This is a genomic window from Gluconacetobacter aggeris, from assembly GCF_014174395.1.
GTDB lineage: Bacteria > Pseudomonadota > Alphaproteobacteria > Acetobacterales > Acetobacteraceae > Gluconacetobacter > Gluconacetobacter aggeris.
Window position 1 is genome coordinate 173,014 of sequence record NZ_JABEQD010000003.1, and the last position, 57,291, is coordinate 230,304.

Annotated in this window: 53 protein-coding genes, 1 tRNA gene and 1 riboswitch (2 of these 55 cut by a window edge); of the genes, 24 read left to right on the forward strand and 30 right to left on the reverse strand. The window is 66.2% G+C overall.

What is annotated here, in order from left to right:
• A protein-coding gene (hpf, locus tag HLH36_RS05855; protein WP_182985522.1) for a ribosome hibernation-promoting factor, HPF/YfiA family crosses the window boundary here: on the forward strand, window positions 1–203 show its 3' end. Its footprint begins 391 nt before the window's first position; only the last 203 of its 594 coding nucleotides appear in the window; its start codon lies off the left edge, out of view; its stop codon occupies window positions 201–203.
• A gap of 68 nt (window positions 204–271) precedes the next feature.
• Here the strand turns inward: hpf and HLH36_RS05860 are convergent, their stop codons facing one another.
• Window positions 272–532 carry a DUF1150 family protein gene (locus tag HLH36_RS05860; RefSeq protein ID WP_182965194.1) on the reverse strand — a complete coding sequence of 87 codons (261 nt, stop codon included), beginning with the start codon at window positions 530–532 and terminating at the stop codon, window positions 272–274.
• A 122-nt stretch (window positions 533–654) separates the two neighbouring features.
• On the reverse strand, window positions 655–1,143 hold the full coding sequence (locus HLH36_RS05865) for an Hsp20 family protein (RefSeq protein ID WP_182965193.1): 489 nt from the start codon (window positions 1,141–1,143) through the stop codon (window positions 655–657).
• 177 nt (window positions 1,144–1,320) lie between these two features.
• Here HLH36_RS05865 and def point away from each other — a divergent pair, with 177 nt between their 5' ends.
• From def to truA, 3 genes are all read left to right on the forward strand, one after another.
• Window positions 1,321–1,860, forward strand: coding sequence for a peptide deformylase (def, locus tag HLH36_RS05870; RefSeq protein ID WP_182985747.1), 540 nt, complete (start codon window positions 1,321–1,323; stop codon window positions 1,858–1,860).
• Between the two features lie 66 nt (window positions 1,861–1,926).
• Window positions 1,927–2,844 (forward strand): methionyl-tRNA formyltransferase, encoded by a 918-nt coding sequence (gene fmt, locus HLH36_RS05875; protein ID WP_182985523.1) that lies wholly within the window; start codon window positions 1,927–1,929, stop codon window positions 2,842–2,844.
• A complete protein-coding gene (gene truA, locus HLH36_RS05880; protein WP_182985524.1) occupies window positions 2,841–3,659 on the forward strand; it encodes a tRNA pseudouridine(38-40) synthase TruA in 819 nt (272 codons plus the stop codon). Before fmt ends, truA begins: the two co-directional genes overlap by 4 nt.
• A 66-nt stretch (window positions 3,660–3,725) precedes the next feature.
• On the opposite strand, the gene HLH36_RS05885 is transcribed toward truA, so the two are convergent.
• From HLH36_RS05885 to rpmH, 9 genes are all read right to left on the reverse strand, one after another.
• Window positions 3,726–4,364 (reverse strand): hypothetical protein, encoded by a 639-nt coding sequence (locus HLH36_RS05885; RefSeq protein ID WP_182985525.1) that lies wholly within the window; start codon window positions 4,362–4,364, stop codon window positions 3,726–3,728.
• Window positions 4,361–5,506 carry a succinyl-diaminopimelate desuccinylase gene (dapE, locus tag HLH36_RS05890; protein WP_182985526.1) on the reverse strand — a complete coding sequence of 382 codons (1,146 nt, stop codon included), beginning with the start codon at window positions 5,504–5,506 and terminating at the stop codon, window positions 4,361–4,363. Before dapE ends, HLH36_RS05885 begins: the two co-directional genes overlap by 4 nt.
• A gap of 11 nt (window positions 5,507–5,517) precedes the next feature.
• A complete protein-coding gene (gene dapD, locus HLH36_RS05895) occupies window positions 5,518–6,363 on the reverse strand; it encodes a 2,3,4,5-tetrahydropyridine-2,6-dicarboxylate N-succinyltransferase (RefSeq protein ID WP_182985527.1) in 846 nt (281 codons plus the stop codon).
• 127 nt (window positions 6,364–6,490) lie between these two features.
• On the reverse strand, window positions 6,491–7,420 hold the full coding sequence (argB, locus tag HLH36_RS05900; protein ID WP_174787987.1) for an acetylglutamate kinase: 930 nt from the start codon (window positions 7,418–7,420) through the stop codon (window positions 6,491–6,493).
• Window positions 7,421–7,448: 28 nt separating this feature from the next.
• On the reverse strand, window positions 7,449–8,135 hold the full coding sequence (gene yihA, locus HLH36_RS05905; protein ID WP_182985528.1) for a ribosome biogenesis GTP-binding protein YihA/YsxC: 687 nt from the start codon (window positions 8,133–8,135) through the stop codon (window positions 7,449–7,451).
• Window positions 8,136–8,145: 10 nt separating this feature from the next.
• Complete coding sequence (gene yidC, locus HLH36_RS05910; RefSeq protein WP_182985529.1) at window positions 8,146–9,915, reverse strand: membrane protein insertase YidC; 1,770 nt, start codon at window positions 9,913–9,915, stop codon at window positions 8,146–8,148.
• Between the two features lie 21 nt (window positions 9,916–9,936).
• Window positions 9,937–10,212, reverse strand: a complete 276-nt coding sequence (yidD, locus tag HLH36_RS05915) for a membrane protein insertion efficiency factor YidD (protein WP_182985530.1) — start codon at window positions 10,210–10,212, stop codon at window positions 9,937–9,939.
• A complete protein-coding gene (gene rnpA, locus HLH36_RS05920) occupies window positions 10,209–10,559 on the reverse strand; it encodes a ribonuclease P protein component (protein ID WP_182985531.1) in 351 nt (116 codons plus the stop codon). The genes yidD and rnpA overlap by 4 nt, the downstream gene beginning before the upstream one ends.
• Window positions 10,560–10,637: 78 nt before the next feature.
• Window positions 10,638–10,772, reverse strand: a complete 135-nt coding sequence (gene rpmH / locus HLH36_RS05925) for a 50S ribosomal protein L34 (protein ID WP_182965184.1) — start codon at window positions 10,770–10,772, stop codon at window positions 10,638–10,640.
• A gap of 142 nt (window positions 10,773–10,914) precedes the next feature.
• On the opposite strand from rpmH, the gene HLH36_RS05930 reads away from it, so the two are divergent.
• Window positions 10,915–11,181 (forward strand): HAMP domain-containing histidine kinase, encoded by a 267-nt coding sequence (locus tag HLH36_RS05930; RefSeq protein ID WP_182985773.1) that lies wholly within the window; start codon window positions 10,915–10,917, stop codon window positions 11,179–11,181.
• A gap of 42 nt (window positions 11,182–11,223) precedes the next feature.
• Here the strand turns inward: HLH36_RS05930 and HLH36_RS05935 are convergent, their stop codons facing one another.
• The 4 genes from HLH36_RS05935 to gcvT all read right to left on the reverse strand — a co-directional run bounded on the left by HLH36_RS05935 (window position 11,224) and on the right by gcvT (window position 16,185).
• Window positions 11,224–11,487 (reverse strand): hypothetical protein, encoded by a 264-nt coding sequence (locus HLH36_RS05935; RefSeq protein WP_246376504.1) that lies wholly within the window; start codon window positions 11,485–11,487, stop codon window positions 11,224–11,226.
• A 147-nt stretch (window positions 11,488–11,634) separates the two neighbouring features.
• Entirely contained in the window at window positions 11,635–14,517 is a 2,883-nt protein-coding gene (gene gcvP / locus HLH36_RS05940; protein ID WP_182985532.1) for an aminomethyl-transferring glycine dehydrogenase, read from the reverse strand.
• 118 nt (window positions 14,518–14,635) lie between these two features.
• Window positions 14,636–15,001, reverse strand: a complete 366-nt coding sequence (gene gcvH / locus HLH36_RS05945) for a glycine cleavage system protein GcvH (RefSeq protein ID WP_182985533.1) — start codon at window positions 14,999–15,001, stop codon at window positions 14,636–14,638.
• 50 nt (window positions 15,002–15,051) lie between these two features.
• Window positions 15,052–16,185, reverse strand: coding sequence for a glycine cleavage system aminomethyltransferase GcvT (gene gcvT / locus HLH36_RS05950; protein ID WP_182985534.1), 1,134 nt, complete (start codon window positions 16,183–16,185; stop codon window positions 15,052–15,054).
• A gap of 183 nt (window positions 16,186–16,368) precedes the next feature.
• Window positions 16,369–16,456, reverse strand: a riboswitch (glycine riboswitch).
• Between the two features lie 123 nt (window positions 16,457–16,579).
• On the opposite strand from gcvT, the gene HLH36_RS05955 reads away from it, so the two are divergent.
• Complete coding sequence (locus HLH36_RS05955; protein WP_182985535.1) at window positions 16,580–16,885, forward strand: putative quinol monooxygenase; 306 nt, start codon at window positions 16,580–16,582, stop codon at window positions 16,883–16,885.
• A 74-nt stretch (window positions 16,886–16,959) separates the two neighbouring features.
• Here HLH36_RS05955 and speE read toward each other — a convergent pair whose 3' ends face one another.
• The 3 genes from speE to uvrA form a co-directional block, all read right to left on the reverse strand.
• Window positions 16,960–17,829, reverse strand: coding sequence for a polyamine aminopropyltransferase (gene speE / locus HLH36_RS05960; protein ID WP_182985536.1), 870 nt, complete (start codon window positions 17,827–17,829; stop codon window positions 16,960–16,962).
• 128 nt (window positions 17,830–17,957) lie between these two features.
• Window positions 17,958–18,419, reverse strand: a complete 462-nt coding sequence (gene speD / locus HLH36_RS05965; RefSeq protein ID WP_182985537.1) for an adenosylmethionine decarboxylase — start codon at window positions 18,417–18,419, stop codon at window positions 17,958–17,960.
• A gap of 161 nt (window positions 18,420–18,580) precedes the next feature.
• On the reverse strand, window positions 18,581–21,460 hold the full coding sequence (uvrA, locus tag HLH36_RS05970) for an excinuclease ABC subunit UvrA (protein ID WP_182985749.1): 2,880 nt from the start codon (window positions 21,458–21,460) through the stop codon (window positions 18,581–18,583).
• 332 nt (window positions 21,461–21,792) lie between these two features.
• On the opposite strand from uvrA, the gene ssb reads away from it, so the two are divergent.
• The 5 genes from ssb to HLH36_RS05995 all read left to right on the forward strand — a co-directional run bounded on the left by ssb (window position 21,793) and on the right by HLH36_RS05995 (window position 26,561).
• Window positions 21,793–22,365 (forward strand): single-stranded DNA-binding protein, encoded by a 573-nt coding sequence (gene ssb / locus HLH36_RS05975; protein WP_182985750.1) that lies wholly within the window; start codon window positions 21,793–21,795, stop codon window positions 22,363–22,365.
• A 170-nt stretch (window positions 22,366–22,535) separates the two neighbouring features.
• Complete coding sequence (gene gyrA / locus HLH36_RS05980; RefSeq protein ID WP_182985538.1) at window positions 22,536–25,352, forward strand: DNA gyrase subunit A; 2,817 nt, start codon at window positions 22,536–22,538, stop codon at window positions 25,350–25,352.
• Window positions 25,345–25,854 carry a pantetheine-phosphate adenylyltransferase gene (gene coaD / locus HLH36_RS05985; protein ID WP_182985539.1) on the forward strand — a complete coding sequence of 170 codons (510 nt, stop codon included), beginning with the start codon at window positions 25,345–25,347 and terminating at the stop codon, window positions 25,852–25,854. Before gyrA ends, coaD begins: the two co-directional genes overlap by 8 nt.
• 56 nt (window positions 25,855–25,910) lie before the next feature.
• Window positions 25,911–26,396 (forward strand): peptidylprolyl isomerase, encoded by a 486-nt coding sequence (locus HLH36_RS05990; RefSeq protein WP_182965173.1) that lies wholly within the window; start codon window positions 25,911–25,913, stop codon window positions 26,394–26,396.
• 89 nt (window positions 26,397–26,485) lie between these two features.
• Window positions 26,486–26,561: transfer RNA gene (locus HLH36_RS05995), tRNA-Lys, on the forward strand.
• A gap of 23 nt (window positions 26,562–26,584) precedes the next feature.
• Here the strand turns inward: HLH36_RS05995 and HLH36_RS06000 are convergent.
• The 3 genes from HLH36_RS06000 to HLH36_RS06010 form a co-directional block, all read right to left on the reverse strand.
• Complete coding sequence (locus HLH36_RS06000) at window positions 26,585–27,394, reverse strand: transglutaminase domain-containing protein (RefSeq protein ID WP_182985540.1); 810 nt, start codon at window positions 27,392–27,394, stop codon at window positions 26,585–26,587.
• Window positions 27,395–27,447: 53 nt separating this feature from the next.
• Complete coding sequence (locus HLH36_RS06005; RefSeq protein ID WP_182985541.1) at window positions 27,448–27,807, reverse strand: YidB family protein; 360 nt, start codon at window positions 27,805–27,807, stop codon at window positions 27,448–27,450.
• Between the two features lie 316 nt (window positions 27,808–28,123).
• Window positions 28,124–28,864: a DUF2076 domain-containing protein gene (locus HLH36_RS06010; RefSeq protein WP_182965170.1), complete on the reverse strand. Its 741-nt coding sequence runs from the start codon at window positions 28,862–28,864 to the stop codon at window positions 28,124–28,126.
• A gap of 183 nt (window positions 28,865–29,047) precedes the next feature.
• On the opposite strand from HLH36_RS06010, the gene HLH36_RS06015 reads away from it, so the two are divergent.
• Together HLH36_RS06015 and glyS are read left to right on the forward strand one after the other, a co-directional pair.
• Entirely contained in the window at window positions 29,048–29,941 is an 894-nt protein-coding gene (locus tag HLH36_RS06015; RefSeq protein ID WP_182985542.1) for a glycine--tRNA ligase subunit alpha, read from the forward strand.
• Between the two features lie 3 nt (window positions 29,942–29,944).
• On the forward strand, window positions 29,945–32,005 hold the full coding sequence (glyS, locus tag HLH36_RS06020) for a glycine--tRNA ligase subunit beta (RefSeq protein WP_182985543.1): 2,061 nt from the start codon (window positions 29,945–29,947) through the stop codon (window positions 32,003–32,005).
• On the opposite strand, the gene HLH36_RS06025 is transcribed toward glyS, so the two are convergent.
• From HLH36_RS06025 to HLH36_RS06050, 6 genes are all read right to left on the reverse strand, one after another.
• Window positions 31,986–32,444: a DUF3293 domain-containing protein gene (locus tag HLH36_RS06025; protein ID WP_182985544.1), complete on the reverse strand. Its 459-nt coding sequence runs from the start codon at window positions 32,442–32,444 to the stop codon at window positions 31,986–31,988. The genes glyS and HLH36_RS06025 overlap by 20 nt on opposite strands.
• The gene (rodA, locus tag HLH36_RS06030) at window positions 32,441–33,592 is read right to left on the reverse strand and encodes a rod shape-determining protein RodA (protein ID WP_182985545.1); all 1,152 of its coding nucleotides are present in this window, start codon (window positions 33,590–33,592) and stop codon (window positions 32,441–32,443) included. The genes HLH36_RS06025 and rodA overlap by 4 nt, the downstream gene beginning before the upstream one ends.
• A gap of 133 nt (window positions 33,593–33,725) precedes the next feature.
• On the reverse strand, window positions 33,726–35,639 hold the full coding sequence (gene mrdA, locus HLH36_RS06035; protein ID WP_182985546.1) for a penicillin-binding protein 2: 1,914 nt from the start codon (window positions 35,637–35,639) through the stop codon (window positions 33,726–33,728).
• A gap of 37 nt (window positions 35,640–35,676) precedes the next feature.
• Window positions 35,677–36,240, reverse strand: coding sequence for a hypothetical protein (locus HLH36_RS06040; protein ID WP_182965164.1), 564 nt, complete (start codon window positions 36,238–36,240; stop codon window positions 35,677–35,679).
• 12 nt (window positions 36,241–36,252) lie between these two features.
• Complete coding sequence (gene mreC / locus HLH36_RS06045) at window positions 36,253–37,158, reverse strand: rod shape-determining protein MreC (protein ID WP_182985547.1); 906 nt, start codon at window positions 37,156–37,158, stop codon at window positions 36,253–36,255.
• A 94-nt stretch (window positions 37,159–37,252) separates the two neighbouring features.
• A complete protein-coding gene (locus HLH36_RS06050; RefSeq protein WP_182948744.1) occupies window positions 37,253–38,299 on the reverse strand; it encodes a rod shape-determining protein in 1,047 nt (348 codons plus the stop codon).
• 396 nt (window positions 38,300–38,695) lie between these two features.
• On the opposite strand from HLH36_RS06050, the gene HLH36_RS06055 reads away from it, so the two are divergent.
• Window positions 38,696–38,977 (forward strand): cell envelope biogenesis protein OmpA, encoded by a 282-nt coding sequence (locus HLH36_RS06055; RefSeq protein ID WP_182965162.1) that lies wholly within the window; start codon window positions 38,696–38,698, stop codon window positions 38,975–38,977.
• A gap of 114 nt (window positions 38,978–39,091) precedes the next feature.
• Window positions 39,092–39,490, forward strand: coding sequence for a cell envelope biogenesis protein OmpA (locus tag HLH36_RS19725; protein WP_246376505.1), 399 nt, complete (start codon window positions 39,092–39,094; stop codon window positions 39,488–39,490).
• A gap of 79 nt (window positions 39,491–39,569) precedes the next feature.
• On the opposite strand, the gene HLH36_RS06065 is transcribed toward HLH36_RS19725, so the two are convergent.
• Together HLH36_RS06065 and HLH36_RS06070 are read right to left on the reverse strand one after the other, a co-directional pair.
• Window positions 39,570–41,150: a 2-isopropylmalate synthase gene (locus HLH36_RS06065; protein WP_182985548.1), complete on the reverse strand. Its 1,581-nt coding sequence runs from the start codon at window positions 41,148–41,150 to the stop codon at window positions 39,570–39,572.
• 303 nt (window positions 41,151–41,453) lie between these two features.
• Entirely contained in the window at window positions 41,454–42,350 is an 897-nt protein-coding gene (locus HLH36_RS06070; protein ID WP_182985549.1) for an N-acetylmuramoyl-L-alanine amidase family protein, read from the reverse strand.
• A gap of 582 nt (window positions 42,351–42,932) precedes the next feature.
• Here HLH36_RS06070 and HLH36_RS06075 point away from each other — a divergent pair.
• Complete coding sequence (locus HLH36_RS06075; RefSeq protein WP_182985550.1) at window positions 42,933–45,896, forward strand: ribonuclease E/G; 2,964 nt, start codon at window positions 42,933–42,935, stop codon at window positions 45,894–45,896.
• 196 nt (window positions 45,897–46,092) lie between these two features.
• Here HLH36_RS06075 and HLH36_RS06080 read toward each other — a convergent pair whose 3' ends face one another.
• A complete protein-coding gene (locus HLH36_RS06080) occupies window positions 46,093–46,965 on the reverse strand; it encodes a dimethylarginine dimethylaminohydrolase family protein (protein ID WP_182985551.1) in 873 nt (290 codons plus the stop codon).
• A 336-nt stretch (window positions 46,966–47,301) separates the two neighbouring features.
• On the opposite strand from HLH36_RS06080, the gene HLH36_RS06085 reads away from it, so the two are divergent.
• The 8 genes from HLH36_RS06085 to HLH36_RS06120 form a co-directional block, all read left to right on the forward strand.
• Entirely contained in the window at window positions 47,302–48,825 is a 1,524-nt protein-coding gene (locus HLH36_RS06085) for an ABC transporter substrate-binding protein/permease (RefSeq protein WP_182985751.1), read from the forward strand.
• Entirely contained in the window at window positions 48,815–49,573 is a 759-nt protein-coding gene (locus HLH36_RS06090) for an amino acid ABC transporter ATP-binding protein (RefSeq protein WP_182965155.1), read from the forward strand. Before HLH36_RS06085 ends, HLH36_RS06090 begins: the two co-directional genes overlap by 11 nt.
• Before the next feature lie 158 nt (window positions 49,574–49,731).
• Window positions 49,732–51,999, forward strand: coding sequence for a TonB-dependent receptor (locus HLH36_RS06095; RefSeq protein ID WP_182985552.1), 2,268 nt, complete (start codon window positions 49,732–49,734; stop codon window positions 51,997–51,999).
• Between the two features lie 22 nt (window positions 52,000–52,021).
• Entirely contained in the window at window positions 52,022–52,891 is an 870-nt protein-coding gene (locus tag HLH36_RS06100) for a sugar phosphate isomerase/epimerase family protein (RefSeq protein WP_182985553.1), read from the forward strand.
• 1 nt (window position 52,892) lies between these two features.
• Complete coding sequence (locus HLH36_RS06105) at window positions 52,893–53,945, forward strand: isopenicillin N synthase family dioxygenase (protein ID WP_182985554.1); 1,053 nt, start codon at window positions 52,893–52,895, stop codon at window positions 53,943–53,945.
• On the forward strand, window positions 53,942–54,703 hold the full coding sequence (locus HLH36_RS06110; RefSeq protein WP_182965151.1) for a class II aldolase/adducin family protein: 762 nt from the start codon (window positions 53,942–53,944) through the stop codon (window positions 54,701–54,703). Before HLH36_RS06105 ends, HLH36_RS06110 begins: the two co-directional genes overlap by 4 nt.
• Before the next feature lie 114 nt (window positions 54,704–54,817).
• Window positions 54,818–56,818 (forward strand): FUSC family protein, encoded by a 2,001-nt coding sequence (locus tag HLH36_RS06115; RefSeq protein WP_182985555.1) that lies wholly within the window; start codon window positions 54,818–54,820, stop codon window positions 56,816–56,818.
• 240 nt (window positions 56,819–57,058) lie between these two features.
• A protein-coding gene (locus tag HLH36_RS06120) for an SRPBCC family protein (RefSeq protein WP_182985556.1) crosses the window boundary here: on the forward strand, window positions 57,059–57,291 show its 5' portion. It continues 187 nt past the right edge of the window; the window shows 233 of its 420 coding nt (coding positions 1–233); its start codon is at window positions 57,059–57,061; the stop codon falls past the right edge of the window.

A 57,291-nucleotide genomic window follows, 5' to 3' on the forward strand; every position in this document is an offset into this window, starting at 1 on the left:
AAGCCGTCACCCACGCCTACGCCACCATCATCGCCGAACGCACGGCCGAAATCGCCACGCTCAGCGTCAGCGAGGCCGTGATGCGCCTCGATCTCGCGGCCTCCACCCTGCTGATGTTCCGCAACAGCATCAGCGAGCAGATCAACGTCATCTATCGTCGGCAGGACGGCAATATCGGCTGGCTGGACCCGACTCCCGGCTAATGCGGGGCCGCTACCGCCGGGACGATCCCTGTCGTCCCGGCGCATCAGGCGGTAGAAACCGGCCGCGTTCAGTGCAGCAGGGCAGGCACCATCTCGTGCTGCAGGATCGCCTCGATGGCCGTTTCCTGATCTTCGGTCAGGGCCATCGGGGTGCCGTCAGCCGCATGGATGGCGAACGCATCTTCCCCTTCGATGATCACGGGCTTGATATACGCAACCCGCGATACGCCCAGCGCCCGCATCTGGATATCCGTCAGATGACGGACATCGGCGATCGGCGTGTGGTCGGCCTGAAGGACGACCTGACCTTTCTGTGTGGTAATTCTCATGATCCGATCCTCCATACGGACAATCCCCCATCATGCGGCGATCGTCCCGTTGGCCAACCCGCCCTGTCGTGTCCGGGCTGACGGCCTCTCGATAAGGATAGATGGCAGAAGCCGGGGCCGACTCAATCGTCCTCAAGCGCCCGCACGACACGCTGGGGGCGAACCTTGGGAAGGTCGATCTCGGTCGCTGCTCCGCCGGAACGCCCCTGCGTGATCTCGATCAGCTTCACGCGTACTTCCGGCTGCGGCCGCACCAGGTCGATATGCAGCAGCCCGTTATCCAGCCATGCCCCGCTGACCTCGATTCCCTCGGCCAGCACGAACGCCTTCTGGAACTGGCGCGCGGCAATGCCGCGATGCAGGAAAACCCGCCCCTGCGTGTCGTCGGTCTGACGCCCACGAATGACAAGCTGATTGTCTTCCTGCGTGATCTGCAGGTCATCCATCACAAAGCCCGCCACCGCGAGCGTGATCCGGAGCGACGTGGCGTTCAGTTGCTCGATATTATACGGGGGATAGCCATCAGCGGCCCCCTTCGACGCGCGTTCCAACATCTGTTCCAGATGGTCAAACCCCAGAAACATGGGGGATCCGAAAAGCCTACCCGACATCAAGGCCTCCTCAACCGAGCGAGACGATCACGCGGACCCGTCATCGGCGCCCGCATGGTCATGATATGGGACGCCCGGCCGGTTCCGCAAGGCCGCGTCCCGACTCCCGCGGAGCCCTCCCCATTGACGCGCGCGTACCCACTGGCGCGCGCGCGCCAGGATCGCTACATCGCCCCTATGATCAGTCACGACGAAATCGCCGCCGCCACGCCCATGCCGATCCTGGTGGCGCCCCAGGCCATCCTGCGCCAGAAGACCCGCCTGGTCCGGCCCGAGGACGCGCCCACATTGCGCGACGCGCTGCCCCGCATGTTCGCCGCGATGTACCAGGCGCCGGGCATCGGCCTGGCCGCCCCGCAGGTCGGCATGGGCCTGCGCTTCGCCATCGTGGACCTGGGCGAGGAACGGCAGCGCGACCCGCTGGTCCTGATCAACCCCGAAGTGATCGCGGAATCGGAGACCCTGGTGTCGCGCGAGGAAGGCTGCCTGTCGCTGCCCAACCAGTATGCCGAGGTGATCCGCCCCCAGCAGGTGCGCATCCGCTACCGCACACTGGACGGCACCGAGCAGGAAATGGAAGCCGACGACCTGCTGGCCACCTGCATCCAGCACGAGATCGACCATCTGGAGGGCATCCTCTTCGTCGACCACCTCTCCACCCTGAAACGCAACATGATCATGCGGCGCCTCGCCAAGGAACAACGCCAGAAGCGCTAGAGACTGCTTTAACGTCGCTGTCACCCAAAGCCCTCTCCGAGACTTCCTGCCGGCTGGAGACCCCTCATGCGCCTGGCCTTCATGGGCACCCCGGATTTCGCGGTGCCCGCCCTGCTCGCCCTCCATGCAGCGGGGCATGAGATCGCCGCCGTCTACAGCCAGCCCCCCCGGCCGGCCGGGCGCGGCCAGTCGGTCCGCCTGTCGCCCGTCCACCAGGCCGCCGAAACCCTCGGCCTGCCGGTACGCACGCCCGCGCGCCTGCGCACCAATGCGGAAGAACACGCCTTCTTCCGCGCCCTGAAGCTGGATGCCGCCGTGGTCGCCGCCTACGGGCTGATCCTGCCGGCCGCGATGCTCGATGCCCCGCGCCTGGGGTGCCTCAACATCCATGCCAGCCTGCTGCCCCGCTGGCGGGGCGCCGCCCCCATCCAGGCCGCGATCCTGGCCGGCGACAGCGAGAGCGGGGTGACGATCATGCGGATGGACGAAGGGCTGGATACCGGCGCCATGCTGCTGTCCGACCAGGTCGCGCTGACACCCTCCACCACCGCCACCACGCTGCATGATGCTCTCGCCACCATGGGGGCCCGCCTGATCGTCACGACCCTGGGCCAACCCATCGGCCCCGGCCAGGCACAGCCCGAACAGGGCGTGACCTACGCCGCCCGCCTGGCACGCGAGGACGGGCGCATCGACTGGTCACGCGATGCCGCGGTACTCGACCGGCAGATCCGAGCCCTGACCCCCTGGCCCGGCACCTTCACCACCCTGGACGGCCAGGTGCTGAAGATCGGCGGCGCCACCCCCGCCCCGACACCCAGCGCCGCCGCACCGGGGACGATCCTGGACGATGCGCTGACCGTGGCCTGCGGCCAGGGCGCATTGCGCATCACGCGCCTGCAGCGGCCCGGCCGGGGCATGATGGACGCCGACTCCTTCCTGCGCGGCCAGCCGGTGCGGCGCGGAACGGTGCTGGGCGCGTGACCGCCGACACCCAGGCCGCGCCCGAGCCCGCCATCGCGCGCTGGGCGGTCCGGATCGAATATGACGGCCGGCCCTTCGTCGGCTGGCAGCGTCAGATCACCGGCCTGTCCGTGCAACAGGTGCTCGAAGAAGCCGCCAGTCGGCTGGCCGCGGGCCGGATCGTCACCAGCATCACCGCCGGCCGCACCGACGCCGGCGTGCACGCGACCGGCCAGGTGGCCCATCTGGATTTCCCCGCGGAGACCAGACTGACGGCCTCCTCGGTCCGCGACGCCCTGAACTTCCACATGAAGCCGCACCCGGTCGCCATCCTGGACGCCGTGCGGGTCGATACGGAATGGAACGCCCGGTTTTCCGCCAACCGCCGGGCCTATCGCTACCGGATCGTGAACCGGCGCGGCCGCCTGGCCCTGGACGAAGGCCGCGTCTGGCTGGTCAAGCGCACACTGGACGCCGATGCCATGGCGCACGCCGCCCGGCACCTGCTGGGCCGGCACGATTTCACCTCGTTCCGGGCCAGCGCCTGCCAGGCGAAAAACCCCCTGCGCACGCTGGACCGGCTGACCGTCACCCGCCTGGGCGAGAACATCGTGATCGAGGCCGAAGCCCGCTCGTTCCTGCATCATCAGGTCCGCAACATGGTCGGCACGCTGAAACTGGTGGGCGAAGGCACATGGTCCCCCGAACGCGTCGGCGAGGCCCTGCGCGCCTGCGATCGCCGCGCCGCCGGCCCCACCGCGCCACCCGACGGGCTATACCTGACCGGCGTCGGCTACGATCCCAACCCGTTCAGCACAGAATCTCTCCCGTCCTGAACGCCTCACGGGATGCGGATCACGCCACGCCGCTCCCGATCGTGGTATCGAACCGTGCCGACGAGCCTATCGGTCCCCGTGCGCCGAAGGCAGCGCCAGAAAATCCTGCCACGGCGAATAATGCGGCGGCAGCACCGCCGAAATCCCACTCAACGCCATGATGGCGGCCGCAATCGCCAGCAGCAGCAGCAACGCGCGCCCGGCCCCCAGTGCCAGCCCCACCCGCGCCACGAACCAGGTCAGCCAGAGATTATAGGCGAATATGATCCCGTTCAGGATCAACGCCGAATGCAGCAGGCTCATCCCGGCCGGCGTCACGGTCGCCACCACCGCAACCGCCGCCAGCATCACGAACAGCACCAGCCAGTCGCACCACAGGGCAGCCGCCATGTAACGCGGCCACAGGGCCTCACGCCCCCACAGGCGCGCCAGCAGATGGGTCAAGACCACCGGCGTCAGGACCAGACAGAGCGAGAACAGGATCTTGGCGGCGCTCAGCACCGTCGGCGCCTGTGCCACCGTCAGCACCCCGCCGACCAACCACAGGGCCACACGCGGCGCCAGCGCCGTCAGCACGGCGTCAGGCGTCGCGCCGAAACAGCTCATGCCCTCGCGCCGGCCGCGACCCAGCAGCATCATGCCCCGGAAGATGCCGGCCGGTGAGCCTGGCATCGGTCGAGGCGGTGCGCCGCGTCCCTGCGTCATCCCATCAGCCTTTCGATAAACGCCGCGTAGATATCGGTCAGCGCCCGCAGGTCGGCGACCGGGACATGCTCATTCACCTTGTGCATGCTGGCACCGACCAGGCCGAATTCGGCAACCGGGCAATAGCGGCTGATAAACCGCGCGTCCGACGTGCCGCCCCCCGTGTCCAGCCGGGGCGGACGCCCCGTCACCTCCTCCACGGCCTCGACCAGCATGCCCAGTTGCGGGCTCGGCGGGGTCAGGAACGCTTCGCCGCTGACACGGATATCGATCTCCGCCCCCGGCGCGCGGGCCCGGACGGTCTCGGTGATCCAGTGCGCCAGATCCCTGCCCGTATGCCGGTCGTTGAAACGGATGTTCAGGCGGGCCGATGCCCGGCCCGGAATGACATTGGTGGCGTCATTGCCCACATCGACGCTGGTCACCTGCACGCTCGACGGCTCGAACCATTCCGATCCCTTGTCCAACGGGTGCGCCGTCAGGTCCGACAGAATCGCCATCAGGCGGTGGATCGGGTTATCGGCCCGCTGGGGATAGGCTACATGCCCCTGGACGCCATGGACGACGATGCGCGCATTCAGGCTGCCGCGCCGACCGATCTTGATGACATCGCCCATATGGTCGGGATTCGTCGGCTCACCGACGACGCAGAAATCGGGAATCTGGCCGTTGGCGGCCATCCACTCCAGCACCTTCACGGTGCCGTAGGTCGCCGGGCCTTCCTCGTCGCCGGTAATCAGCAGGCTGATCGAGCCGTTCAGCGGGCGACCGCCCCCCAGATGCCGCGCCACCGCGCTGACAAAGGCCGCGATGCCGCCCTTCATGTCGCAGGCACCGCGCCCGTACAGCACGTCGCTCCGCACAGCGGCGTCGAACGGGCCGCTGGTCCATCCCTCGATGCCCGGCGGCACCACGTCGGTATGGCCGGCAAAGCACAGATGCGGGCCCGATAGGCCCAGCCGGGCAAACAGGTTGGGCGTCCGCTCCGCACCATCGCCGAACGGCAGGTCGATGACGTCGAAACCCAGGCGGCGCAGCGCATCGCCCAGAACGCCGATCGCCCCGCCGCTGTCGGGCGTGACGGACGGCGCGCGTATCAGCTCCTGCGCCAGCGACAGCGCATCGATCAGTTCCGGCTCCATCGCCGCGCCGATCAATCGCGCAGCAATTCGTTGATCGAGGTCTTGGCCCGCGTACGCTCATCGACACGCTTGACGATCACGGCACAGGCCAGCGACGGCAGCGGCGCACCATCGGCACCCGCCGGCTGGCGCGGCGGCAGCGTGCCCGGCACCACGACCGAATAGGCCGGAACACGCCCGACAAACACCTCGCCGGTCGCACGGTCCACGATCTTGGTCGACGCACTCAGGAACACCCCCATCGACAGGACGCTCCCACGCTCCACGATCACGCCCTCGGCCACCTCCGAGCGCGCACCGATGAAGCAATCATCCTCGATGATCACCGGGGACGCCTGCAACGGCTCCAGCACGCCGCCAATGCCCACGCCGCCGCTGATATGGCAGTTGCGCCCGATCTGCGCGCAGCTTCCGATCGTCACCCAGGTATCGACCATGGTGCCGCTCTCGACGCGCGCGCCGGCATTGACGAAGCTCGGCATCAGCACGACACCGGGCGCGACATAGGCCGAACGCCGGACGATGGCGCCGGGCACGGCGCGGAACCCGGCCTGTGCGAAGCGCGCCTGGTCCCAGTCGGCGAATTTCAGCGGCACCTTGTCGAAGAACGGCGCGGGGGCCGCCTGCATGACCGCGCTGTCGTTCAGCCGGAACGACAGCAGCACCGCCTTCTTCAGCCATTCATTGACCACCCAGCCGGAATCGGAGGGTGCTGCAACGCGCAGCATGCCGGCATCCAGCCCGGCCAGCGCCTGTTCGACCACCTCGCGGTCGGCACCGGTCGTGGCGGAGGAAAGGGTATCGCGCCGTTCCCACACCGCCTCGATATGGGTCCGAAGGGCGTGTTCGTCGTTCATGTCCTGCAATCCTCTGTCAGCACCGGCCCAGCCGGCGCCCGTTGTCGCCATGTGGCGGGACCATGCGAAGGAAGCCCCCGTCTGTCAACGCATCTTGCGATGCATCGCCATGGGCCCCAAACGCGCCTTATTCGCCGCGAATCAGCGTGCCCGGACCGGCTTCGGTAAACAGTTCCAGCAGGCAGGCATGGGGCACCCGCCCGTCCAGGATCACCGCCGCCTTGGCCCCGGCACGAACCGCTTCCAGGCAGGTTTCGACCTTCGGAATCATTCCGCCGCTGATCATGCCGCTGGCGATGCCGCGCCGCGCCTCCTCGGCCGTCAGTTCCGGGATCAGTTCCCCGTTTTCGTCCAGCACGCCGGGCACGTCGGTCAGCATCAGCAGCCGCGTCGCATGCACCGCACCGGCAATCGCGCCTGCCGCCGTGTCGGCATTGATATTGTAGGTCTCGCCCTTCTCGCCGATGCCGACGGGGGCCACGACCGGAATCAGCCCCGAGCCCGACAGGGCATAGAGCACGCGCGGGTCGATGCGCACCGGTTCACCCACAAAGCCCAGATCCAGCACCTGCTCGATCTGGCTGTCGGCATCGCGCACCGTCCGGCGCAGGCGGCGCGCGGCAATCAACCCGCCATCCTTGCCCGAAATGCCCACGGCCAGCGCCCCGGCCTGGTTGATCAGCCCGGCCACCTGCTTGTTGACCTTGCCCGCCAGCACCATCTCGATCACGTCGACCATCGCCGCATCCGTGACCCGCAGCCCGTCGACGAAGGTCGAGGGAATCTGCAACCGGTTCAGCATCGCGCTGATCTGCGGCCCGCCGCCATGGACGACCACGGGGTTGACCCCCACCAGCTTCAGCAGCGCGATATCGTGCCCGAACGCGTTGGACAGCGAATCGTCGACCATGGCATGGCCGCCATATTTGACCACGATCGTATCGCCGGCATAGCGACGCAGGAACGGCAGCGCCTGGGCCAGCACGGCGGCGCGCTCCTGGGCATCCTTCATGGTCTGGACGATATCGCCCGTAGTCTCGCTTGTCGGTTGGCTCATCGGGTCGTGCCCTGTCTCTCGCTCGTGATCAGGATAAAACCGTTTCGTCCGCCGGCGGCAGGGCCAGGCTGGCCAGTCCGGCACGCAGCTCGGGCATGCCAAGTCCATTCTCGCTGCTGGTCAGCAGGATCTGCGGATAGGCGGCGGGGTGCTGGCGCGCCAGATCGGCCACCTGGGCCCGCTTGGCCTCCAGCGGACCAGGCTTAAGCGCATCGCACTTGGTCAGGACGATCTCGAACGTCACGGCGGCGCGGTCCAGCAGGCTCATGATCTCGCGATCCGACGCCTTGATCTCGATCCGCGCATCCAGCAGCAGGATGACGCGCCGCAGGGTGGGCCGCCCGCGCAGATACGCGAACATCATGCCCTGCCAGTCTTCCTTCACGTCCTTCGCGGCCTTGGCAAAGCCATAGCCCGGCATGTCCACCAGCGTCAGCCGGCCGCCCAGGTCGAAGAAATTGAGCTGCTTGGTCCGCCCCGGCTCGGACGAGGCCCGGGCCAGCGCCTTGCGTCCGGTCAGGGCGTTGATCAGGCTGGACTTGCCGACATTCGACCGCCCGGCAAAGGCGATCTCCGGCGCGCCGGGCGGCGGAAGCTGCTCCAGCTTCTGCGCCCCGAAGAAGAAGTCGCACGGCCCGGCGAACAGCAGCCGGCCCGCTTCGCGCAGGCGCTCCTCTTCCTCGGGCGAAGGCTGCGCGGTCACGAACTCCGACATCAGACCAACCTTATTTCCGCTTGGCCGCTGCCGGCGCGGCAACGGCCTGGCTGGTCGCGCCCTGCGTGCGACGCTGGATCACCATCTGCTGCGCCATCGTCAGCAGGTTGTTCCAGCAATAATAGATCACCAGCCCCGCCGGCTGACGCGCCATGAAGAAGGTGAACAGCACCGGCATCACCTGGAACACGCGCTGCTGCGCGGGGTCCATCGGCGCCGGGTTCAGCTTCTGCTGCAGGAACATCGTCACCCCGAACAGGATCGGCCACACACCCAGTTGCAGGTAGGGCGACAGCCCGGCCGGGTCCCACGGAATCAGGCCGAACAGGGTGAACAGATTGGTCAGGTCCGGAGCGGACAGGTCATGAATCCAGCCGAAGAACGGCGCATGCCGCATCTCGATGGTGATGTACAGATCCTTGTACAGGCTCCAGAACACCGGAATCTGCACCAGCATGGGCAGGCAGCCGCTGGCCGGGTTCACCCCTTCGGTCTTGTACAGGGCCATCATCTGCTGGTTCATCGCCATCTGGTCGTTCTTGTACCGCTCGCGCAGATCCTGCACCTTGGGCTGAAGCTTGCGCATCTTCGCCATGGAGCGGAACTGGCGCGTCGCCAGCGGGAAGAACAGCGCCTTGACCAGCAGCGTAAAGGCCATCAGCGCCAGGCCGAAATTGCCCAGCAGCGTGTTCAGCCAGTCGAGAACATAGAAGATCGGCCGCGTCATGAAGGCAAACCAGCCGAAATCCACCGCCTTCCAGAAATCCGGAATATGCAGGCTGGACTGGTATTGCTCCAGCAGGCTGACTTCCTTGGCGCCGGCAAAGACATGGCTCGCGGTCGACGCGGTCGCCCCCGCACCCACCACGGTCGGCACCTGCGCGATGAAGCCGACCTGATAGACCCCCGCCCCACCATTCGCCTGGTAGCCATAGCTGCCCGTCACCGGCGCGCCCTGCTGGGGCACCACCGCGGTCAGCCAGTATTTGTCGGTAATGCCGGCCCATCCGCCCTGCCCGGCCTTGGTCCAGGACGTATTGCCCGGCGGCGTGGCCCCAGTGCGCAAGCTCTTGTAGCTGCTCTCGTCCAGCCGCCCGTCGATGACCGAAATCGGCCCCTCATGCACCAGGTAGCCGCCGGTTTCCTCGGGCGTATAGGCCCGGCTGACACGGGCGAAGGGATAGAGCGACACCGGCTGCGCCGAATGGTTCACGATCCGCTGCTCGATCGCGAACATGTAATGCGCGTCGATGCCCACGACGATCTGGAAGGTCACGCCCTCGCCATTGTCCCAGGACAGCGTCACCGGATGGTCGGCCGTCAGCTTCGGCGCATCGGCGCTCCACACGGTGGAGGCATCGGGCACGCGCACCTGGCCGCCGGCCAGGTTCATCCAGCCGATCTCGACGTAATTGGGCTGCGGATCGTGCGCGGCTTCCAGGATACGGACCAGCGGACTGCCGGCAGCCACCGTCTCGTGATAGTCGCGCAACACCATGTCATCCAGCCGCGCGCCCAGCAGGTCGATCGACCCGCGCACCGCCGGCGCATCGATCTCCAGCCGCGTTTCCGCCCGCGGAGACGGCACCGAGACCGGCTGGGAACTGACGCCCGCCACGGGCGCCGCGGGACGGGCCGCGTCAGACGGCGGCGTCTGCCGGCTGGTCTGCGCAGCCTGCTGCGCGACCTCCTGATGGGTCTGCTTCGGCATGAAATATTCGAAGCCAACCAGGACCATGGCGGAGAGTAACACCGCCACGATAAAGCGCTTGGTATCCATCGGCGACCGGCCAGACTCTCGTTATCTATGGGAGGAACAGCAGGAGGCCCGCGCGTGCTCCCGGGTGGGCACGGGATCGTATCCGCCGATATTCCACGGATTGCAACGCAAGATCCGCCAACCGGCCAGAAATGCGCCACGCAATGGCCCGTGGCGGCGAATCGCTTCCTGCGCATAATCGCTGCAGGTGGGCACGAAACGACAGTTGGAACCCAGGAGAGGACTGACGAACCGCTGATAGACGCGAATCGCCCCAACCAGCGCCCAGACCGTCGCGGTCCGGAGCCGACGGATCATTCCGCCCCCCGCACGCCGGCCTTGCGCAAGGCCCGACGCAGGTCCTCGACCAGGGCCGTGAAATCGCGGTCCCGCGTCCCGCCCCGGCCGATCACGACCAGATCGACCCCCGCCAGCCCCTGCTCGCGCGTCACCACCCGCACGGCCTCGCGCAGGCGGCGGCGTGTGCGATTGCGAATGACGGCGTTGCCGACTTTCTTCGTTACGGTAAACCCGACCCTCGCCGGGTCGGCATCGTCACGGCCCAATGCCTGAAGCACCAGCCCAGGAGACGGCACCTTCCGTCCCTTGGATGCAACCCGGAGGAATTCGGCACGCTTCTTGAGACGGACGGAACGGTCGGCCACTCTTCGCAGCCCCCTATGCGCGATATCCGGACCCGGATCCCGATGATCGGGGCCCGGAACGCGACAAGACCTGATGGATCAGGCCGAAAGGCGCTTGCGGCCCTTGGCGCGACGGTTGGCGATCACCCGGCGACCGCCGACAGTTTCCATACGGGCGCGGAAGCCGTGACGGCGCTTGCGGACCAGCTTGGACGGTTGATACGTGCGCTTCACGACGCGACTCCCCGATTGACATTAATAAACGCGACGCGGCTAAATCCCACGACGCGCCGGAGCAGCCCGAAGGCCGCCTGACCTGAGGCGCGCCTTATACTTCCCGTTTCCCCGCGCGTCAACGTGCAAGAGAAGAGCCTCCATGCAAGGGCCCGACCCGATTTCGGACGACGATCGTCCCGATCCATCCCCCACCGGCGCGCCTGCGGGCACACCCTCCAATTCGCTCCCCGCTTCCGGGTCGCGCTCCAAGGTTCTGCATGACATACGCGGCCTGCTGTCGCCGGCCCTGCTGTCCGCCGACCGTCTGAGCCTGCACGCGGACCCGAAGGTGCGCGAACTGGCCGAACAGATCATCCGCTCGATCGAACAGGCCGCCCACCGCCTGAAGGACCTGCCTCCAGGCTGATGGCGGCCCAGGCCCGCCAGCCCGGCATGGCCGGGCAGACGCTCAGGGTCTGAACATCGAGAAATACAGGACCCCCATATCGACGAGGAATGCGCCGAGCAGACCGCAGCAGATCAGCCCGACCATCAGCCGGTCACGCGCGTCAATCCACGACGGATCGTCGTGGAGCAGGGCAATCGTGTACCAGGACTCATTCGGCAGGGACCGTTTCGGCCCCGCCACACCGGGATGGAACATGTGCGCCTCCCCCCGGACCATCCCTTCTTCTTTGTCGCGCGTCGCGACGGGTTCGTCCGGTTGCGCCATCACCATGCGCCCTGCCAGGCCCGGCCCCAAGGACGATTCGCGGCCAGTCGCAATCTCTTGAAACAGGACATATCGTCCCCAGCGCCTGCCACACGGCGACCCGGCGCCACATGCATGACACGCCTGGAGACGATACGCCGTGTCAGGTCAGGCCGCGCCCTCCTCGGCATAGGCCGAGATATCGGGGCAGGAGCAGACCAGGTTGCGGTCGCCATAAGCATTGTCCAGCCGGTTGACCGGCGACCAGTATTTGGATTCCGGCACCACATCGCCCGGCAGGCAACCCAGGCGCCGGTCATAGGCCCGATCCCAGTCGGGGTCGGTCAGGTCCCGCACGGTATGCGGCGCATGGCGCAGCGGGCTCTGCTCGGCCGTGATACGGCCCTGCTCGATCTCGCGGATCTCGTCGCGGATCGCGATCATCGCATCGCAGAACCGGTCCAGCTCCACCCGCCCCTCGGACTCGGTGGGTTCGATCATGAAGGTCCCGGCCACGGGGAAGCTGACCGTCGGCGCATGGAATCCATGGTCGATCAGGCGCTTGGCGATATCGTCCACCGTCACTCCCACCGTGTCGCGGATCGGGCGCAGGTCGACGATGCATTCATGCGCCACCCGGCCGTTGGTCCCGCGATACAGAACCGGATAATGGCCGGACAGACGGGCCGCGATATAGTTGGAATTCAGGATCGCGACCTCGGTGGCCCGGCGCAGGCCCGCATCGCCCATCAGCATCATGTAGGTCCAGGAAATCGGCAGCACCGCCGCCGACCCGAACGGCGCGGCCGAAACCGCGTTCACCCCGCCTTCCTGCGGCGCCCCGGGCAGGAACGGCGCCAGATGCGCCCCCACCCCGATCGGTCCCATGCCCGGCCCACCGCCGCCATGCGGAATGCAGAAGGTCTTGTGCAGGTTGAAATGGCTGACATCGGCGCCATAGGCGCCGGGGCGCGACAGCCCGACCTGCGCGTTCATGTTCGCGCCGTCCAGATAGACCTGGCCACCCGCCGCATGCACCAGATCGCAGATCTCGACCACCGTTTCCTCGAACACGCCATGGGTCGAGGGATAGGTGATCATGATCGCCGCCAGACGGCCGGCATTCTGGGCGATCTTCGCCTTCAGGTCCTCGATATCCACATTGCCCTGGTCGTCGCAGGCCACGACGACCACCCGCATGCCCGCCATCTGGGCCGAAGCCGGGTTGGTACCGTGGGCCGAGGCCGGGATCAGGCACACATCGCGCCCTTCATCGCCCCGCGAACGATGATAGGCGCGAATGGCCAGCAGCCCGGCATATTCCCCCTGCGCCCCGGAATTGGGCTGCAGCGACACCGCGTCATAGCCGCTGACCGCCTTCAGCATCCGCTCCAGGTCGCGGAACAGCTCGGCATAGCCCTGCTGCTGCACCTCCGGCGCAAACGGATGGATGTCGCAGAATTCCGGCCAGGTGACCGGCATCATCTCGACCGTGGCATTCAGCTTCATGGTGCACGATCCCAGGGGGATCATCGTGCGGTCCAGCGCCAGGTCGCAGTCCGACAGGCGGCGCAGGTATCGCAGCATGTCGGTCTCGGACCGATGGGCGTGGAAGACCGGATGGGTCATGAAGGTGCCCTGCCGCAGCAGGCCCTGCGGCAGCAGGCTGTCCGGCACCGGCAGAGCCTGCTCCATCGCCGCCAGACGCTGCGCGTCGGGGCAGAAGCAGCGCCACACCGCGCGCACGATCTCCGGCGTCGTGGTCTCGTCCAGGCTGATCCCGACCCGATCCTCATCGATCGCGCGCAGGTTCATGCCGGCATCCTCGGCACGGGCACGGATCAGGACGGACATGCCGCCGGTCGCAACCGTGACGGTGTCGAAGAACGCATCTGTCTCCACCCGCACCGACAGCGCGCGCAGCCCTTCGGCCAGGATCGCCGTCAGGCGATGCACCCGGCGCGCGATCGCCGTCAGCCCCTCGGGGCCGTGATAGACCGCATACATCGCGGAAATGACCGCCGGCAGCACCTGCGCGGTGCAGATGTTCGAGGTCGCCTTTTCGCGCCGGATATGCTGCTCGCGCGTCTGCAGCGCCAGGCGATAGGCGGCCTCGCCCCGGCTGTCGACCGAAACCCCGACCAGGCGGCCGGGCATGTTGCGCTTGTAGGCATCGCGCACGGCCATGTAGGCCGCATGCGGGCCGCCGGCGCCCATCGGCATGCCGTAGCGCTGCATCGAACCCACCGCGATGTCGGCCCCCAGCACCCCCGGCGATTCCAGCACCGTCAGCGCCAGCGGGTCGGCGGCCATCGCCACCACGGCATGCGCGCCATGCAGCGCCTCGATCCACGCACGCGGATCGCGCACCCGGCCCGAAGAACCGGGATACTGGAACAGGGCGCCGAAGACCGCAGCCGGGTCCAGGTCATGCTCGGGGTCGCCGACCACGATCCGCCAGCCCATCGGCTCGGCGCGCGTGCGCAGCACCGCCAGCGTCTGCGGATGACAGTCCGCATCGACGAAGAACCCGTCGGCCTTCGACTTCGCCACCCGGCGCGCCAGGGCCATCGCCTCGGCCGCCGCCGTCGCCTCGTCCAGCAGCGAGGCATTGGCGACATCCAGCCCGGTCAGGTCGCGGACCATGGTCTGGAAGTTCAGCAGCGCCTCCAGCCGGCCCTGGCTGATCTCGGGCTGGTAGGGGGTGTAAGCCGTATACCAGGCCGGGTTTTCCAGCACGTTGCGCTGAATCACGCCCGGCAGCACCGTGCCGTAATAGCCCTGCCCGATCAGCGAGACCATCACCTTGTTGCGGCTGGCAACCGTGCGCAGGCGCGCCAGAGCCTCGGGCTCGGACAGGCCCGCCCCCAACCCCATCTCGCCGCGCAGGCGGATGGAGGCCGGCACCGTCTGTTCCATCAGCGCGTCCAGCGAGCCCGCGCCCACCACCTCCAGCATGGCGGCGACATCCCGCGCCCCCGGCCCCACATGGCGGGCACAGAAGGCATCGGCGGCGGGCTGCGTGCCCTGCCAGAGAGGAGTGGAGGTCACGATCAATATTCTCCGCGACAGGAACAGGAACGGCGTTGAGAGTCTGTTTTGGGAACCGGTCCGCCGAGCGCGCGCGCCGCGCGGAAGAAACGCGCCAACGCGCCGGCAGACCGATTTTTCAGGCGATCAGGGCGGCGTAGGCGTCGGCATCCAGCAGGGCCGCAAGCTGCCCGGCATCGGCGATGCGCAGCTTCAGGATCCAGCCCTCGGCTTCCGGATCGCGGTTGACCAGCGACGGATCGTCCGACAGCGCGGCATTGAAGCCGACGACGGTGCCCGAAACGGGAGCATAGATGTCCGACGCGGCCTTGACCGATTCCACCACGGCGGCGCTGTCACCCTGCGCAACCTCGGTACCCTCGTCCTTCGCCTCGACGAAGACCAGCTCGCCCAGCTCCTCGGCGGCATGGGCGGTGATGCCGACGACCGCGACATCCCCCTCGACGCGCAGCCACTCATGTTCCTTCGTGTAATAAACAGTCATGTTCCGTTCTCCACCCAACAGGTCAGCGTGTGAAATTCAACGTTCGAAGCTCAGCGTTTGAAACCGGGCGCCACGAACGGCAGCGCCGCCACGGTGGCCGGCAGGTAGCGCCCCCGCAGTTCGGCGAACAAAGGCGTGCCCGTCGCCGCGAATGCGGTCTCGACATAGCCCATGGCCACCGGCCCGCCGAAAGTCGGGCCGAACGCGCCGGAGGTCACATGCCCGACCGGCTTCGTGCCCGCATCGTCGGCGAACAGGCGCGCCCCGCCACGCACCGGCGCGCGGCCCTCGACCGCAATGCCGATACGGCGGCGGCTCACACCATCCGCGATCTGCTCCAGGATGATGTCGGCGCCAGGGAAGCCCCCCGCCCGCGCCCCGCCGGTACGGCGGCTTTTCTGGATCGACCATTCCAGCGCGCCCTCGACCGGCGTCGTCCCACGGTCGATATCCGATCCATACAGGCACAGCCCGGCTTCCAGGCGCAGGCTGTCGCGCGCACCCAGCCCCGCCGGCGCCACCTCGGGCTCGGCCAGCAGCGCCTCGGCCACCCGCACCGCGCCATCGGCCGCCATGCCGAGTTCAAACCCGTCCTCGCCGGTATAGCCGGAACGCGAGGCCACGCAGGGCACGCCCGCCACCTCGAACTCCGCCACGTCCATAAAGCGCATGTCGGCCGAAGACGGCGCCAGGCGGGCCAGCACGGCCCCAGCCTGCGGCCCCTGCACCGCAATCAGCGCACGGTCCGGCAGCGGCTCGACAATACAATCCTCGCCCAGGGCGGCGGCGATATGCGCCAGATCCGCGTCCTTGCAGGCCGCATTGACCACCAGGATCAGCGTATCGCCCAGCCGCGAGACCATCAGGTCGTCCAGGATGCCGCCCTTGCCGTCGGTCAGTTGCGTATAACGCTGGCGCCCCGTCTTCAGCGACAGGATATCGGCCGGCACCAGCCGTTCCAGCGCCAGGGCCGCATCCTCGACCCGGCCCGAGCGCGCGTGCAGATGCGCCTGCCCCATATGGGAGACGTCGAACAGACCGGCGGCATTGCGCGTATGCTGGTGCTCGGCCATCACGCCGGCCCGATACTGGACCGGCATCTCATAGCCTGCGAACGGGACCATGCGCCCGCCCAGCGACAGGTGCAGGTCATAGAGCGGCGTGCGCTGCAGCGAATCGCTCATGCCGCCCTCCGGACGCCGGCGGCGCCATGCATGAGGGCGGAAGAAGAGAAAAGAAGGGGAAACGGCCAACGTGACATGAACAGAGCCTCCTGAATCCACAACCGGATCCGAATGCCCCTTCTGTCGGTTTGCCTGAGATCGCTATCCCGTCGGCGGACGCTCGAGGCGCCTCTCTCCAGAAGTCGAAGCCGGGCGGTCCTTTGGCCTGAGAGTTTCCGGGGCGGTTGCTCCTTCGGCGCCGGCTCTCGCCAGTCTCTCCCGCGTCAGCACCCGATGCTTCGCATATGTTCCGTAATCAAGTCAATCATCCCGCACCGCCATCGGGGCTGGATCGACAGCACTCCGCGCCCTACTCTTCGCGGCTGGACAGAATGTGACAAGGAGGCGCGCACCCATGGACGCCACACCGCTGACCGTCATCGCGGAATTCACGACAACCGACGAGAACCGCACGAAATTTCTGGAATTCTGCGCTTATGACGCCGAACGCTCGGTAACGGACGAAGCCGGATGCCACGCCTTCGACGTCCTGCTGCCCGACGACGAGCCGCATACCGTCATCCTGCACGAGGTCTATGCCGACCGCGCGGCATTCGACACCCACCTGACAAGCCCGCATTACGGGGTCTTCGAGAGCGCAGTACGCGATCTCGGCATCCAGACGGTTACGGTACGTTTCCTGGCGATGCACCGCGCCTGAATACGACCGGCGCGGGAGCTTCCCCCGCGCCGGAGGTCTTTAAGGGCTGAGCCCTGGTCATGCCAACCTGACGATTACTTCGATGCCGGCAGATGCTTGGCGATATAAGGCGGCAGGTTGAAGGCGCCGGCATGGATCTCCGGCGTCCAGTAACCGGTGGTGCCCAGAATGCCGGCCTGCTCGGCCCGCGCACGGATCGTCTCGACCGAATGCAGGGCCGGATTGGTCCCCTTGGCCGCCACGCCCAGCGTCATGAAGCCGCCGACATAGGTCGGCACCGCCGCCACATAGGCCGAGACATGCGGGAAGAACTGCGCACGGCGCAGGCTGGTCTCACGCAGTTCGTCAGCCTGCATGAACGGCACGCCGCACTGGTTCACGATGATGCCGTTGGGCGTCAGGATGCGGGCGCAATGCGCATAGAACGCATCGGTGAACAGCACCTCGCCCACCCCGATCGGATCGGTGCTGTCGACGATGATGACATCGACCGAGCCGCTTTCCGCCTTGGCGACGTAATCGATACCGTCACCCACGATCACGTCGGCGCGCGGGTCGTTCCAGGCGTCACCCGCAATGCCCGGCAGGAACTGCTTGGACAGCTCGATCACCGCACCGTCGATCTCGACCATCACGGCGCGCTCGACGCCCCGATGCTGCAGCACGCGGCGCAGCACACCGCCATCGCCGGCACCGATAATCAGCACGCTCCTTGCGTCACCATGGGCCAGCACCGGCACATGCGTCAGCATTTCCTGATAGACGAACTCGTCACCTTCGGTGATCTGGATCACGCCATCGAGCACGAGCACGCGCCCATGCGTCTCGCTTTCGAAAACAACGATATCCTGGAAGGGGCTTTTGGTACGGGCCAGTTCCTTGCGGACACGGAAACGCTGCTGCCAGCCGTCATAGAGTGTCTCGCCGATCCATGCGTCGGTCATTGCCTGTGTCTCCCCGGCACGAAAATGGGCACATAAAAAAAGGCCGGACGAATCCGGCCCTTCAATTCGCGCGCGGCATCATGCCACGCAGGACGGACAGGTGCCGGGCCATGCCGGCACCCTCGCCATCAGGCGACGCGGCCGCGACGCTGCTCGTCCACAACCACCCGGCCCGCCTGGAACAGGCGCTGCATCACCGGGATCGCCAGGTGCGGATCGCACGCGCCGCACATGAAGATGTCGACGGCGGCGAAATTCCGCTCCGGCCACGTGTGGATCGAGATGTGGCTCTCGGCCAGCACCACCACGCCCGACACGCCGCCATTGGGCGTGAAATGGTGGAAATGGCTGTGCAGGATCGTCGCCCCGGCCGTCACCGCCGCTTCGCACAGCGTACGGTCGATCTGCTCCGGATCATCGAGATTCCGAGCTTCCCAGAGATCGACAAGAAGATGCGTCCCCGCAAACTTCATCCCGTCGCGCTCGACGAAGTAATCCTTCCGCTCCTCGTCGACCGAGGACGGAGCTGAAGACATCTGGATATTGCTCGGGAGTTCCGAGACCATCCCCAGCTGAGCAAGTGCGTTCATCACGTACCCCCAAACCAGTAGACAGCCTGTTGGGCGGGATCGCCCCCTTGGGCCAAGAGGGGCCGCTGATAAGACCTTCCCCCTGTCAACGCAAGCGTTTTTACCCCCCGGACACGTTTTTTTTCACCTCTTTCACATAAGTTTCCCAAAGCGGGGAAAACTCAGCCCTTCGCGCGCCGTTTTCGCCCCTTCGACGGCGCCGGCAGAAGCGGGGCCAGGAAGCGGCCGGTATGGCTTTCGGCACAGGCCGCAATCTCCTCGGGCGTGCCCTCGGCGACGATCCGGCCACCGCCATCGCCCCCTTCCGGCCCCATATCCAGCACCCAGTCCGCCGTCTTGATGACGTCCAGATTATGCTCGATCACCAGCACCGTATTCCCCTGGTCCACCAGGGCGTGCAGCACGTCCAGCAGCTTGCGTACATCCTCGGAATGCAGCCCGGTCGTCGGCTCGTCCAGAATATACAGCGTGCGGCCGGTGGCCCGGCGCGCCAGTTCCTTGGACAGTTTCACGCGCTGCGCCTCGCCGCCCGAAAGCGTGGTCGCCTGCTGGCCCAGGGCGACATAACCCAGCCCGACCTGCTGCAGGATGGCCAGCCGGTCGCGGATGCGCGGCACGGCGGAGAAATACGGCAGCGCCTCGTCCACCGTCATCGCCAGCACGTCGGCAATCGACTTGCCGCGGAATTTCACGTCCAGCGTCTCACGATTGTAGCGCGCGCCCTTGCAGGTATCGCAGGTCACGAACATGTCGGGCAGGAAGTGCATCTCGATCTTCAGCACGCCGTCGCCCTGGCAGGCCTCGCACCGCCCGCCCTTGACGTTGAACGAGAACCGGCCGGGCTTGTAGCCCCGCGCCTTGCTCTCCGGCAGTTCGGCGAACCAGTCGCGGATCGGCGCGAACAGGTCGGTATAGGTCGCGGGGTTCGAACGCGGCGTGCGGCCGATCGGCGACTGGTCGATGTCGATGATCTTGTCCAGCAGCTCCAGCCCGGCGATCCGGCGATAGGGCGCCGGATTCTGCCCCGACCCCATCAATTGCCGCGACAGCGCCTTGTACAGCGTGTCGATCACCAGCGTCGACTTGCCCCCGCCCGACACGCCGGTCACGCAGGTAAAGGTCCCCAGCGGAAAGCGCGCGGTCACATCGTGCAGATTATTGCCGCTGGCCCCTTCCAGCACCAGCATGCGCTTGGGGTCCACCGGGCGGCGCTTCTCCGGCACCGCGATCTGTTTGCGGCCCGACAGATAATCCCCCGTCAGGCTCGCCGGATCGGCCGCCACCTGCGCCGGCGTGCCGCTGGCCACCACATGGCCGCCATTGACCCCCGCCCCCGGCCCCATGTCGATCAGCCAGTCGGCGGAACGGATCGCATCCTCGTCATGCTCCACGACGATCAGCGTGTTCCCCAGCCGCTTCAGCCGCTGCAACGTGCCCAGCAGCCGCTCATTGTCGCGCTGGTGCAGCCCGATCGAAGGCTCGTCCAATACATACAGCACGCCCGTCAGGCCCGACCCGATCTGGCTGGCCAGCCGGATCCGCTGGCTTTCCCCCCCCGAAAGCGTGGCCGACCCGCGCGACAGCGTCAGGTAATCCAGGCCCACATCGTCCAGGAAGCGCAGCCGGTCCAGGATCTCGCGCAGGATGCGGCGTGCGATTTCGGCGCGCTGCGGCGTCAGCGTCGCCTCCACGGTGCCGAACCATTCCAGCGCCCGGCGGATCGGCAGGTCCGAGGCCTGGGCGATGGTGCGGTCCGCCACCCGCACCGACAGCGCCTCCGGCCGCAGCCGCGCGCCATGGCAGACATGGCACGGCTTGTCGGACTGGTAGCGTGACAGTTCCTCGCGCACCCACACGCTGTCGGTCTCGGCCATGCGGCGGCGCAGATTGGCCTCCACCCCCTCGAACCGCTTGGTCAGGCTGTAGCTCTTGCGGCCGTCGCGGTACTGGAAAGTCACCTCATCCGCGCCCCCTTCCATGATCACCGCGCGCACCCCTGCCGGCAGGTCTCGCCACGGCGTGTCCATCGCCACACCGTAATGGGCAGCCAGGCTTTCCAGAGTCTGCTGGTAATAGGGGCTCTGCGTATTGCGCCACGGCGCAATGGCCCCCGCCGCCAGCGACAGCGACTCATCCGGCACGATCAGATGCGGGTCGAAGAAGGTCTCGGTCCCGATCCCGTCACAGGCCGGGCACGCTCCCTGCGGCGCATTGAACGAGAACAGCCGGGGCTCGATCTCCTCCAGCGTGAAGCCGCTGACCGGACAGGCAAAGCGCGAGGAAAATACCACATGCGGCGGCGCCTCCGCCCCGTCTCGCACCACCTCCTCGGCATAAACCAGCCCGTCGGACAGGCCCAGCGCGGTCTCGAAACTGTCGGCCAGCCGCGATTCCACGCCCGGCCGCACCACCACGCGGTCCACCACCGCCTCGACCGTATGGCGCAGCTTGCGGTTCAGGTCCGGCACATCGGCGATCTCGTACAGTTCGCCGTCCACCTTCACCCGCGCAAAGCCCTTGCGCTGCAATTCCGCCAGTTCCTTGCGGCATTCGCCCTTGCGGTCCCGCACCACGGGCGCCAGCAGCATCAGCCGGGTCCCCTCGGGCATCGCCATCACCCGATCGACCATCTGGCTGACGGTCTGCGCCTCGATCGGCAGGCCGGTCGCCGGCGAATAGGGCACCCCCGCCCGCGCCCACAGCAGGCGCATGTAATCATGGATCTCGGTAATCGTGCCGACGGTCGAGCGCGGATTTTTCGAGGTCGTCTTCTGCTCGATGGAAATCGCGGGCGACAGGCCCTCGATCGCGTCCACGTCCGGCTTGCCCATCAGCTCCAGGAACTGCCGCGCATAGGCCGACAGGCTCTCGACATAGCGCCGCTGGCCCTCGGCATAGATGGTATCGAACGCCAGCGACGATTTGCCCGAGCCCGACAGGCCGGTCACCACCGTCAGCGCGTCGCGCGGAATCTCGACATCGACATTCTTCAGGTTATGCGCCCGCGCGCCGCGCACCCGGATGACCGGCGCATCCCGCATCCCGATCGATTCTGTCGGCTCGGCCGCGACCGGGCCGGATCGATTCGCCATGATGTCCGCTCTCCGTTCTGCTCCGGCGCGCGCCGGGCTGATTCGTTCATACTCTGTTCTGCCGCGTTCCATCGCCGCCGCCAAGATCCGTCCATTTGAAAAAGCAGCCTCGCCATACCCATGCGGAAAGGGCGCGGTACATGCCGGTATCATCGGGCGCCCATCTGGGTTAGGATCGCGCCTGAGTCCCGTCCCCCACCGCACCGGTCAGGGTGGACGGTTTTTTGATGGGGCGGCGCCCGAATGCGCGGCCCCGGACCGGACAGCGGCAGGGCAGCACTATGGCGGGTAGCGTCAACAAGGTCATCCTCGTGGGCAATCTGGGGAAGGACCCCGAAGTCAGGAACAGCCAGAACGGCGCCAAGATCGTGTCGCTGACACTGGCCACCAGCGACACCTGGAACGACAAGATGTCGGGCGAGCGGCGCGAGAAGACCGAATGGCATCGCGTCGTCATCTTCAACGAGCGTATTGCCGACGTGGCCGAGCGTTTCCTGCGCAAGGGCCGCAAGGTCTACCTGGAAGGCTCGCTCCAGACCCGCAAATGGACCGACCAGTCCGGGCAGGAACGCTACACGACCGAAGTGGTGGTGGACCGTTTCCGTGGCGACCTGGTCCTGCTGGACAGCAACCGCGGCGGCGAATCCGGCGATGATGCCGGCAGCGGCTATGGCGGCGGTGGTTACGGTGGCGGCGGCGGCGGATACGGAGCCCCCTCCGCTCCCCGCCAGATCGGCGGCGCGCGCGGCGGCGCAGGCGGCGGCCATGGCACCCCTGCCGCACCGGCCGGCGGCGGCGGCTGGGATGCCCCCCATGGCGGCGGCAGCGACCTGGACGACGAAATTCCGTTCTAAGGCGGCCCCTTCCCGGCCCCGGCCCCTGTCGGCCCGGGCCGGGGCGCGGTTTTTCCCCGGCCGGCAGTCTATGCTAGGGTGGATGCCTCCACCGGCGCCGGACCCGGACCAGTTCCCGCCATTCGGCGCGCCCGGCGCGAGAGAGATGGCACTGACATGACGGATATGCCTTGACCGAGATTCCCGACTCGCCGCAGCCGCCGGCTCCCTCCGACATCGTTCCGGTAACCGTCGAGGAGGAAATGCGCTCCTCCTACCTCGCCTATGCGATGTCGGTCATCGTCAGCCGCGCCCTGCCGGACGTGCGGGACGGGCTGAAGCCGGTGCATCGGCGCATCCTCTATTCGATGCGCGAAAGCGGGTTCACGCACGACAAGCCCTATCGCAAATCGGCCCGCGCGGTCGGTGACGTGATGGGTAAATACCATCCCCACGGCGATTCCTCGATCTACGACGCCATGGTCCGCATGGCGCAATCCTGGTCGATGCGCGTGAAGCTGATCGACGGCCAGGGCAATTTCGGCTCGGTCGACGGCGATTCCCCGGCGGCGATGCGTTATACCGAAGCACGCCTGGCCAAGGCCTCGTCCTTCCTGCTGGACGATATCGACCGCGACACCGTCGATTTCCAGCCGAACTACGATGAAAGCGAGCAGGAACCCAAGATCCTGCCCGCCGCCTTCCCCAACCTGCTGATCAACGGCGCCTCGGGCATCGCGGTCGGCATGGCGACCAATATCCCGACCCACAATCCGGGCGAGATCATCGACGCCACCCTGGCCCTGATCGCCCAGCCGGACCTGACGCTCGAAGACCTGATGAAGATCGTGCCGGGGCCGGATTTCCCGACCGGCGGCATCATCCTGGGCCGCGCGGGCATCCGCAGCGCGTTCGAGACCGGGCGCGGCTCCGTCATCATCCGCGCCCGCGCCGAGATCGAGGACCTGCATCGCGACCGCCACGCGATCATCATCACCGAAATCCCGTACCAGGTGAACAAATCGACCCTGCAGGAGCGCATCGCCGACCTGGTGCGCGCCAAGCAGATCGAAGGCATTTCCGACATCCGCGACGAAAGCGACCGGTCGGGCATGCGCATCGTCATCGAGGTCAAGCGCGACGCCACGCCGGAAGTGGTGCTGAACCAGCTCTACCGCTTCACCCAGCTCCAGACCTCGTTCGGGGTCAACATGCTGGCGCTGGATAACGGCCAGCCCCGCCTGATGGGGCTGAAGGACGTGCTGGACGCCTTCATCACCTTCCGCGAGGACGTGATCCTGCGCCGCGCGCGCTACGACCTGATGAAGGCGCGCGACCGTGGCCACCTGCTGGTGGGTCTGGTGATCGCGGTGGCGAATATCGACGCCGTGATAGCGCTGATCCGCGCCGCTCCCGACGCCGCCAGCGCCCGCGAAGCGCTGATGACCACGGCGTGGGACGCCGCCGATGTCGAACCGCTTCTGGCGCTGATCCTGGACGAGGGCAATGTCGTCATCGACGGCAAGGTCCGCCTGACCGAGGCCCAGGCCCGCGGCATCCTGGAACTGCGCCTGCAACGCCTGACCGGGCTGGAGCGCGAGAAGATCCAGCAGGAACTGTCCGAGGTCGCCGAGAAGATCAACGAGCTTCTGGAGATCATCGCCAGCCGCCCCCGCCGCATGGAGGTGATGCGCGACGAGCTGGTGGCGATCCGCGCCGAACTGGCCAGCCCGCGCCTGACCGAGATCGCCGATTATGCCGGCGACCAGACGGACGAAAGCCTGATCGAACCCGGCCAGATGGTGGTGACCATCACGCGCGAGGGCTTCATCAAGCGCACCCCGCTGGAAATCTTCCGCGCGCAGAATCGCGGCGGGCGCGGCCGCACCGCCGCCGGCCGACGCGGCGACGACATCGTGGTGCGCTCGTTCAACGCCCACACCCATCAATGGGTGCTGTTCTTCTCGTCGGGCGGCAAGGCCTATCGCGAGAAGGTCTGGCGCCTGCCCGAGGCCAGCCCGACCGCCAAGGGACGGGCGCTGGTCAACCTGCTGCCCGACCTGGGCGGCGATTCGATCACCGCCGTCCTGCCCCTGCCGCAGGACGAGACGCTGTGGGAGAATTTGCACCTGGTCTTCGCCACCGCATCCGGCACCGTGCGCCGCAACCGGCTGAGCGATTTCCGCAATATCCGCGCCTCCGGCCTGATCGCGATGAAGCTGGACGAAGGCGACCGGCTGATCGGCGTCGCGACCTGCCGCGAAGGGCAGGATGTGTTCCTGGCCACGCGCAATGCCCGCTGCATCCGCTTCCAGATCACCGATGACACGCTGCGCGTCTTTGCCGGGCGCGACAGTTCGGGCGTGCGCGGCATCCGCCTGGGCGAAGGGGACGAGGTCAACAGCCTGTGCGTCCTGAACCATGTCGAGGCGACGGTCGAGGAACGCGCATCGTATCTGCGCATGGCCAATGCCCGCCGCCGGGCCGAACTCGCAGCCAGCCAGGGCGGCGACGAGGCCGAGGATGTCGCGGCGGAAGCCTCCGCCGACATCTCCGATGAAGAGGCGCTGCCCGCCGACTCGGTGATCGACCCGGAACGGTTCGCCGAACTGGAACTGGCCGAGGAAATCCTGCTGATCGTCAGCAACGCGGGCTTCGGACGCCGCTCGTCGGCTTACGATTATCGCGTGACCGGCCGTGGCGGCCAGGGCATCTCCAACATGAACTTCACATCCGGCAAGCGCGGGAACGAGGTCGTGGCCACCCTGCCGGTCATCGGCGGAACCGACGTGATGCTGGTCACCGATGCCGGCCGCCTGATCCGCGTGCCGGTCGACCAGATCCGCGTCATGTCGCGGCAGGCCAGCGGCGTTACGCTGTTCCGTCTGGACGCGACCGAACACGTCATCAGCGTCTTCCCCGTCATGGAAGACGATGACGACGAGGGCAATGACGGAGGCGACGCCACGGACGAAGACGCCGCCCCGCAGGAGGCCCCCGATGCCTGATAGCGGGCCGCGCACGGGATTCTACCCCGGCACGTTCGACCCGGTGACCACCGGTCATCTGGATATCGTCGAACGTGCGGCGCGGCTGGTGGACCGGCTGATCATCGGGGTCGCGGAAAATTCGGGCAAGCAGCCATTGATGCCGCTGGACGAACGCATCACCTGCGCCGTCGAGGAAACCCGATCCATCGCCGAACGAACCGGAGCCCTGATCCAGGTCATCGGCTTCAGCAACCTGCTGGTCGAGGAGGCGCGCCGCCATGGCGCCACCGTGATCGTGCGGGGGCTGCGCGTGGTCACCGATTTCGATTACGAGGTCCAGATGTTCGGCATGAACCATCACCTGGCCCCGGATATCGAGACGGTGTTCCTGATGGCCACCGAACGCAGCCAATATATCTCTTCGCGGCTGGTGAAGGAGGTCGCCCGCCTGGGCGGCGACATCACCAGCTTCGTTCCCCCCTTCACCCGCCAGCGCATCATGGCGCGGCTGGGGGGATAACGCCGGTCGCACGGCATCCATGCCGCGCGACACGCAAGCAAACTGGAATACGAACGATGTCTGACACCGCACCGAAGGCCGACCTGATCGACGTGGAGCTGAAGACCGGCCATGTGATCATCCAGCTCCGCCCCGACCTGGCGCCGCTGGCTGCCGAGCGGATTCGCACGCTGGCCGCCGAAGGATTCTACGACAACACGCCCTTCCACCGCGTCATCCACGGCTTCATGGCGCAGGGCGGCGACCCGACGGGCACCGGCACCAGCGGCAGTCACCTGCCCGACCTGAAGGCCGAATTCACGCGCGCCGCGAAGTTCGAGCGCGGAACCGTCGGCATGGCCCGCACCATGAATCCCGACAGCGCGAACAGCCAGTTCTTCATCATGTTCGAGCCCTCGCCGCATCTGGACGGCCAGTACACCATCGTCGGCCAGGTGGTCGAAGGCATGGAACATATCGACCAGATCAAGCGCGGCGCCGGCCAGAGCGGCGTGGTGCAGGACCCGGACCGCATCATTTCCATGCGCCCCGTCGCGGCCTGATCGACAAACCGCGCCACGTCACCGGCTTTGACGGTTGACTTGACCGGCTGAAGCCGGTACCCGGGGCCGCACCGCTACGCGGTCCCGGTGAGCCGGTAGCTCAGTCGGTAGAGCATTCGACTTTTAATCGAATGGTCGTGGGTTCGAGTCCCACCCGGCTCACCAACTTCAGGAGCCAGCTCGGCTTCTCAGCCGATTTCCTCATAAGTCGTCACGAAAAAGTTGGACAATCCCGCCGGACCGAAGGTCGTCGTCAGCGCGACATCCGTCGCGTCACGCCCCCTGGCCATCACAATCCGGCCGATCCGGGGCATATTGTGCCGCGCGTCGAAGGTGAACCACTGACCTTCCAGCCAGACTTCGAACCATGCCGAGAAATCCATCGGATAATCGACCGGCGGAATTCCGATATCGCCCAGATAGCCGGTGCAGTAGCGCGCGGGGATATTCATGCAGCGGCAGAGCGTCACTGCCAGATGGGCATAGTCGCGGCACACGCCCACCCCCTCCTGATAAGCCTCATAGGCCGTGCGGGTCGGGCGCGCCTGCTGGTAATCGAAGCGGATATGCTGGTGCACGAACGAGACGATCGCCTGCACCCGCCCCCACCCCGGCGTCAGGTGGCTGAACATCGACCAGGCGATGGAGGACAGAAGATCGGTCTCGCAATACCGGCTGCCCATCAGGAACACCAGGCAATCCGCCGGCAGGTCCGCCACCGGCACCTCCCGCGCCCCGGGCATCCACCGATCGGGCAGGCCGCTATCGGCAATGACGAAGGACAGGCGGGTCCGCAAGGTGCCGACGGGCGCCACCAGACGGGTGCAGCGATTGCCGAATCCATCCAGATAGCGCTGCGTCGGCACGGGTGGATCGAAGACCGGGGTCTGGGGTGTCATCAGGTCCGGCTCGCGATCCGGATGGACCTCAAGCATCAGCACCATGGAGGTCGGGGCCTGGACCGTCAGGGCGATGTCATAACCGGCACGAATCAGCACGCCGTTTTTCCTTCCTCGCCGCCCCCCGCCCCATACCGGTTCACACTGTCGAGTCAGTGCGGCTCGACCGCATGCGCCCGCTTGTAGATCACGATCGGCAGCTGGCGCGCCAGGATCGTGACGACAGCCGGTACCGACAGGCCCGTCTGGTCCGCGAAATACTCCAGATCGCGTTGCGCGACCAGGGTGCGCAGCATGTCCTCGGTCATCGGGCCGGCCGTGTCATCGGCCTTCCAGCGCGCGACGATATCGCCATAGCCCGCGGCAGCCGCGCGCTCGGCAAAGCCGTTCGGCCCGTATTCGCGCTTAACGCCATCCAGATATTCATGAATCGCACTGACCAGCCCCGAATGATCGTAACGGGCACCGGTCAGGAAATCGCCAAGCGTCGTGGCGGAGTCGGTAATGGACATAGGGCCTCTCCATTTTCGAAACGTTGTGGCCTGACATTCGCAACGCTTCAAAAACCGTACCGTTTCGCCCTCCCGAATGATTGAGGCCGGAACCCGATCCTCAAACGGAAAAACCGGAGCCTTTCGGCCCCGGTTTCCCGCGGATGAGACGACACAGAGGAAATGGCCTTAGTGGCCGAGTTCTGAATAACACTCATTCATGTTTGATATCAATCCATCTCACGGCAAAGTGAGACAAGGGCGACAATCCAGTCGCGGACATGAAAAAGGCGGCCGTTTCGGGCCGCCTTTCCATCATCGCCGACGTTGGCTCGCCTCAGAAATTGTCGTCGCCGCCGCCACCCCAGTCGCCGCCGAAACCGCCATCGCCGCCACCACCGGCATCGAAGCCCGGATCGACATCGGTCCCGGCACCGCCAAAGGGATCCCCCCCCGGCGCAGCCCCGTAATTATTGTTGATGACCGTCTCGCCACCCATTCCGCCCCCACCGAAGCCCCCGCCATCGTGATGGCCGCTGAACAGGTCGGTCAAGGCGTTGCCCACCATCATGCCACCCGCGACGCCGGCCGCCGTCGTCAGGGCCGATCCCAGGAAACCGCTGCCACGCGCCGGAAACATTCCCGGCTGCATGCCCATCGGATAGCCCTGCTGCGGCTGGGGCGGCGGCGGAGCCGCCTGCTGCCCCCAACCCGGCGGAGGCGCCGCCTGCGCCCGCTGTCCACCACCGAACAGCCCGCCAAACAGGCCCCCGCCGCCACCCGCGGGACGCTGCTGCTGCGCCTCCAGGGCCTGCTGCGCCTGCTGAAGCTGCCACTGCAATTGCTGGATACGATTCTGCGCCGCCACCAGCGCCGCTTCCTGCACCACCGCCATCTGGGTCACGCGATAGCGGGCCTCGGGATATTGCTGGAACATCTGGCCGATATACTGGTCGGCCTCCGGGTCGATCGGCGGCAGGTTGGGCGTCGTCGCAGGTACGCTGCCGAAGCCCCCCTGCGGTGCGCCCCCCACACGGGCGACGAACTTCGTGATCAGGTCGCGTTCTTCGGTATTCATCTTTCCGTCCTGTCTCCGACAAGAGTGCCAAGCCTAGATGTGGCCCGCATGCATGGATTTCGCAACCCCGGTCCGTCACGCCACGCGCCGCCTTTCGATCCGCGCGTCATACCTGTATGGTGCGCCCCCTGTGCGTGCCGGATGGCATGCGTTTTCCATCGCTTACCCGGAGCATCCCTGTCCATGGTCCCGGCCTCCGCGCCTCGCCCCCGTGCCCCTGCCGCGCGTCCCCTGTCCTTCCAGGACCTGATCCTGACACTGCATCGGTTCTGGTCCGCACAGGGCTGCGCCATCCTGCAACCGTACGATACCGAAGTCGGGGCCGGCACGCTCTCGCCGCACACCACCCTGCGCGCGCTGGGCAAGCGGCCGTGGAAAGCAGCCTATGTCCAGCCCTGCCGCCGGCCCTCCGATGGGCGTTACGGGGAAAATCCGAACCGGCTGCAACATTACTACCAGTACCAGGTCCTGCTGAAGCCGACGCCCGAGGAAAGCCAGAAACTGCTGCTGGACAGCTACCGCGCCATCGGCATCGACCCGCTGGAACATGATATCCGCTTCGTCGAGGACGATTGGGAAAACCCTACGATCGGCGCCTGGGGGCTGGGCTGGGAAGTCTGGTGCGACGGCATGGAGGTGACGCAGTTCACCTATTTCCAGCAGGTCGGCGGCATTCCCACCGTGCTTCCCTCCACCGAACTGACCTACGGGCTGGAGCGGCTGGCGATGTACGTCCAGGGGGTCGAAAATGTCTACGATCTCGACTTCAACGGCCAGGACCTGACCTATGGCGACGTGTTCCTGCGCGCCGAACGGGATTATTCGCGCCATAATTTCGAACTGGCCGACACCGAAATGCTGCATCGCCATTTCATCGATGCCGAGCGCGAGGCCAATGCCCTGGCAGAAGCCGGTATCGCCCAGCCCGCCTACGATCAGTGCCTGAAGGCCAGCCACCTGTTCAATCTGCTGGATGCGCGCGGCGTGATCAGCGTCAGCGAACGCGCATCCTATATCGGCCGCGTGCGGGCCCTGGCCCGACGCTGCTGCGATGCATGGCTGGCCGGCGAGGAATAAGTCATGCCCGAACTTCTGCTCGAACTGTTCTCCGAGGAAATTCCCGCCCGCATGCAGGCCCGCGGGGCGGACGACCTGCTGCGCCTGGTCACCGAGGCCCTGGCGCCGCTGAACCCGCGCGACGCCACCGCCTTCGCCGGCCCCCGCCGCATCGCCTTGACCCTGATGCTGGACGGCACCGTACCCGGCACCACCATCGCCGAACGCGGCCCGCGCGAAGGCGCGCCCGAAAAGGCGCTGGCCGGCTTCACCCGCAAGCATGGCGTCATCCAGGATGATCTGGTGCTGGAGAACGGCTTCTGGGTACTGAACCGCACCGTCCCGCCGGTCGAGGCGGCGACCCGCATCGCCGAGATCCTGCCGCCCCTGCTGCGCCGCTTCCCCTGGCCCAAATCCATGCGCTGGGGCGACGGCAGTGCCTTCACCTGGGTCCGGCCGCTGCGCCGCATCCTGTGCCTGCTGGATGGCGAGGTGGTCGATGTCACCCTCGCCGAGGGTGAGGATGACGGTCACGGCCTGCACGCCGACCGGCTGACCGAGGGCCACCGCTTCACCGCGCCCGGCGCCTTCGCCGTGACCGGCGCGGCCGACTGGCGCGAGGGCCTGCGCGCCCGGCAGGTCCTGGTAGACGCAGCCGAACGCCGCGCGCTGATCGAGGACGGCACCGCCCGCCTGGCCGCCGAGGAAGGCCTGCGCATCGTCGCCGATCCGGGCCTGGTGGACGAGGTCGCGGGCCTGACCGAGTGGCCCGTACCATTCCTGGGCCGGATCGACGAAACCTTCATGGACCTGCCACCCGAGGTCATGCAGGTGTCGATGCGCGTCAACCAGCGCTATTTCGCCCTGGTCCGCGATGACGGCTCGGCCGCGCCGCGCTTCGCCTTCGTCGCCAATCTGCAACCCGAGGACGGGGGCGCGCTGACCATCGCGGGAAACGAACGCGTGCTGCGCGCCCGCTTCGCCGACGCCCGCCATTTCTGGGACCTGGACCGCGCCCGCCCCCTGGCCAACCGGGTCGCGGCGCTGGACGCCATCGTCTTTCACGCCGCCCTTGGCAGCCAGGGCGAGCGCGTGCAGCGCATCGTCCGCCTGGCCGGCCTCCTGGCGCCGATGGTGGGCGCCCCGGCCGCCGCGGCCGAACGCGCTGCCCTGCTGGCCAAGGCCGACCTGACCACCGGCATGGTGGGCGAGTTCCCCGAGCTTCAGGGCGTGATGGGGTCATATTACGCCCGGCATGACGGCGAGCCCGCCAGCGTCGCCACGGCCATCGCCGAACACTATATGCCACGCGGCCAGACCGACGGCGTCCCGACGGCCCCGGTCTCGATCGCAGTGGCACTGGCCGACAAGCTCGACAGCCTGACCGCTTTCTTCGCGGCTGGCGAAAAACCCGGCGGATCGGGCGATCCCTACGCGCTGCGCCGCGCCGCCCTGGGCATCATCCGCATCATCCGCGAAAACGCGTTGCGGCTGGATCTGGTCCGGCTGTTCGTACTGGCGGCCGAGCCCCTGCCCGAGCCCCTGCGCGATGCGCCGGACCTGGCACTTCTGCCCGGTTTCGTGGCCGAGCGACTCCGGGTCCAGTTGCGGGCCGAAGGTGCCCGCCATGATATCCTGGCCGCAGTTTCCAGCGGGAACGAGGACAGCGACATCACCCGCCTGCTGGCCCGTACCGATGCGCTGGCCGCCATGCTGGCCACCGATGACGGGCAGAACCTGCTGGCGGCAACCAAGCGCGCCGCCAACATCCTGCGGATCGAAGACCGCAAGGACGGCCCGCATGACGGCACGCCCGACCCGACGCTGTACGAGCAGCCCGAGGAGCGCGACCTGGCCAACATGCTGCTGGAGGTCATCCCCGCGGTCGAGGCCGCGATCGCCAATGAGCGCTATACCGACGCCATGCGCGAAGCCGCCCGCCTGCGGCCGGCCCTCGACCGGTTCTTCGAAGCAGTCACGGTCAACGCCGACCGCGCCGAGCTACGCCTGAACCGGCTGCGCCTGCTGGCCGAACTCCGGCGCATGACGGTGCTGATCGCGGATTTCAGCCAGATCGAAGGCTGAATCCATCCCCACCCGGCCGCCGCGCCGGGTGGGGCGTTTCAAGAAACACCAGCCGTGCCGGCCTCCCCTCCCGCACCAGCAGAACGGCATTCTGCCCGAAGCGCCGGGCGATCACCCGTCCGCGTGCCAGCGGCAGACGGACGGCGAACAGCGGCTCAGCCCACTGCCCCAGCCGTCCCTCACCTTCATGGCTTTCACATCCCGCCAGACATGCGGCCAGTACCCGCATCCGTCGCAGGTTCCAGCCATCCGGCCGGCGGCGACCACCCGGATTGGCAGCGCTGACGAACACCACGTCACTGCGCCGCCACCAGGCGGGCAGCGTCGGATCATCCGGCACCGGCCGCTGCCCGACCCGCACAGATATCCCGCCCGCACGATACAGGCTCCGCTGATATGCAAGCGCGGTCACAGCATCGACCGGCCTCAGGCCGGTCACGACCTGTCCCCAGCCTCGCCAAAATGGTCGTTGCGATGCACCCAGGCCGACATCAGCAGGCCGAAACCGAACATCACCGTCAACATGGCCGACCCACCATAGGAAATCAGCGGCAGCGGCACGCCACCCACGGGGATCGTCCCCATCACCATCGACAGGTTGACCGCGCAATACAGGAAGAAATTGGTCGCGATCCCCAATCCCAGCAACCGTCCGAACTGGTTGCGGCTGCGCATGGCAATCAGCATGCCGCCGATCACCATCAGCATCAACAGCCCGATCACCGCAATCCCACCGACATAACCCCATTCCTCGGCGATCATGGTGAAGATGAAGTCGGTCTGCTTTTCAGGCAGGAAATTCAGTTGGCCCTGGGTGCCGTGCAGATAGCCCTGCCCCCACATCCCCCCCGAACCGAGCGCGATCTTCGACTGGATGATGTTATAACCCGCCCCAAGCGGATCGCTTTCCGGATTCAGGAAGGTGGTAATGCGCGCCTTCTGGTAGTCATGCAGATGGCTGTAGGCAAACTTGCCCAGAAAGGGCAGCGGCAACAGCAGCAGCGCGATCTGCCACAGCCGCATCCCCGCGCCGAAGAAGATGGTGGCCCCCACCACGCCAATAATGACGGCCGTGCCCAGATTGGGCTCCTTCAGCACCAGCCCGACCGGCAGCAGCACCATGGCGGCGGGCGGCAGCAGATAGAGCGGATTGACCATGCGCCGATAGCTGACACGATGGAACCAGGTCGCCAATACCAGCACCAGCGCGATCTTGGCCAGTTCGGACGGCTGGAGTTGCACGCCACCGACGATCAGCCATCGCTCCGCTCCTTTGCCGACATGGCCCATGCGCAGCACGGCGACCAGCAGCACCAGCGACAGGCCATAAAGCGGCCACGCCAGGCGCGTCAGCACGCGTGGACTCATCAGCGCCACGCAGACCATCATCACCAGGCCGATGGCGAAGCGAATGGTCTGCGGCCCGGCGAATGGACGGGACGACCCGCCAGCCGCCGAATAAAGCGCGCCATAGCCTACCAGAGCCAGCGCGCAGATCAGCAGCACATACAGCCAATTGACCTGCCACAGCTTGGCCAGGATACGGAAATTGGGCTCGGCGCGCAGAAGGCGTTTCTGGAAATTCATGCTCTCGGTCCCGCGTCATCGCCCGCAACGCCGCACGGACGGCGGCCACAGATGCGCGTCCCACCCGCCCTTGTCCAGAGTCTGACTGAACATGTGTGCGCGGTGCGATCCGAACGCGCTCCCATAGGGACCGCTATTCGAAGTCCTCGACCTCCGCCACCACCTGGCCCGGCGGCTCCTTGCGGTTCGCCGGGTCGCGGGTCAGCGTATCGGTCATGATATCGCGGGCCAGCGGGGCGGCAACCGCAGCCCCCGCATTGCCATGTTCCACCACCACCGCCGCTGCATAGCGCGGTGCGTCATAGGGCGCGAAGCAGATGAACAGCGCATGGGGCCGGTATTCCCACGGCAGCGAGGACGAATCGAAATGCCCGCTCTCGCGCAACGCGCGCGAAACATGCCGCACCTGGGCCGAACCGGTCTTGCCGGCCATCTGCACCCCCGGAATATCCAGCTTGGCCTTGGGCGCGGTACCATGTTCCTCATTGACCACGGCATACATCCCGGCCCGCAACTGAGCCAGGAAGGGCTCCGGCATGTCCAGTGCCGGCCAGTGGCCACCATCGGTGCCGTCGGTCTGCCGGCCCGAAATCGCCCGCACCAGATGCGGTTGCACTGCCCGCCCACTGGCGATCCGCGAGACATAGGTGGCAAGCTGCAGCGGCGTCACCTGCACGAATCCCTGACCGATGCCGCTGACGATCGTGTCTCCGCCATTCCAGTGCTGGCCATGCGCCCGCCGCCATTCCGGCGTAGGAATCAGGCCCGCCCGGGTATGCTGCAGTTCAATATCCAGGTTCGTGCCCAGCCCGAAACTGTGGGAGGCGGCCGCAATGGCATCCATGCCGGTTCGCCGGGCCACCTCGTAGAAGAACACGTCGCAGGAGAATTTCAGCCCTTCCTTGAGGGTCAGCGAGCCATGACCATAGCGGGACCAGCAGTGGAACCGCGTCCCGCCCACATCCAGATAACCTGGACAGAAAATCCGATCGGTCGGCGACAGGGTACCGGCCTTGAGCGCCGCCATCGCCACCGCCGGCTTGAAGGTCGAGCCCGGCGGATAGACACCAGCCACCGCCTTGTTGATCAGGGGCGTGCGCGGATCGGTGGCCCATTCCTGCCACTGCGCCTGACTGACCCCGCTGTCGAATAGCGACGGGTCGAAGGACGGGTTGCTGACCATGGCCAGCACCTCGCCATTACGGCAATCCATCACCACCGCGCTGGCCGACTGGTCGGCAATCCGCCCCAGCACCGCCTGCTGCAGGCCCGAATCGATGGTCAGGGTGATTTCGTCGCCCGGCTGTCCCTCGTCGCGCGACAATTCGGACATCAGGCGACCGACCGCGTTGACCTCGACCTCCACCGCGCCGACCTGGCCGCGCAGCAGCCCATCCTGGGTCTGCTCGATACCGGCGCGCCCCACCCGCATTCCGGGCAGTGCCAGCGTCTGATCCTGCGCCACATCCTTGTCGCCGGGCGGTGCGACATAGCCCACCACATGCGCCATCAGCGGCCCGAACGGATAATTCCGCGTGGTCCCGACATCGATCAGCACCCCGGGCAGCGAGGGCGCATTGAGTTCGATCCGCGCCATGTCGTCCCAGGACAGGAAATCATGCAGCATGACGGGAATGAAACGCCGCTTGTGCCGGATCTCGCGCTCGATACGCGCCCGATCCCGCGCCTCGATCGGCACCAGCGCGGAAAAACGATCCAGGGTGCCCGGTATGTCGCTGGTTTCCTCGGGCAGCAGCAGGGCACGCCAGTTCACCTTGTTCGAGGCCACGGCGATCCCGAACCGGTCGACCACCCGCCCTCGTGGCGGGGCGATCAGGCGGCGGCTGACGCGATTATTCTCAGCCATGCGGGCAAAGTGATCGCCCTCCACCACCTGCAACCCATACAGCCGATGCCCCAGCAGGCCGAATGCCGCCATCTGGGCTCCCAGCACAACCAGCGCACGCCGGGTAAAGACCCCACGCGAAGGCGTATCGGCATCGGGCCGCGACATCAGGCGCTGCAAGGTTTTGCGACGCCGAACCATCAACCCATCCAGACCGGGACGAAATCGAAAACCGCCATCAGGCTCGATCCGGATTGGCGATAGAACGCCCCAGAGTGCTGAAGACCACGCACAGAAGCGGAAACACACCGACCCCGAGCACCCACTGGAACGCGAAGGCAATCATGGGCACAAGGTGCAGCGACAGCGCGGAAATCAGTCCCCATTGCAGGGCCGTCGCGGCCAGCGACACGCCGTCGAACACCAGCCACAGAACGAGAATGTGAGCCCGCGAGAAGCCATAGCGGCCAGAAAGTGCCACCCCATGGACGAGCAGCACCACCAGAAGCATCACACCCGGCGGCCCGAACCCGAGCAGATCGACCAGCATCCCAAGCAGGAACACGATCGGCGACGACATCGACGCCGGCCGGAACACCGACCAGAAGAAAACGGACGACAGCAGGATGCCCGGCAGCAACTCTGCCTGCCCGGGCAGGCCGAACGGCGCGGAAAGCAGCAGGACAGCCATACCGGTCAGCGCGGCGGGCAGGCCACGCCGCGACAGCATGTCCAGCCGCCGCCACAGGCTGGGCCGAGGCTGAATGCCCGGTTGGAACTCTGGAGCCTGGTCGGGCGTCATCCATGCACACTCTCATCCACGGCCGAGTGGGGAGGGAAATGGGAGCGGGAAGGAATCGGCCGGGTGCCGCACCGGAATCCGCCCCGGTGCATCGGGGGGGACGACAGCGGAGCGTCCGTAATCGAAGACCCGTACGATGTCGAGATGCCCCAGTGACGCAAAGGGGATGACGACCGGCTGACCGGGGCGAACATAATGGATCTGCCCGACAGGCAGGCCCGCGGGCATTGTATCGATCTCGCCATTGGTGACGACGCGCTCTCCCTCGACCGGGGGATTGTCCTGGGGATAGTAGATAAGGCGAGGTGTACCCGAATTATCGCCGGCCATTATAGCGGCCCCGTGGCTGACTTCCAGTCTGACCGGTATGCGGCTCGACGCATCGGTGAGCAGCAGGACACGCACCGAGCGGCTACCGATCTCGGTCACGCGTCCGACCAGGCCCGAACCGTCGAGCACGATCTCATCCTTATGGATTCCCGCATCGACATTGGCCGCCACGAGCACGCTGCGGGCATATAGACCACTGGTATCGCGAACGACCCGGCCCGTGACGAAAGACGGCGAGGGATCGGGCATCCAATGCAAATTGGCCTTGAGGGCCGCGTTTTCATCCGCCAGCGCGGCCGCGACATCATACCAATGGCGCAGATTGGCGTTTTCCGCGCGCAGGCGCTGGTTTTCGGCCTCGATCCGGCCCATGTCGCGCATGCGGCCCAACAGGCCGCGCGCCTGTTCCTGCGGCCAGACAACCAGCCCGTATGCGGGCGCCAGAATATCGGCCAACCCCATTCGCACCCGTTCCGCCAGACTGCGATCCGCCTGTCCAAGCAGGATGATCCCCAGCGCGGCAACGATCAGAATCGGAAGGACCAGCCGCTCCAGCGCCTGACGCAAGGTGATGGAAAGTGGAATCATGGCAGGTTCGCCGGGTATCGCGCATACCCACGCCAGTCACACCCGTCATTATGCCGGACGTCCATCGCCTCGGCCCCCCGCGTTCCGCTCGTCGTCAGTACATACTGGTCAGCACATTCTTCAAACGTTTCATCTCTTCCAGGGCGCGTCCAGTCCCCAGCGCCACACAGGACAGCGCATCCTCGCCGACCGTGACCGGCAGGCCGGTAGCCCGGCGCAGCACGTCGTCGAGACGATAAAGCAGCGCGCCACCACCGGTCAGGACGATGCCTTTGTCCACGATGTCCGCCGACAGTTCGGGCGGTGTATTTTCCAGCGCCGTCGTCACCGCATCGACAATCTGGCTGACAGGCTCTGCCAGGCTCTCGGCGATCTGCGCCTGCGACACCACAACCTCGCGCGGAACGCCATTGATCAGGTCGCGCCCCTTGACCTCGCGCCAGCCGCCGTCATCGTCTGGATCGTCAGGAGGCAGGGCCGAACCCAGTTCGATCTTGATGCGCTCGGCCGAGCTTTCACCGATCAGCAGATTATGGTTGCGCCGGATGTAGGAGATAATCGCCTCATCCATCTTGTCGCCGCCGACACGGGCCGATCGGGCATAGACAATTCCACCCAGCGAGATCACGGCAACTTCGGTCGTGCCGCCGCCGATATCGACGATCATGCTGCCCGAGGGTTCGGTCACCGGCAGCCCGGCACCGATCGCCGCGGCCATCGGTTCCTCGATCAGGAATACCTTGCGCGCGCCCGCGCTCTCCGCGCTCTCCTGAATCGCCCGGCGCTCGACGGCCGTGGAGCCGGAGGGGACGCAGACGATGATCAACGGGCTGGCGAACATCCGCCGGTTATGCACCTTGCGGATGAAATGCTTGATCATTTCCTCCGCCACCTCGAAATCGGCGATCACGCCGTCGCGCAGGGGCCGGATCGCCGTGATGTTGCCAGGCGTGCGCCCGACCATCTGCTTGGCTTCCTCACCGACCGCCAGCACCTGCTTCTTGCCGCGCACATCGGCGATGGCAACCACCGACGGTTCGTTCAGGACAACGCCGCGTCCCTTGACATAGACAAGGGTATTGGCCGTGCCGAGGTCGATGGCCATATCGGCCGACAATAGACCCAGCAGACGAGCAAACATCCAGAACTCCCGACAAACAAGCACGACACGCGACATACGATTCGGAGCATGGGACGCACGACCTGCCGAACGGCAGCCCGTCGCGACGCATCCCAGTCTGCCGGATCAGGCCGAGGGCTTACCGGGGCTACAGGACACGGGCAAGGCCCGGCCACATTAATTCGTGCTTTTCAGGCCGTCACCCTCTTCAGGACATGAAAAAGGCACAGACCCTTCCCATATGCCCTCAGGCCGCCATTCGGCCAGCGCGAATGGGCCGCCGGAAAAAAAATCCGGCCGCCTTTTTTTCGCCACCGGAACGCCCCGCCACGCACACGAGCTGCAGGGAAACTCGCAACACCGGAAGACGATACCCCGTAGCTGGCGAACGGCGCCCTTTCGACAAGGAAGATTATCATGACGATCCGCACCCAAACCTCTTTCTTCACCCGGACGGCCTTGCTCGGCGCCGGACTTCTGGCCCTGGCGGGTTGCGGCAATCCGTACGATCCGGGCGCCCGCGCAGGAACCGGCGCGCTGATCGGTGCCGGCGGCGGTGCCGCGATCGGTGGTTTGGCCGGCGGCGGGAGCGGCGCCCTGATCGGCGCATTGGGCGGCGGCGCGGTCGGCGCTGCCGCGGGGGCCGCCACCACGCCCAATCCGCCACGCCGGAGTGGATATTACAACCGGGGCTACTGATCCGCCGATGACATCGCCCCGATTTCGCTCTCCGCTGACGAGGGCGAAAAAGCGCGATACGGTGTATCATACGATGCCCACCGCCCTACACCGGCCTGAAACCACGAGAATTCCATGAGACCTCTTCGCATTCCCGCCTCTCCACCCCGCCACCTCGTCCGCAAGGCCGGGCTCCTGTCACTGGGCGCTCTTGCCCTGTCGCTGGCGGCCTGCAGCAATCCGTATGATCCAGGCCAGCGCGCGCTCGGCGGCGGCCTGATCGGCGCGGGAGGTGGCGCCGCGATCGGCGCATTGGCCGGTGGCGGTCGCGGCGCCGCGATCGGCGCCCTGGCCGGCGGCGCGGTTGGAGCGGCGACCGGCGCCGCCACCACGCCGAACCGGCCGCAGCAATATTATCCGCCGTCGGGCGGTTATGCGCCTCCCGCCTACGGGCCATACGGGCAGCCATCCTATCCGCCGCCCGGCTATCCGCCGCCGCCCCCACCCCCGCCGCCCGGCTATTACAATTACTGACCGGCCGCACCCGGAAAGCCGGACATAAAAAAGCGGGGCCTCCCAAGGGAGGCCCCGCCGATTCGCCGTGTTTGCGGCGTCAGGCGGTCACACTCAGGGCCTCGGGCTCTGTCCGGGCGCGCTTGACCAGCAACTTATTCAAAGCATGCACGTAGGCCCTGACCGCCGAGACCAGCGTGTCGCTGTCCGCACCCTGGCCATCGACCAGCTTGCCGTCCTCTTCCAGCCGCACGGTCGTGCGGGCCTGGGCATCACTCCCCTCGGTTACCGCACCGACCGAATAGAGTTGCAGAGTCGCCTCGTGGGGGAAGATCGCGCGTACAGCGTTGAAGGCCGCGTCAACCGGTCCCTGCCCGTTCGCCTCGCCGCTACGGGCCTCTCCATCGACCTCCAGCGTCAGTTCCGCGCGCGCCGGGCGGCGCGACCCGGCCTCGATATCCAGCGAGATGAAACGGATGCGGGCATGATCGCGCGCTTCGTCATCCACCAGAGCGACCAGATCCTCGTCGTAGACAACCTTCTTGCGGTCGGCCAGGTCCTTGAAGCGCGCGAAGGCATCATTCAGATGCGCCTCGTCCATCTCGCCATAGCCCATGGCCTTCAGCTTGTCGCGGAAGGCCGCGCGGCCCGAATGCTTGCCCAGCACCAGCGACGACCGGGTCCAGCCGACGCTCTCGGGGGTCATGATCTCATAGGTCGCGGCATTCTTCAGCACGCCGTCCTGATGGATGCCACTCTCATGCGCAAAGGCATTGCGCCCGACGATCGCCTTGTTGGGCTGAACGTCGAAGCCGGTGATGGTCGCCAGCATGCGCGACGTCCGCAGCAGGTTTTGCGTCTGGATACCCGTCTTGTAGGGCAGCACATCCTGGCGCGTCCGCAGCGCCATCACGATTTCTTCCAGCGCCGCATTGCCCGCGCGCTCGCCGATGCCATTGATCGTGCATTCGATCTGCCGTGCGCCCGCCGCCAGCGCGGCGATGGTATTGGCCACGGCCAGGCCCAGATCGTTATGATTATGCGCCGAGAAGATCACCCTGTCCGCGCCCGGAACGCGGGCCTTCAGGTCAGCGAAGATGCGGGCCATGTCCTCGGGCGTGGCATAGCCGACAGTGTCCGGGATGTTGATCGTGGTCGCCCCGGCCTTGATAGCGGCCTCGACGCAGCGGCACAGAAAATCCGGATCGGTGCGCGAGCCATCCTCAGCCGACCATTCCACATCGTCGGTGAACTGCCGCGCCGCCTTGTTGCCGGCCGTGATCAGTTCCAGCACCGTCTCGGGCTCCATCCGCAGCTTGTATTTCATATGCAGCGGCGAGGTAGAGATGAAATTGTGAATGCGCCCGCGCTCGGCAGGGCGAATGGCCTCGCCCGCGCTGGCAATGTCGTTCTTGCCGCCGCTACGGGCCAGCGCGCAGACCACCGGGCCACGGATGGTGGATGCGACCTGGTGAACGCTCTCGAAATCGCCCTTCGACGCCACCGGGAAGCCGGCCTCGATCACGTCGACGCCCAGTTCGGCCAGCGCCTCCGCCATCCGGAGCTTCTCGGCCAGGTTCATCGAGAAACCGGGGGATTGTTCGCCGTCGCGCAGGGTCGTGTCGAAGATGATGACCCGGTCGTCGTCAATACGGCCGAAGGACGGATGGTCGATTGTCATGAAATACCTCGGACAGGTCCGGAATGTTCGCCTGCATACGCCGGGTGGGCGCTGCTTCCTCGCATGCGGGATCGCTCCCGCCGTCTCCCCTGGGCGCGCCGGCATCATGCCGACCCTGAACGCTCAGGGGCAGATAAGTCGGAGACGAAGGAGAAGGGCTGCCCGGTCGCGGGCATGCGACACCAACAGCGCCTTGGCGCCGGACAGCCCTGCCGTCATGGTGATCGCGTTAACCATGCCGCGCACCATACAGTCCACCCCACCGATTGCAACAGAAAAGGCCGTGGCCCCCCCCCCTGGCTTTCACCCTGTCAGACGGGTCACCCCGCCGGCCGAGGCGAAATACCGGTCGACCGCCTGTTTCATCGCGCCCGCCACCATCATCCGGTGCCCCGCCTGGCGCAGCGCGGCCTCGTCCATCCGGTTGGACATGAATCCCATCTCCACCAGCACGGACGGGATATCGGCCGATTTCAGCACGACGAACGCCGCATGGCGCGCAGGATGGGACAGCAGGCCGATCCGTGGCCGAAAGGCGTCCACCACACTACTGGCCATATGGGCCGCCCCACGCCGCGTTTCCTCGCTTACCAGGCTGGACAGGATGGCCGCGACCTCGGGAGAATTGGCATGCACCTGGGGGCCGCCGAACCGGTCGGCGCTGTTTTCGGTCCGGGCCAGCGCCGCGCTCTGGGCGTCAGACGCCTGCCCGGAGAGCGTGTACACGCTGGCCCCGCGCACCGAGCGATCGGTCAATGCGTCGGCATGCATGGAAATGAACAGCGACGCACTGTGCGCATGCGCGATCTCCACCCGCCCTTCCAGCGGGATGAAGCGGTCGTCCGTCCTGGTCATCGCGACGCGATAGGCGCCGCTGGCCAGCAATTGCCGCTGCAGTTCGGCGGCAGCCGCCTCGGCAATATGTTTCTCATACGTGCCGGAAACCCCGATCGCGCCGGGGTCCTTCCCGCCATGGCCGGGATCGAGCATGACCAGCGGCAGGGGAGCCGCCGCCCGCCCCACAATCGCCGGGGCACGCAGGGAATGCCGGGCATGCGCGACGGCGCTGTGCGCGGCCGTTCGATGCACCGCAGCGCCCGCGTCGCCGGCCCGTGCCGCAAGCCCCGCGCCCAGCGTGGCCAGCAGGACCGCGCGCCGCCCCCGGCCGGCCGGCGCCCTTTCGGAATGATCAGCATCCATGAAACCGCCCCTCGTGGCCATTTCCGCGACGGATCATAGCAGGCTCCACTCCCTTCGTCTGCATTTCAACGGCTTGCACGAGATCATTGATACAGATCGGCAACCTGTCATTCCGGGATGCGACAGCGCTTGCAGCGCGGCCTCAGTTAGGTCATGCTTGCACCGTGATGGGTCCGCGTCGGTTGGCGCCGGAAAACGGCCAGGTCGACAGGACCGGGTCCATCCGGCAGGTCGCCCCCGTATCGACGGGCCACGGATGCCGCTCCGCCCGGCCGCAAGGCCGGCGCAGGATGACGATGCCCTTTATTCCGACGCCGCACCGCGCATGCGCAGGTGTGCGTCACCGCCTGATGATGAGGATGGATGAACGCCACGCGATCCGCGTTCGCAGACAGCCCGCTACAGCGCACGTCACATGGGACGCGCGTGGGCAGGATCTGCGCGGGTATCGCCGCAACGGCTTCCGGATCCGTCGTATTGTCTCCCATTTCTATCGTTGCCCCTCCCCACCGTCGCGATTGCGCATCCCCATGAGGACGCCGGACAGACAGCGGAAGCGGGCATACCGGAGTTCCGTTTTTAATGACCAAGCGCATGCTGATCGACACGACACACGCGGAAGAAACCCGCGTGGTCGTGATGGATGGTAACAGGCTCGAGGATTACGACGTCGAGGCTTCGGCCAAGAAGCAGCTCAAGGGCAATATCTACCTGGCCAAGGTCATCCGGGTAGAACCGAGCCTGCAGGCCGCCTTCGTCGAATATGGCGGCAACCGCCACGGCTTCCTCGCCTTCAGCGAAATCCATCCGGACTATTATCAGATTCCGGTCGCGGATCGCGAGAAACTGCTGGCTCTTCAGGAAGAGGAAGCCCGCGCCGAAGAGACCCAGGCGGAAGATGACGCTGACGCAGCGGCCGCTCCTGCCGAAGCCACGGCCGAGGATGCGTCCGAAGGTGAGGTGGAGCCCCTGCCCGAGACCGTGGGCGGCGAGACCGATACCGGCGACGAGAGCATGGTGCAGCGTCGCATCGCCCGTTTCCTGCGCAACTACAAGATCCAGGAAGTGATCCGGCGCCGCCAGGTCCTGCTGGTCCAGGTGGTCAAGGAAGAGCGCGGCAACAAGGGCGCGGCGCTGACCACCTATATTTCGCTGGCCGGCCGCTATTGCGTGCTGATGCCCAATTCGCTGCGCGGTGGCGGTGTGTCGCGCAAGATCACCTCGGTCGCCGACCGCCGGCGCCTGAAGGACGTGATCGCGGAACTGCAGATCCCGCGCGGCATGGCGATGATCGTGCGCACGGCCGGCGCCCAGCGCCCCCGCCCCGAGATCATGCGCGACTGCGAATATCTGCTGCGGCTGTGGGACGACATCCGCGACCTGACGATGAATTCGGTGGCTCCTGCGCTGATCTATGAGGAAGCCAGCCTGATCAAGCGCGCGATCCGCGACATCTATACCCGCGACGTCACCGAAATCCTGGTCGATGGCGAGCCCGGCTGGAAATCGGCGCGCGACTTCATGCGCATGCTGATGCCGCAAAGCGCGCCGAAGGTGAAATGCTGGCGCGACGGCGGCCAGCCGCTGTTCTCGCATTTCAATGTCGAGGGCCTGCTGGACTCGATGCTGTCGCCGACGGTGCAACTGCGCTCGGGCGGCTATCTGGTCATCAACCAGGCCGAGGCCCTGGTGGCGATCGACGTCAATTCGGGCCGGTCGACGCGCGAGCGCAATATCGAGGAAACCGCGCTGCGCACCAATCTGGAAGCAGCCGAGGAAGTGGCCCGCCAGTTGCGCCTGCGCGACCTGGCCGGCCTGATCGTCATCGATTTCATCGATATGGAAAGCCGCAAACATAATGCGATGGTCGAGCGGCGGCTGAAGGACGCGCTGCGCACCGACCGCGCACGGATCCAGGTCGGCTCGATCTCGCATTTCGGACTGCTGGAAATGTCGCGGCAGCGTCTGCGGCCGTCGATTACGGAATCGTCCTTTACCCCCTGCCCGCACTGCCAGGGCACGGGCATCATCCGTGGTACCGAAAGCGCGGCCCTGCACGTGCTGCGCGCGGTCGAGGAAGAAGGCGCTCGCCGCCGCGCGGCCGAGATCACGGTCCATGTAGCCGCCGAGATCGCGCTGTATATCCTGAACAACAAGCGCGCGTGGCTCGACGAGATCGAGAAGCGGCACAAGATGCGCGTGGTCTTCTCCCCCGATGCCACGCTCCTGCCGCCCCAACTGCGCATCGAACGCGTGCGGCCGCAGACCGAGCGGTTCGAACCGGTTGTGCAGGCCGCCCTGGCCGAGCCGGTGGAGACCGAAGCCGAAGCGGCAGTCGAGGCGACCGCCCCCGTGGTGCGCGAGATCCCGATCCAGGCCGAAGCCCCGGCACCGGTCGAGGAGGCTCCGCGTGCCGCCGAAGGGTCCGAGGAGGGTACCGACCATCGCCGGCGGCGCCGCCGGCGCCGTCGGCGTCGGAATGGCGAACGGACGGCCGAGGGCGCGCAGCAGTCGGCCGTTATCGAAGCCGGTGGCGAGGATGAGGATGCGGATACGGATGCGGAAGACGCCGCCGAGCCCGTCGTCGCGGCGGTCGAACCCGCCGAAGCGCCAGTCCCCCGGAACCGCGAAGACGAAGGCCGCGATCGCTCGCGCCGTCGGCGCGACCGGAACGACCGGCGCGAACCCAGGGCCGCAGAAGCACCCTATCGCGGTCCGACGCCGGCCAACCCGTTCGGCAATGGCATCATCGACATCTTCGACGTGATCGAGCAATCGACCGAAGCTGGCCTGCCGGCGGCACCCGCCCCCCGACGTCCAGTCGCTCCCAAGGCCGAACAGGCGGAAATCGTCGATATCGCCGAAACATTGGCGGTGTCGGAACCCGAAGCCGTGCCGGTGGACGTGGCAATCGAAACGGTGGCGGAAGCGGTGCCCGAGAGCGCACCTGCGGCCGAAGACGCGCCGAAGCCGCGCCGCCGTCGCAGTCCCCGCACCCGCAAGGACGCGGAGGCCGAACCGGCGGCGGTTGAACCCGCCACGGTTCAGGCGACGGAAGAGCCCGTCGTGGCTGCTGCCCCGGCGGAGCCGGCCGAGAGCGTGGAACCTGCCGCAGCCCCCCGGACACGCCGTCGGCGCACGGCCAAGGCAGTTCCAGTCGCTGAGGTGACCGCAGAGGCACCGGCCGAAGCGCCTGAAGAGATCGTGGAAGCCGTGACGGAAACGCCGGAGAAGAAGAAGCCCGCACGCAAGGCTGCAACGCGCGCAACGGCCGCAACTCGGACCCGCAAGACTACCAAGACCGACAAGGTCGAGCAGGCCGAACCGGTCAAGGCCGCGCCGGCCGAGACGGCCGACGCACCCGCCGAGCCGGCCTCCGCCAAGCCCCGGCGGGCCCGCAAGGCTCCGGCACGCACCAAAACCGCAAAGGCCGAGACGGCGGACAGCGCACCCGCCGCCGCGGCCGACGGACCGGTGGTGCAGCCGATCGTCATCGACGATGCCACCCCCGCTCCGGCACGCCGGACTGGTTGGTGGCGTCGCTAATCGCTGCCGCAGCCAAGGCCCCGCGTTCTCGCCGGACGCGGGGCCCCGATCGGTCGCATCGATGGGTACTCGAAGCCCGCGCACAAACGACACAGGCCCGCTCCCCGTATCGGGGGCGGGCCTGTCCGCATTCCGAGACACTGCGTCAAAAGCTCCGCCGTCAACGCCTGGCGGTGCCAGCCCGGACCGGCCGCTCTCAGCCGGTGACGAGTGAAGCGCGGCGCAGCGGCATCGTCATGCAGTGGATGCTGCCCCCACCCTGCGAGAACTGGTTCAGTTCGGGGTCGATCACGGTCAGCCCCTCGGCCCGCAGCATCTCGTTGATCCGCGTTGAATGGCGCGGGCTGACTACCCGGTCGCGACCCAGCGCCAGCACGTTGCAGCCCATGTCCCGCATCGCTTCCTTGTAGCTGACCGGCAGCAGCCGGATACCCTGCGCGCGGAACCAGTCGAGATCCTCATCATCCAGCACGTCCACGGCGGCAATGGCCAGATTTTCCGTCACCATCGTAAAAATAACGTCCAGATGCAGGAAATGTTCCGGGAAGCGGATCATCCGCGTTGCCCACCCGGCCTCATCGAACCACCCCAGGAACTCACGCGCCCCCGCTTCGTCCGTGCGGCCACCCGTCACGCCCACGGCAACCAGGCCCGGACGGATGATATGGATATCCCCCCCCTCGATATGGCCCTGGGTAGCGCTCTTCCAGATATCGTCGGGCTGGTAGAACGTGCGGATTTCCCCCTCTTCCGCCGTGCGCTCGGGGCGCATCAGCCGGGTTACGACGGTGCCCCACGGCGTGGTCTGCGAGCTGTCACGCGTATAGACCTGATAAGGCATCCCCGCACGCGGCTGCAGGAAATGGCAGGCTGCGCCCGCCCCTTCCAGGGCCGAAACCAATTCGCGGAACTGCGCAGCCAAGGCACTCCTATCGATCCGCACACCCTTCGCCATGGTCTGGATCGCGATGTCATTGCTGGGTATCCAGCTGTAATTATCGGGTGGGCACAAAAGAACATCCGACAATTCGCCGGTTTCACTGTCGATGAACCACCGGTTCGACGTCATGTACCCATACTCCTTCCGCTCGACGATAATGCGAGTCCAATCCTATTCTCCATCCAGCCTAGGCCGAGCACTCCAGAGTGCTCGATTTAAATCTCGTGGAGTTCTCTTTGGGTTTTGGTAAATCAACAACCAACCGAAATGGTGTATAGGATTCCGATCCGGCTGGCGCCAGCCGGAACATTCCGCCTATGATTCCGGTGGCCGTTCCGCGTCATGCCGCCCCACCAAGGATGGACCCGCTTGCCGAGCACCTGCCCGTCTACCCTCGCTTTTTCCGGATATCGGTCCCTGGCCCCTTCCGATCGCTCCCTGCGCCGCGCCGGCCCATGGCGCCGCATGCTCGCGGCAGCCCTGCTCGCCCTGGCCGTCCTCCTGCCGGCCGCGCACGCGCTGGCCGATGATCTCCCCAGCTTCGTACATGACGGCCAGTTGACGCTCTGCACCAACCCTACCCTGCCGCCGATGACCTTCGTCAACGGGTCCGACACCAATGCCCTGGCTGGGATGGATATCGACCTCGCCCGCCGCCTGGCAGCCTACTGGCATGTCGCGCTCATCCCCCAGACGATGGATTTCGAGGGGCTGTTTCCCAGCCTCTCCGCCCAGCGCTGCGGCATGGTCATCAGCGGCGTGCTGCGGCAGGCGGGACGGCTGCGAAATTATGACGCAGTCGCCTATCTGGATTCCACCGTGGTGGCGGTCGCCCGCGTGGGCACACCGAAAATCCGCGAAATGGCGGATCTGTCCGGACAGACCGTCGCGGTGCAGTCCGGCACCAGCTACGCCGCGCAGATCGAACGCGAGAATGATCGCCTCCGCGCCTCCGGGCGGCCACCGATCATCCTGCAGCAATACCCGACCGAAGATCAGGTTGTGCAGCAGGTCCTGATCGGGCGGGTCCATGCGTTCATCAGCCAGGATGTCGAACTCTATTACCGGCAGAAGCAGTTGGGCGGAAAAGTCACGATCATCCTGACGCCCGATTATCCCGACTTTCATCAGTTCGCGGTCTATATCCGCAAGGATTCACGTGATAGCGCCCTGCTGCAGAAGGCGATCGACGAACTGTCCCAAAAGGGCGAAATCGCCGCCATGGCAAAGAAATGGGGCATTTCCGGCGACCATCAAAGCGTCTTCACCGAACGGAATGCCCCGTCGCGCTTCGATTTCGCCACCTTCTTCGGCGCCCTGTTCTCCACAGCCTTTCTCAAGGGCGCCGCACTGACGCTGGTCATCGCCCTCCTGTCGCACCTGACCGCCATCGCCATCTCGATCCCGATGGCCATGAAGCTGAATGGCCGGGATTCAATCATCAGGCGGCTGCTCGGGCTTTATGTCGCCGTGTTCCGGGGCGCACCGACGCTGCTTCAGTTGCTGTTCATCTGGAACGCCCTGCCGCAATTCTTTCCCATCTTCCGCGAGCACTGGTTCACGCCGTTCCTGGCGACATGGCTCTCCCTCTCGATCAATGAATCCGCCTATCAGGTGGAGATCAACCGTGCCGCCCTGCGCGCCGTCGATCCGGGCCAGGTCCTGGCCGCCGACGCTCTGGGCATGACGACGGCGCAGACCTACCGCCATGTCATCTTTCCACAGGCGCTGCGCATCGCCCTGCCCCCCACCATCAACGAATTCATCAGCCTGCTGAAGACGACATCGCTCGCCTCGGTCATCTCGTTGCAGGAGCTTCTGGCCGTCACCCAGATCCAGGTGGCCCGCACATTCCAGTTCACCGAATATTATGCCGCCGCCCTGGTCTATTACCTGGCGATGGTCTTCTTCTTCCTGTTCCTGCAGAAGCGGATCGAGCGCCGCTTCATCTGGGCCGACCGCAACAAGGCATCCGCCGATGCAGCTTAGCACTTCCCCCGATCCGACCGCGCGCATCTCGATCCGTGGCCTGAGCAAATTCTACAAGGATTACCTGGCACTCGACCGGATCGATCTCGACATCAGCAAGGGCGAGAAAATCGTAGTGCTCGGCCCGTCAGGGTCGGGCAAATCGACCTTCATCCGCTGCCTCAACCGTATCGAGCCGCATGATAGCGGCGTCCTGATGATCGACGGCCACGTCATCGACGACCGTACGGACCTTACGGCGCTGCGCGGCTCGGTCGGCATGGTATTCCAGAACTACAATCTGTTCCCCCATCTCAGCGTCCTGGATAATTGCACGCTGGCACCGCGCCTGGTACGCGGCATCACGAAATCCGATGCCGAAGCCACGGCCCGCCGCTATTTGTCGCAGGTCAATATCGCCGAACAGGCCGAAAAATTCCCGATCCAGCTTTCGGGCGGCCAGCAGCAGCGCGTCGCCATTGCCCGCGCCCTGTGCATGAATCCCGAGATCATCCTGTTCGATGAACCCACGGCCGCCCTCGATCCGGAATCCATCTCCGGAATCGTCGGCATCATGCGCGACCTGGCCGATCAGGGAATCACGACCGTCTGCGTGACCCATGAAATGGGATTCGCCCGCCATATTGCCGACCGCATCGTCTTCATGGACCGGGGCGCGGTGCTGGAGGTCACGCCACCCGAGGAATTCTTCACCGCGCCACGCACCGAAAGGGCCCGGACTTTCCTCGCGCAGATGATCCGCCACTGATCGGCGCGAACCACAGAGCACGTCCCAACACACGAACATGCCCCGCCTGCCGGCAATGCAGGACGGCGGCAAAGTAAACTTTGGAACCTTCTCAACGAAACCATTCCGCTTTTCGTTCTTGGATAAGAACAAGATCATTCCAGGATGGAAAAGCCCCCATGACAGCACGCTCCAGTTCCCCGTGTCGCAACGCCATCGCACAGAGGAACCGGCATGTCCTGTTCTCGGCGCTGCTTCTGGCTGGGGTCAGCAGTATCGCAGCACACGCCGCGCCGACCACGTCCCCGCCGGCGCATGCCACCCGTCACGCCCGCGCCCCCCAGCGCCCGACGCTGGAAGCCATCACCGTCACCAGCGCGCGGACGGCGCGGTTCCATACGATGGCCAACACGGTCAACACGCTCAGCGGCAAGGAACTCCAGTCGCTGCACATCGTCAGCCCCAAGGAGATCGCGGCCTTCATCCCCGGCGTGACCGCCGTCAACGCCACCTCGGGCAGCACGCCGATCTTCTCGATCCGAGGCATCGGGCTGGACGACTATATCGGCACCAACATGGGCGGGATCGGGATCTATATCGACGGCGTCTTCGCACCCTATCCAGTGCTGTATAACGGCCAGATGTTCGACGTGCAGACAGTCAGTGTCGAGAAAGGCCCGCAGGGCTTCGAATATGGCCGCAGCACGACCGGCGGCAGCATGAACATCGAATCCATCAAGCCGACGGGCCATTTCGGCGGCTACCTGAACTGGGGCTACAGCAGCTACGGCACCAACACGGCACGCGGCGCCATCAATACGCCGATCACCGACCGCATCTTCAACCGCTTCGCCTTCAGCTACATCAACGGCGACGGCTGGCAGCACGATATCCATACCGGCCGGCGCTACGGCGCGCAGGATATCCTGTCGCTGCGCAACCTGACCCAGTTCGTCATCGACGACCAGTCATCGCTGATGCTGAACATCCACTACACGCGCGACAAGGGCACCCCGGTCTCGCCGCAGGATGTGGATGGCGACGCGGTAAATGGCCTGCCGGACCGCACGATCAGCGTCGGCCAGAATGCGAAATACAATGCGGTGAATGTCGGCGACAACCGCGCCTCGCGCAACGAAAACGGCGGCGGCATCGGCATCAACTATACCAGGAACTTCGATTTCGGCACCTTCACCTCGGCCACCGGTATCGATTTCTACCGTCGCGACGATTATGACAATTACGATGGCGAATCGGTCAATGTCGGCGACTATCGCTGGAACGACACGACCATCGCCCAGTCGCACGACATGCATCTGAACATGAACCTGGCCAAGCGCCTGAACCTGACGGTCGGCGTCTATGAATCCTGGGACAAGATCAACGGCGCCTATACCAGCTACCGTTCCTTCATCCTGGATTCGCCGAACGCCAGCCTGACCGATCATTTCGTCCAGCAGAACCTGTCGACCGGCCTCTACATCAACACCGTCACGCATATCATCAAGGGGCTGGATTTCATCGCCGCCGGCCGCCTGTCCTATGACGAACGCGGCTTCGATGGCGGCACGCTGGACAATACTGGCGCCGTGACCGGCACGGCGGGTTCGCACCTGTCCTACGTCAACCAGAACCATGAATATGAGCGCCTGACCGGCCGCGTCGGCCTGCGCTATACGATCCTGCCCGGCACACTGGTCTATGGCACGATCTCCAACGGCTACAAGGCGGGCGCCTATTTCGCGGCGCCTGTCACCGCCCCCCAGGCCCTGGACTATGTCCACCCCGAAAACCTGATCGCCTACGAAATCGGCGCCAAGACCAGCCTGTTCAACAACAAGGTGCAGATCGAAGGTTCGCTGTTCGACTACGAATACCACAACCGCCAGACCCTGTTCGTGGCCGAGATGCCGCGCGACATCACCTCGCTCAGCCTCGGCCTCATCCCCCGGGCAAGGACGCGCGGCGGCGAACTGTCCAGCACGCTGCATGACCTGCTGCCCAACCTGGACCTGCGCGGGTCCTTCGCCTATCTCGACGCACAGACCGTCAGTTCGGTCAGTTCGATCGGCGGCCTGCCGCTGCTGGGTAATGTGGATTCCCACTCCGCCCTGCCCTTCGCGCCGCGTTTCTCGTGGAGCGCGGTCGCGCGCTACGGCATCGACGTGACACCGCGCTATCGCGTGACCCTGCAGGCCAGCTACACGTGGAAGGACAACATGCTGGTGGCGCTGGGCGACCCGAACGGCAAGACCAACAAGATCAGCTCGATGGGCCTGCGGATGGAAGTCGGGCCCAAGACCGGCAAATGGACGGCCGCTGTCTATGTCGACAACATGCTGAACCAGCACGGCAATACCTATTCCTTCACCGGCAGCGACAATAGCCGCGTGCAGTATCTCCAGACGCCTCGCTGGGTCGGCTGCGACCTGCGCTATAATTTCTAGGCCCAAGGGTAAGGCGGCCGCCATGCGCCTCGACCTCTTCAAGACCCTGTGGGGCGACACCCGCCCCTGGGCGCCCGTCATCGCGGAGATGCGCGCCGCCGCCTTCGACGGGATCGAGGCGCGCATCCCCGACAACGCGCAGGATGCAGCCGACAAGGGCCGCCTTCTGCGCCAGGAGGGCGTGCCTTATATCGCCATCGCCCTGACCGGCGGCGGCGTCATTCCCCGCCAGGGCGCCACCCTGGCCGACCATCTGGCCGACCTCCACCACGCGTTGGAGCGCGCTGCCATCATGCAGCCCCGCTTCGTCAACGTGCTGGGCGGCAACGACCGCTGGAGCGTCACCCAGCAGGCGGATTTCATCAACCAGGCAAACGAGATCGGGTGCCAGGCGGGGTTGCGCTGCGTGTTCGAAACACACCGCTCGCGCATCCTCTCCTCCCCCTGGATCGCGCTGGATGTGCTGAACCAGTGTCCCGACGCACTGTTCACGCTGGATATCAGCCACTGGATCGTCACCTGCGAGCGGCTGCTGGACGATCCGCTGGACGATTTCAGCGCCTTCATCGCACGTGTCCATCATCTCCAGGCCCGGGTCGGCTACGATCAGGGCCCGCAGGTGCCGCATCCCGCCGCGCCGGAATACGCGGCGGCCCTCGCCTTCCATCAGCATGTCTGGGCACAGGTATGGGCCGCACAGGCACGGCGCGGCTATGCCGTCACGACGCTGACACCGGAATGCGGCCCGGACGGCTACCTGCACACCTTGCCTTTCACCAACGCGCCGGTCGCCGATCTGTGGGATCTGAACCGATGGATCGCGGACACCGAACGCCGGCATTTCGACGCATTCCAGCAGTGCCAGAACAGCCTGGCCTCAGGAGACATCTGACATGACGACAGACGCACTCACCCGGCGGGAAACCTTCTCCGCGATTCCGGTCGTCGATATTTCCGGCCTGTATTCCGCCAATCCCGCCGACAGGCAGAAAGTGGCGGACAGGCTGGGCGATGCCGCCCGCAATGTTGGCTTCCTCTACATCTCCGGCCACCGTGTACCCCAGGACCTGATCGACGGCGTGCGCGCGGCGGCGAAGGATTTCTTCGCCCTGCCGCTGGACCGCAAGATGGACTATTATATCGGCACCTCCGCGACCCATAAGGGCTTCGTGCCGGAGGGTGAGGAGGTCTACAACAAGGACCGGCCGGACCATAAGGAAGCGTTCGATATCGGGTTCGAGGTTCCAGCCGACAACCCGCTGGTGCTGTCCGGCACGCCGCTGCTGGGCCCCAACAACTGGCCGGGCCTGCCGTTGTTCCGCGAACGGGCCGAGGCCTATTACCGCGCTGTGTTCGCCCTCGGGCGCCTGCTGTTCCAGGGCTTCGCGCTGGCACTCGGCCTGCCGGAAAACGCCTTCGATGACATGGCACAATTCCCGCCTTCCAAGCTGCGGATGATCCATTATCCTCATGACGGCGCGGCGCAGGACGCGCCGGGTATCGGTGCCCATACCGATTATGAATGTTTCACCATCCTGCTGGCCGACCAGCCGGGCCTGGAAGTCATGAACGGCAATGGGGAGTGGATCGACGCGCCGCCCATCCCCGGCGCATTCGTGGTCAATATCGGCGACATGCTGGAAGTCATGACGGCGGGCACGTTCGTCGCCACGGCGCACCGTGTGCGCAGCGTGAAGGAAGAACGCTATTCCTTCCCATTATTCTATGCCTGCGACTACCATACCCAGATCCGCCCCCTGCCGGCCTTCGACAAGGGCGGCGAGACATACGAGGCCATCAAGATCGGCGATCACATGTGGTCGCAGGCCCTGCAGACCTACCAATATCTGGTCCGCAAGGTCGAACGGGGCGAACTGGCGCTGCCGTCCGGCGCACGCGGCACCGCCACATTCGGGCATTTCAAACAGAAGGCGCAGCACGCATGACGACGGACGCATTCACCGCCCCGCAGACTGAACAGGACGAACAGTCGCTGCGCGAGGACCTGGCAGCCGCCTACCGGTTGCTCGCGCTGTTCGACATGACGGACCTGGTCTACACCCATCTCTCGGTGCGCCTGCCCGGTCCCGGCCATACCTTCCTGGTCAACCCTTACGGATTGCTGTTCGAAGAGATCACGGCCAGTTCGCTGGTCGTGGTGGATGCCGAAGGCCTGCCGAAACAGGCGACGAGCTGGCCGGTAAACCCCGCCGGCTTCGTGATCCATTCCGCCGTCCACCGCAGCCGCCCCGACGCCGCCTGCGTCATGCACACCCACACGCTGGCAGGCATGACCGTGGCCGCGCAGCAGCATGGAATCCTGCCGCTCAACCAGATCAATGTCGAATTCCACGGCCGCGTCGGCTTCCATGCCTATGAAGGCATCGCGGCGGATGACAATCTGAGCGAACGCGAGCGGCTGGTCCGTGATCTGGGCGACAATATCGGCCTGATCCTGCAGAATCACGGCCTGCTGACGGTCGGCCAGAGCGTCGCCCAGGCATTCTATCGCACCTATTATCTGGAACAGGCCTGCCGCATCCAGATCGCCGCGCAATCGACCGGCGCGCCCCTGCACCTGCCTTCCGAAGACAAATTGCTGCGCACCCGCGCGCAGTTCGAGAACGATCCGGACCAGGGTCAACTGGTCTGGCGCGCCCTGCGCCGCAAGCTGGATCGTGAACAGCCGGATTACATCCGCTAAGGGCCTGCTCCCTCGACCAGCGCACCATCATTCGACATGGGAGGGTCCGGAACGGACCCTCCCTTTTTTGTGGATTCTTTTATATATTCCGTGGCCTGCTTCCTGCGCCGGCCCATGAAAAACAGTCTCTTTCCCCCTCTTCCCCGCAAGCCACGCTTTCTGAAGGCGCTCGCCCACAGCCTGACGCCCTCTATCGTCACGCACTGGCTGGGCGCGCGCGCCATTGCCATCGCGCCGGAACAGATCGCCATCCGCGAGGGCCTACGGGCCGGCGTCGCCGTCAGCACCGTCATGTTGGTCGCCCGGCATCTCGACATGCCCCTCATGGCCTGGTCCGCCTTCGCCGCCTTCTGGACTTGCCTCGCAGACCCCGGCGGCCTTCTCCGCCGCAGGATCAGGGCCCTGACATCCTTCGGCCTGGCCGGCGCGTTCATCACCGGCACCATATCCGCCCTGGCGGGATACAGCACCGCCGCCGCCTTCGTCGGCCTGGGTCTGTGCGTTTTCCTGTGCGGGCTTGCCCGCGCCCGAGGGGCGGCCGCCACCCAGGTCAGCGTCCTCGCTGCCATCGTCGCCGTGGTCGCCATCTGTTATCCCCAGACCCCGACGGGGGCCGTCACCCTCGCCGCCCTGTTCTCCCTCGGTGTCCTGTGGGCCATGCTCATCTGCCTGCTGGCCTGGCCCGTCGACCCCAGCACCCCGCAGAAACAGGCCTGCGCCGCCCTGTTTCGCGAACAGGCCAGCATGGCCTTCCGACTGCTCAACCTCCCGCACCTTCAGGCAGCCAGCCTTCTCACCCAGCAGAAGGAACTCAGCGCCTGGCGCCGCGACATCCGCCACCGCATCGAACAGGCCCGCTCGTCGGTCGAAAAACTCTCCAGTGATGCGCCACTCAGTCCGGCCCGCGCCACTCTTCTGCCCGCCGTCGAGGCCGCCGACCGCATCTTCGTCGCCCTCATCGCCTTCGAACATGCGGCGTTCTCCGCCCCGCTGCCACCCCAGACCACCCGCGTCATCCGCATCACCGCCGCCGCCCTCCGCCGCATCGCGCGGGACATCCCGCCCGGCCGCCATGCCCCGGGCAGCATCGGCCCCTATATCCGCGCGCTCGGCCGCCTCGGCACCCACCCTCAAACCCTGTCAACTCGCGCCGCCGCCTGGAATGCCGCTGCCCTGACCGACCTGCAGACCGCCTGGCTGGGCAAGGACCAGTCCCTGCACGGCACCACGCCATCCGCCCTTGCCACGCCGTCGCAGCCACTCAGCCCGATCTTCATCCGTCACGCCGCACGCCTGTCCGTGGCGGTTCTGGCCGCCTTCGGCATGACGCTCGCCTTCCACCTGCCCTATGCCTACTGGGCGATGATGGCCGTCGTCGTCGTCACCCAACCGGGCAGGAGCACCACCCTCTCCCGCACCATCGAGCGCGTCGCCGGCAGCGTCGCCGGCGGCATCCTCGCCGCCATCGCAGGCACGCTGTGTCCGAAATGGCTGGTTCTGCTCCTTGTCTTCCCGTTATCGGCCACCACCATCGCGCTGCGCAGCGTCAACTACACGCTGTGCGTGACCTTCATGACCCAGCTTTTCGTCCTGGTCACCGACCTCGTCGGCTCCGACACCGGCTGGTGGCTCGGCTTTGCCCGCGCCGAAAACAACATCATCGGCAGCCTGGTCGGCATGGCCGCCTGTCTTCTGCTATGGCCGGAAAAATCCACGGCCTCGCTCCCCACCCTGGTCAGCCGCGCCTTCCTGGCCAATCTCCGCTATGCCGCTCTTGCCACCAGCGGCAACGGCACCCGCGACGAAACCGAGCAGGCGCGCCGCGCGGCCGGAACCACGTCCAACAGAGCCGAGATCCTCTGCCAGCAGACCAGCCTCGAAGGCCTCCGCCGTTCGGAAAACCTGAAGATTTGCATGGAGATCCTCTTCCACCTGCGCCAGCAGGCCGGCATCGCCAGCACAAGCTGGCTGGAACGCACGACGGACCACACTCCAGCCCCGACCGCACAGACCTACCAGACGGCCCTGCGGCATTTTTCAGACCTGCTGTCCGCCCCATCGGCTGCCGGCGACCATCTGCGCGAAATGCTGCTGTTCCTCAGGCGACCGCACTGAACCTGCCGCGCCGGATACTTGATAAGGCGCTCAACAGGAAGACGCTGGATGACAAGATCAAGGACGAGGACGGGCTGACGCTCGGCGCCCGAGACCTATCCTGCGAGCCATTCCTGAATTTCGTTCACAAGCGTTGTGACGGCAGAGGCCATAGCCCCGCCCGAAGGCGCCCTGTACGTGCAGGAAACCGGGAGCCGTTTATGTGCGGTGCCCATCCGGCGGAACAGGGGAGAGAGGTGCATGGTCGAAATCGTCAGCCAGATGGACGTCGCGGTCAGCGCCGACACAGCCTGGGCCCTGCTCGGCGGCTTTGACAGCCTTCCGCTGTGGATACCGATGATCCGGACCAGCACGCTGGAAGAGGGCGGGCGCGTCCGGCGCCTGACCGTTGCAGAAGACATAACCATCGTGGAACGCCTGCTCCGCTTCGATGACCGCGAGCGCGTCTATTCCTACGCCTATATCAGCGGGCC

Bases quoted from the DNA above. Each gene is read 5' to 3' on its own strand.
- HLH36_RS05860 (WP_182965194.1), bottom strand. From the start codon at position 532: ATGAGAATTACCACACAGAAAGGTCAGGTCGTCCTTCAGGCCGACCAC.
- HLH36_RS05865 (WP_182965193.1), bottom strand. From the start codon at position 1,143: ATGTCGGGTAGGCTTTTCGGATCCCCCATGTTTCTGGGGTTTGACCAT.
- def (WP_182985747.1), top strand. From the start codon at position 1,321: ATGATCAGTCACGACGAAATCGCCGCCGCCACGCCCATGCCGATCCTG.
- fmt (WP_182985523.1), top strand. From the start codon at position 1,927: ATGCGCCTGGCCTTCATGGGCACCCCGGATTTCGCGGTGCCCGCCCTG.
- HLH36_RS05885 (WP_182985525.1), bottom strand. From the start codon at position 4,364: ATGACGCAGGGACGCGGCGCACCGCCTCGACCGATGCCAGGCTCACCG.
- dapE (WP_182985526.1), bottom strand. From the start codon at position 5,506: ATGGAGCCGGAACTGATCGATGCGCTGTCGCTGGCGCAGGAGCTGATA.
- dapD (WP_182985527.1), bottom strand. From the start codon at position 6,363: ATGAACGACGAACACGCCCTTCGGACCCATATCGAGGCGGTGTGGGAA.
- argB (WP_174787987.1), bottom strand. From the start codon at position 7,420: ATGAGCCAACCGACAAGCGAGACTACGGGCGATATCGTCCAGACCATG.
- yihA (WP_182985528.1), bottom strand. From the start codon at position 8,135: ATGTCGGAGTTCGTGACCGCGCAGCCTTCGCCCGAGGAAGAGGAGCGC.
- yidC (WP_182985529.1), bottom strand. From the start codon at position 9,915: ATGGATACCAAGCGCTTTATCGTGGCGGTGTTACTCTCCGCCATGGTC.
- yidD (WP_182985530.1), bottom strand. From the start codon at position 10,212: ATGATCCGTCGGCTCCGGACCGCGACGGTCTGGGCGCTGGTTGGGGCG.
- HLH36_RS05930 (WP_182985773.1), top strand. From the start codon at position 10,915: ATGCAAGGGCCCGACCCGATTTCGGACGACGATCGTCCCGATCCATCC.
- HLH36_RS05935 (WP_246376504.1), bottom strand. From the start codon at position 11,487: ATGGCGCAACCGGACGAACCCGTCGCGACGCGCGACAAAGAAGAAGGG.
- gcvH (WP_182985533.1), bottom strand. From the start codon at position 15,001: ATGACTGTTTATTACACGAAGGAACATGAGTGGCTGCGCGTCGAGGGG.
- gcvT (WP_182985534.1), bottom strand. From the start codon at position 16,185: ATGAGCGATTCGCTGCAGCGCACGCCGCTCTATGACCTGCACCTGTCG.
- HLH36_RS05955 (WP_182985535.1), top strand. From the start codon at position 16,580: ATGGACGCCACACCGCTGACCGTCATCGCGGAATTCACGACAACCGAC.
- speE (WP_182985536.1), bottom strand. From the start codon at position 17,829: ATGACCGACGCATGGATCGGCGAGACACTCTATGACGGCTGGCAGCAG.
- speD (WP_182985537.1), bottom strand. From the start codon at position 18,419: ATGAACGCACTTGCTCAGCTGGGGATGGTCTCGGAACTCCCGAGCAAT.
- uvrA (WP_182985749.1), bottom strand. From the start codon at position 21,460: ATGCGGGATGCGCCGGTCATCCGGGTGCGCGGCGCGCGGGCGCATAAC.
- ssb (WP_182985750.1), top strand. From the start codon at position 21,793: ATGGCGGGTAGCGTCAACAAGGTCATCCTCGTGGGCAATCTGGGGAAG.
- coaD (WP_182985539.1), top strand. From the start codon at position 25,345: ATGCCTGATAGCGGGCCGCGCACGGGATTCTACCCCGGCACGTTCGAC.
- HLH36_RS05990 (WP_182965173.1), top strand. From the start codon at position 25,911: ATGTCTGACACCGCACCGAAGGCCGACCTGATCGACGTGGAGCTGAAG.
- HLH36_RS06005 (WP_182985541.1), bottom strand. From the start codon at position 27,807: ATGTCCATTACCGACTCCGCCACGACGCTTGGCGATTTCCTGACCGGT.
- HLH36_RS06010 (WP_182965170.1), bottom strand. From the start codon at position 28,864: ATGAATACCGAAGAACGCGACCTGATCACGAAGTTCGTCGCCCGTGTG.
- HLH36_RS06015 (WP_182985542.1), top strand. From the start codon at position 29,048: ATGGTCCCGGCCTCCGCGCCTCGCCCCCGTGCCCCTGCCGCGCGTCCC.
- glyS (WP_182985543.1), top strand. From the start codon at position 29,945: ATGCCCGAACTTCTGCTCGAACTGTTCTCCGAGGAAATTCCCGCCCGC.
- rodA (WP_182985545.1), bottom strand. From the start codon at position 33,592: ATGAATTTCCAGAAACGCCTTCTGCGCGCCGAGCCCAATTTCCGTATC.
- mrdA (WP_182985546.1), bottom strand. From the start codon at position 35,639: ATGGTTCGGCGTCGCAAAACCTTGCAGCGCCTGATGTCGCGGCCCGAT.
- HLH36_RS06040 (WP_182965164.1), bottom strand. From the start codon at position 36,240: ATGACGCCCGACCAGGCTCCAGAGTTCCAACCGGGCATTCAGCCTCGG.
- mreC (WP_182985547.1), bottom strand. From the start codon at position 37,158: ATGATTCCACTTTCCATCACCTTGCGTCAGGCGCTGGAGCGGCTGGTC.
- HLH36_RS06050 (WP_182948744.1), bottom strand. From the start codon at position 38,299: ATGTTTGCTCGTCTGCTGGGTCTATTGTCGGCCGATATGGCCATCGAC.
- HLH36_RS06055 (WP_182965162.1), top strand. From the start codon at position 38,696: ATGACGATCCGCACCCAAACCTCTTTCTTCACCCGGACGGCCTTGCTC.
- HLH36_RS19725 (WP_246376505.1), top strand. From the start codon at position 39,092: ATGAGACCTCTTCGCATTCCCGCCTCTCCACCCCGCCACCTCGTCCGC.
- HLH36_RS06065 (WP_182985548.1), bottom strand. From the start codon at position 41,150: ATGACAATCGACCATCCGTCCTTCGGCCGTATTGACGACGACCGGGTC.
- HLH36_RS06070 (WP_182985549.1), bottom strand. From the start codon at position 42,350: ATGGATGCTGATCATTCCGAAAGGGCGCCGGCCGGCCGGGGGCGGCGC.
- HLH36_RS06075 (WP_182985550.1), top strand. From the start codon at position 42,933: ATGACCAAGCGCATGCTGATCGACACGACACACGCGGAAGAAACCCGC.
- HLH36_RS06080 (WP_182985551.1), bottom strand. From the start codon at position 46,965: ATGACGTCGAACCGGTGGTTCATCGACAGTGAAACCGGCGAATTGTCG.
- HLH36_RS06085 (WP_182985751.1), top strand. From the start codon at position 47,302: ATGCTCGCGGCAGCCCTGCTCGCCCTGGCCGTCCTCCTGCCGGCCGCG.
- HLH36_RS06090 (WP_182965155.1), top strand. From the start codon at position 48,815: ATGCAGCTTAGCACTTCCCCCGATCCGACCGCGCGCATCTCGATCCGT.
- HLH36_RS06095 (WP_182985552.1), top strand. From the start codon at position 49,732: ATGACAGCACGCTCCAGTTCCCCGTGTCGCAACGCCATCGCACAGAGG.
- HLH36_RS06100 (WP_182985553.1), top strand. From the start codon at position 52,022: ATGCGCCTCGACCTCTTCAAGACCCTGTGGGGCGACACCCGCCCCTGG.
- HLH36_RS06105 (WP_182985554.1), top strand. From the start codon at position 52,893: ATGACGACAGACGCACTCACCCGGCGGGAAACCTTCTCCGCGATTCCG.
- HLH36_RS06110 (WP_182965151.1), top strand. From the start codon at position 53,942: ATGACGACGGACGCATTCACCGCCCCGCAGACTGAACAGGACGAACAG.
- HLH36_RS06115 (WP_182985555.1), top strand. From the start codon at position 54,818: ATGAAAAACAGTCTCTTTCCCCCTCTTCCCCGCAAGCCACGCTTTCTG.